Below are 46,729 nucleotides of genomic sequence, written 5' to 3' on the forward strand. Positions count from 1 at the left end.
GGGCGGTGAGTGATGCGGCGGGGGGGGATGGCGTCACGGTGGTACACCTGGAGCCGTGAACGAACCCCTTGATGTGGCCAAGCTGCAGCGCCGGCTGGCCGAGTTCGCCGCCGCACGCAACTGGCAGCCGTATCACACGCCGAAGAACCTGGTCGCCGCGCTCAGCGTCGAGGCTTCCGAGCTGGTGGAGATCTTCCAGTGGCTGACGCCGGAGGAGTCGGGGCGGGTCATGGACGACGCGGATACCGCGGCGCGGGTGACCGATGAGGTCGCGGATGTGCTGGCGTATCTGCTGCAGCTGTGCGAGGTGCTCGGGATCGATCCGTTGGCGGCGTTGGACGCGAAGATCGACCGGAACGAGCGGAGGTTTCCGGCGCCGTAGGGAAGGACGGCGTCCGTTTTTACTCTCTGTGTTCATTCGGCGGTCCGTAGCCGAAAAGTTGTCCCCAGATTTCCGTCTTCCTCTGGCTTTTCGTCTCAGAGGCCTTCACTCTGGGTAGTGGACAAGGGAGTTCGGGCGGACGCGTGGGCAGCGCGTCGGGACAGACGGGGACTGCGGATGGACGCGGTGCGGCTGATCGTGACGAGCAGGCGGGCGCTGGCGGGGAGCAGGGGTGCGCCGGAGATCATGACCGAGGTGTGGCAGGCACAGGCCCTGGCTCAGGCGATAGGGAGTCGGCTCGCGGTGTTCGGCCCACCTGAACTACGGGGTGAGGCACTGGGGTTGACGGAGCTGGCAGGGAGAGGCTGTGGGGTCCTTCAGGCGCCGGATCTGGCGGACGGGGACTTACGCGCGGCCCAGCTCACGGAGCTGGGCGATGCGCGACAGGCGCTGATGCATCTGGGCAGCCTCCTGGGGGAGGTCGGGATCGCACTCGTCGGTATGGCCAGCTCCGCGGATGACGAAGCGACGTACTGGCAGTGCATGGAGGCGATCGACGCGGCGGACGAGTCTCGGGATCGGGTGCTGGAGATGCTGCGCAGACTGGCGGATCGGGATCAGGTGTTGCCGGAGAGGGAGGCGGGGTAGCGTCCGCTGGTTGGGCCGGGATGCCTGCGGCGGCCTGTTGCTGTCCGGTGGGGGTGCGTGTAGCGCCTGCGGTTCGGTGGGTGGGCCGTGGGCGACTGCCGGTCCGTTCAGTCGCGGGCAGTCGTGCCGCTGGGGCGGCTCCCGACCCAAAGAAGGGCGGCACCCCGTCAGCGCCGGGCTGCGCGACCCACCCCCGCCCAGCCGCGACGCCGGGCGACCCGGCAAGCAGGCGGTACCTGTGACTCGGCCCAGCCCCCCGCCGCGAGCAGACGGACCGTCAGCCGGTCTCCCCGTCCTGCAGCTGGCCGCGTCCGGGTCCCCCGGTCGACTGCAGATCCGCGTCCAGGGCCGACAGGTCCGCGTTCAGGGCCGCCATCAGCTCCTCCATCTGCTGGAGCAGTCCTTTCGGCTGGCCGGTGCCGCCGCCCTGCTGTGGCGGGAAGTTCTCGGACATGACGGCCTCCTCGGCCTACGGCCCCGATGGAAGTGGGCCGACACGGTGACGCTCCGGCGGTCGACGGCCGCAGCGGGGGCCGGGCGGTCCGGCTCCGATCGAGCCAACGATCACCGTCGAAGCCGGTCACTGGCCCGGGCACAGGGCGGCAACGGCGTAGACGGAATTCACCCGACCGTGGCTGCGCAGGGCAGGGGGACCGGTTCGGGCGACCGGCGTCATGGCGTGCAGGATGGAGGTATGGATCTTCGCATCTTCACCGAGCCCCAGCAGGGCGCGACCTACGACACCCTCCTCACCGTGGCGAAGGCCACCGAGGACCTCGGCTTCGACGCCTTCTTTCGGTCGGACCACTATCTGAAGATGGGTTCCGGGGACGGCCTCCCCGGCCCCACCGACGCCTGGATCACGCTCGCCGGCCTCGCGCGGGAGACCAAGCGGATCCGTCTCGGGACCCTGATGACCGCCGGCACCTTCCGGCTGCCCGGCGTGCTCGCCATCCAGGTTGCCCAGGTCGACCAGATGTCCGGCGGCCGTGTCGAACTCGGCCTGGGGACAGGGTGGTTCGAGGAGGAGCACCAGGCGTACGGCATCCCGTTCCCGAAGGAGAAGTTCGGGCGGCTGGAGGAGCAGCTCGCCATCGTCACGGGGCTGTGGGCGACCGAGGTCGGTGAGACCTTCGACTTCCACGGGAAGTACTACGACCTCAGCGAGTCGCCCGCTCTGCCCAAGCCCGCCCAGGACCGGATTCCCGTTCTGATCGGCGGGCATGGTGCCACCCGTACTCCGCGGCTGGCCGCCAGGTACGCCGATGAGTTCAACATGCCGTTCGGCTCGATCGAGGACAGCGAGCGGCAGTTCGGGCGTGTGCGGGCCGCCGCCGAGGAGGCCGGCCGCAAGGGGGACGACGTCGTCTACTCCAACGCCCTTGTCGTGTGCGTCGGAAAGGACGACCAGGAGGTCGCCCGCCGTGCCGCCGCGATCGGACGTGAGGTGGACGAGCTGAAGCTCAACGGGCTCGCCGGATCTCCGGACGAGGTCGTCGAGAAGATCGGCCGGTACCAGGAGATCGGGTCGCGGCGGATCTATCTCCAGGTTCTCGACCTGGCCGACCTGGACCACCTCGAGCTCATCTCCTCCCAGGTCCAGTCGCAGCTGTCGTAGGCCACGCTGCCGGCGGGGCCACGCAGTCCTCCTTTCCACGGGTGCGATGGTGTGCCGTGGAATTGGAATTGCCGAGGACTTACCGTTCTCGGACATTTGTCTCTCCATTCTCCGGTCTTCAGTGACCGGTGTTTTCACGGCCCCCGGCGGCCGGTGAATTCCTGCGCTCTTCAACACCGTTGATATCGGCGGTCGGGCCCTGCCCCCGGCCCGCCGGTATTTCCTCAGCCGCCGACCAGGGTGCCGGCGTCGCAGCCCGTGGAATTCTCCATTCCCGCTGCACAGCCCAGGCAGGGACCGCCGGCAGCGAAAAATGCCTGCCTACGGCCGGGCGGCGGGCTGTACGTTGTGGTGTCCGCAGTTCAGACCACATTCGAGGCAACCACCGTGTTCCTGACGATCAGTACCACCGGCACCCCGGAACGCCCGGCCACCGATCTCGGCTTCCTGCTGCACAAGCACCCTGAGAAATCGCAGGCGTTCTCCACCTCCTACGGAAAGGCGCACGTCCTCTACCCAGAGGCGGACGCCGAGCGCTGCACGGCGGCGCTGCTGCTGGAGGTCGATGCGGTGGCACTGGTCCGGCGCGGCAAGGGCAAGGGCCGGGGCGGCGCGCCCGACGCGGCGCTCGCGCAGTACGTCAACGACCGCCCGTACGCGGCCTCGTCGCTGCTCGCCGTGGCGCTGAGCGCCGTCTTCTCCAGCGCGATGCGGGGTGTCTGCAACGCCCGGCCCGAGCGCGCCACGCAGCCGCTGCCCCTGCGTATCGAGGTGCCCGCGCTGCCGGCCCGAGGCGGACCGGAGCTCGTACGACGGCTCTTCGAACCGCTCGGCTGGGCGGTGACCGCCGAGCCCGTGCCGCTGGACACCGAGTTCCCGCAGTGGGGCGATTCGCGCTACGTCCGTCTCGTCCTGGAGTCGGAGGCGCTGACCCTCGCCGAGGCCCTGCGCCACCTCTACGTCCTGCTTCCCGTCCTCGACGACGCCAAGCACTACTGGGTCGCCTCCGACGAGGTCGACAAGCTGCTGCGGGCCGGTGAGGGCTGGCTGCCGGACCACCCGGAGCAGAAGGTGATCACCAGCCGGTATCTGTCGCGCCGCTGGTCGCTGACCCGGGAGGCGATGGAGCGGCTGGAGCTCGTGCGGCTCGCGGAGGCCGACGACAGCGAGGTCGAGGACATCGACAACGCGGTCGAGGCGGAGAGCGAGGCCGAGGAGAAGCCGACCCCGCTCGCCGTGCAGCGCCGGGACGCGATCCTGGCCGCGCTCAAGGCGTCCGGCGCCGCGCGCGTGCTCGATCTCGGCTGCGGACAGGGCCAGTTGGTGCAGGCGCTGCTCAAGGACCCGGCGTACACCGAGATCGTGGGCGTAGATGTGTCGATGCGGGCGCTGACGATCGCCGGGCGGCGGCTGAAGCTGGACCGGATGGGGGAGCGGCAGGCCTCGCGCGTGCAGCTCTTCCAGAGCTCCCTCGCCTACACCGACAACCGGCTCAAGGGCTACGACGCCGCCGTGCTCAGCGAGGTCATCGAGCACCTCGACCTGCCGCGGCTGCCCGCCCTGGAGTACGCGGTGTTCGGCTCCGCCCGGCCACGGACCGTCCTCGTGACCACCCCGAACGTCGAGTACAACGTCCGCTGGGAGAGCCTCCCCGCCGGCCACGTCCGGCACGGCGACCACCGCTTCGAGTGGACGCGCGAGGAGTTCCGGGCCTGGGCGGAGGCGGTCGCCGAACGGCACGGGTACGGCGTGGAGTTCGTGCCCGTGGGGCCCGACGACCCGGAGGTGGGGCCGCCCACCCAGATGGCCATGTTTGAGATGAGCACAGCCGACATGAGCACGGCCGCCACGAAGAAGGACACGAACGACGCGAACGACAAGGAGGCGAAGGTCGCATGAGCGAGACCACCCAGACACCCCAGGGACGGGTCCTGCCCGTCACCGACCTCTCCCTCGTCGTGCTCATCGGCGCCTCCGGCTCCGGCAAGTCCACCTTCGCCCACCGGCACTTCAAGTCCACCGAGGTCATCTCCTCCGACTTCTGCCGCGGCCTGGTCTCCGACGACGAGAACGACCAGAGCGCGACGAAGGACGCCTTCGACGTCCTGCACTACATCGCGGGCAAGCGCCTGGCCGCCGGCCGCCGTACGGTCGTCGACGCCACCAGCGTGCAGCAGGACGCCCGCAAGCAGCTGATCCAGCTCGCGAAGCAGTACGACGTGCTGCCCATCGCCATCGTGCTGGACGTCCCGGAGGAGGTGTGCGCCGAGCGCAACGCCGCACGCACCGACCGGGCCGACATGCCGCGCCGCGTCATCCAGCGGCACATCCGCGAACTGCGCCGGTCGATACGGCACCTGGAGCGCGAGGGCTTCCGCAAGGTGCACGTCCTGCGCGGTGTGGAGGACGTCGAGAACGCCACCGTCGTCACCGAGAAGCGCTTCAACGACCTGACCCACCTCACCGGCCCCTTCGACATCATCGGCGACATCCACGGCTGCGCCTTTGAGCTGGAGACGCTGCTGGGCAAGCTGGGCTACGTCGACGGCGCGCACCCGGACGGCCGTACCGCCGTCTTCGTCGGCGACCTCGTCGACCGCGGCCCTGACAGCCCGGGCGTGCTGCGCCGCGTCATGTCGATGGTGAAGTCGGGCAACGCGCTGTGCGTGCCGGGCAACCACGAGAACAAGTACGGGCGTTACCTCAAGGGCCGCAAGGTCCAGCACACGCACGGACTCGCCGAGACCATCGACCAGATGGAGGGTGAGAGCGAGGCGTTCCGGGCCGAGGTACGGCAGTTCATCGACGGGCTGGTCAGCCACTACGTCCTCGACGACGGGCGGCTGGTGGTCTGCCACGCCGGTCTGCCCGAGAAGTACCACGGGCGTACGTCGGGCCGGGTCCGCTCGCACGCGCTGTACGGCGACACCACCGGGGAGACCGACGAGTTCGGCCTGCCGGTGCGCTACCCGTGGGCGGAGGACTACCGAGGCCGCGCGGCTGTGGTGTACGGCCACACACCGGTCCCGGAGGCCACATGGCTGAACAACACCATCTGCCTGGACACCGGTGCCGTCTTCGGCGGCAAGCTGACCGCGCTGCGCTGGCCGGAGCGGGAACTGGTCGACGTACCGGCCGAGCAGGTCTGGTACGAGCCGGCGAAGCCGCTGCGGACGGAGGCACCCGGCGGACACGACGGGCGGCCGCTCGACCTCGCGGACGTGCACGGGCGCAGGGTCGTGGAGACGCGGCACGCCGGCCGGGTGTCCGTCCGTGAGGAGAACGCGGCCGCGGCCCTGGAGGTCATGAGCCGCTTCGCGGTCGACCCGCGCCTGCTGCCGTACCTCCCGCCGACCATGGCACCGACGGCGACGTCGCACATCGAGGGCTACCTGGAGCACCCGGCCGAGGCCTTCGCGCAGTACGCGGCGGACGGCGTCGAGCGGGTCGTGTGCGAGGAGAAGCACATGGGGTCGCGCGCGGTGGCCCTGGTGTGCCGGGACGCGGAGGTCGCGCGCAGGAGGTTCGGGGTCGACGGCCCCACCGGGTCGCTGTACACCCGTACCGGTCGCCCCTTCTTCGACGACGAGTCGGTGACGGAGACGATCCTGGAGCGGGTCCGTGCCGCTGCCACCGAGGCCGGTCTGTGGGCGGAGCTGGAGACGGACTGGCTGCTGCTGGACGCCGAGCTGATGCCGTGGTCGCTGAAGGCGCAGGGCCTGTTGCGCTCGCAGTACGCGGCGGTCGGCGCCGCCTCCGGGGCTGCGTTCCCCGGTGCGCTGGCCGCGCTGGAGGGCGCCGCGGCGCGCGGCATCGACGTGTCGGACCTGCTGGCACGCCAGCGCGAACGGGCCTCGGACGCCGCCGCGTTCACCGAGGCGTACCGCCGCTACTGCTGGACGACGGACGGCCTGGACGGCGTACGCCTGGCCCCCTTCCAGGTCCTGGTGGTCCAGGGCCGCAGCCTCGCCGCCCTCCCGCACGACGAGCAGCTCGCGCTCCTCGACCGGCTGGTGGAGCACGACGGCACCGGCCTGCTCCAGACCACCCGGCGCCTCTACGTCGACACCGGCGACCCGGAGTCGGTCCAGGCCGGCGTCGACTGGTGGCTGGAGATGACGGGCCGCGGCGGCGAGGGCATGGTCGTCAAGCCGCTCGGTGCTGCCGTCCGGAGCTCACAGGGGCGGCTGGTACAGCCCGGCATCAAGTGCCGGGGCCGCGAGTACCTGCGGATCATCTACGGTCCGGAGTACACGCGCCCGGACAACCTGGCCCGGCTGCGGCAGCGGTTCCTCAACCACAAGCGGTCCCTCGCCATCCGCGAGTACGCGCTGGGGCTGGAGGCCCTGGACCGGCTGGCCGAGGGTGAGCCGCTGTGGCGGGTGCACGAGGCCGTGTTCGGGGTGCTGGCGCTGGAGTCGGAGCCGGTGGACCCGCGGCTGTGACGCGAGGGGCGGTGCGGCCGGGAGCGGTCGCCGCTGATCAGCAGACCAGCCGCAGCCGCTCCCGGCACACGCCCACCCGGAGGGTCTGACCCCAGGTCAGCTCCACCGCGTCCGTCTCCATCCCGTCCCCGAAGGCGACCAGCCGCTCGGACTCGACGGTGAGGTGGAGACGGGTCGCGGCGGTGAGTTCCCCGGCCACCCGTGAGGTACCGGTGGCCGGGGACGGCCAGGCCTCCCGTACGAACCACAGCAGGCGCTCCTCCGTCGGGGAGGGCAGCCGCAGCTGCCTGCCCCCACTCTCGGCTTCGCTCGAGCGGGGGCACCCCCATCGCTCCTGCCACACCGACCGGATCCATCCGGTCGCCCCCGTCCCGGTGCCGATCAGCACCCCGGACGAGGCCTGGGCCTCGACGACACCCCCGTCGTCCTCCAGGCCCAGGCGGTATCGGGCCGTCCGGTGTCCGGCGGCGCCCAGGTAGATCTCGTTGAGCGCCACCAGGCGCTGCGTGTCGTCGGCGACGGCCTCGACCATGGTGAGTTCGTCGAAGTCACCCCTTCCGGATTGCGTGGACACGAACAACTTGGCTGCGTCCCCGGGCCGGTGGCGCACCAGGACGCCCGGGTTGCGGCCGGGGTCGGTGTCGATGCCCAGCACCGGCTGTCCGTCGAGGTACTTGGCGACGTTCGCCACCAGGCCGTCCTGCCCGACCACGACCACGACGTCCTCGGGGGCGAACAGAAAGCGGTCCAGGTCGGCCCGTTCGACCCGGGTCTGACGCCAGGTCAGGGGGATCGCCGAGGTGACCTCCGTCAGCGCCTGGCGCGTCCGGCGGTGGCGTTCGGCGACCTCCTTGATGTCGCGGCCACGGGAGGCGAGGAAGAAGGCGGCCTGGCCGTGCGTGCCGTGCCGGGCCACCAACTCCTCGTACTCCGTGGTGCGATGGACGAGGACGACCCGGGGTGCGAGACTCACGCCTGTTCCTGCGTACCGAGCCGGGCGAGCAGGCCCGTCAGCACGTCCGGCGACACCGTGATGCTGTCGATCCGCGGCAGGTTCTCCGCCAGCCGTGTCCCGGTGAGCGCGTGCAGCGTCGCCACGTCCACCTCCGCGTGCACCCGCAGCCAGGCGGCCTGCGCCTGCGCCCGCGCCGCACCGACCTCGCGGGCGCCCTCGGCCTCCGCCCGGGCCAGCCGTACGGAGCGGGTGGCCTCCGCCTCGGCGAGCCGTACCGTGCGGGCCGCCTCCGCCTCGGCCCTGACCGCGTCGGCGGCGGCCTGCTCCTCGGCCTCCCGCCGCGCGTTCGTCCCCCGCTGGTCCACCAACTGCTCCTCGCGGCGGGCGAGTTCGATCTGGCTGGCCAGTTCGTTCTCGGCGATCGCGCGCTCCCGCTCGACGGCCACGGCCCGTCGCTCGTAGGTCGCCCGGTCCGCCTCCTGCTGGATCTGTTCGCGGGCCGGCGTGCGCAGGGCGCGCTCTACCTCGGGTTCCGGGCGCAGCGCCATGACGCGTACGGCGACGACCTCGATGCCGGTCGCCGGGAGGCGGGGCTCGGCGGCCAGGCCCGCCGCGATCCTCTCCCGCACCGCCGTCACGCCGTCGACCAGTGCCGCCGACAGTGGCGTACGGGCCAGGACGTCCAGCGCGTGCTGCTGGGCCGTCTCCGTCAGAAGCGTCCCGAGCTGCTCCAGCGGGGCGCCCCGCCAGGCACCCGTGTCCGGGTCGACGGAGAAGTCCAGGCGTGTCGCGGCCACGGCGGGATCGCTGATCCGGTAGGTGACCGTCGCCTGTACGGCCACGTCCTGGAAGTCGGACGTACGGGCATGGAAGGTCATCGCCAACTCCCGGTCGTCGACCGGCACTTCGGACAGTGCGGCGGTCAGGGAGCGGAACCAGAAGCTCAGCCCCGGTCCGTCGTGCACCAGCCGGCCGGAGCGGTGGTGGCGGATGTGTGCCGTCGGAGCGCCCCGCAGATGGCGCCACCCCAGGCGCCGGGTGATGTCGGCCATGAGACCCCCTCGTTCACTGGCTCCCCATTTTCGTCATGCAGACGATAATTGTGAAGCCTGCTTGTCGTCAAGAGGACGAAAACGGAAACGGTCGAGTAGGGGGTGAACCCGGTCGTCGATGGTCAGGATGGAGACATGGCATTCCATGTCGACTCCGAGGCCGGGCGGCTGCGCCGCGTCATCCTGCACCGGCCGGATCTGGAGCTCAAAAGGCTCACCCCCAGCAACAAGGACGCGCTGCTCTTCGACGACGTGCTGTGGGTGCGCCGGGCGCGCGCCGAGCATGACGGGTTCGCCGACGTCCTGCGCGACCGCGGGGTCGCCGTCCACCTCTTCGGCGACCTGCTCACCGAGGCCCTGGAGATCCCGGCGGCCAGGAAGCTCGTCCTGGACCGGGTCTTCGACGAGAAGGAGTACGGGGTGCTCGCCACCGACCATCTCCGTGCGGCCTTCGAGGGCCTGCCCTCAGGGGAGCTGGCCGAGGCCCTCGTCGGCGGCATGACCAAGCGGGAGTACCTGGAGGTGCACCCCGAGCCGACCTCCGTGCGCTTCCATGTCATGGAGCTCGACGATTTCCTCCTCGCGCCCCTCCCCAATCACCTCTTCACCCGTGACACCTCCGCCTGGATCTACGACGGCGTCTCCGTGAACGCCATGCGCTGGCCGGCGCGGCAGCGTGAGACGGTCCACTTCGAGGCGATCTACCGGCACCACCCGCTGTTCCGTGACGAAACGTTCCACGTCTGGTCCGAGGGGCAGGCCGACTACCCCTCCACCATCGAGGGCGGGGACGTCCTCGTCATCGGCAGCGGCGCGGTCCTCATCGGGATGAGCGAACGGACCACACCCCAGGCCGTCGAGATGCTCGCGCACAAGCTGTTCGCCGCCGGATCGGCCCAGACGATCGTGGCCCTCGACATGCCCAAGCGGCGCGCCCTCATGCACCTCGACACCGTGATGACGATGGTCGACGGCGACGTCTTCACCCAGTACGCCGGGCTCGGCATGCTCCGCTCGTACACCATCGAACCGGGCGCCGGCGACAAGGAGCTGAAGGTCACCGACCATCCGCCGGAGCACATGCACCGCGCGATCGCCGCCGCCCTCGGCCTCAGCGAGATCCGCGTCCTGACCGCTACCCAGGACGTCCATGCGGCCGAGCGCGAGCAGTGGGACGACGGCTGCAATGTGCTGGCCGTCGAGCCGGGTGTCGTCGTCGCCTATGAGCGGAACTCCACCACCAACACCCATCTGCGCAAGCAGGGCATCGAGGTGATCGAGATTCCGGGGAGCGAGCTGGGCCGGGGGAGGGGCGGGCCGCGCTGTATGAGCTGTCCGGTCGAGCGGGAGGCTGTGTAGGCCGGCTGTGCAGGCCGGCTGTGCACGGCGACCGTATAGAAATGCTGATGGTCGTATAGACTTCCAAAGTCCCTGTTCTCGTACCTCTGGAGCGCCCCCATGGCGACTGTCCCGACCGCCCTCGCCGGCCGCCCCTTCCTCAAGGAGCTCGACTTCACCGAGCAGGAGTTCCGCGGGCTGATCGAGCTGGCCGCCGAGCTCAAGGCCGCCAAGAAGGCCGGGGCCGAGACGCAGTACCTGCGGGGCAGGAACATCGCGCTGATCTTCGAGAAGACCTCGACGCGCACGCGCTGCGCGTTCGAGGTCGCGGCCGCCGACCAGGGCGCCTCGACGACGTATCTCGACCCGTCCGGCTCGCAGATCGGCCACAAGGAGTCTGCGAAGGACACCGCGCGCGTGCTGGGGCGGATGTACGACGGGATCGAGTACCGCGGGGACAGCCAGGCGAAGGTGGAGGAGATGGCCGCGCACGCCGGCGTGCCCGTCTACAACGGCCTGACCGACGACTGGCACCCCACCCAGATGCTCGCCGACGTGCTGACGATGACGGAGCACAGCAACAAGCCGCTCAAGGAGATCGCCTTCGCCTACCTCGGCGACGCCCGCTTCAACATGGGCAACTCCTACCTGATCACCGGCGCCCTGCTCGGCATGGACGTACGGATCGTCGCGCCCAAGGAGTACTGGCCCTCCCAGGAGGTCGTCGATCGGGCCCGCACGCTCTCCGAGACCAGCGGCGCCCGCATCAGCCTCACCGAGAAGGTCGACGAAGGTGTCCTCGGCGCCGACTTCGTCGCCACCGACGTCTGGGTCTCCATGGGTGAACCCAAGGAGGTCTGGGACGAGCGGATCACTGCGCTCGCCCCGTACGCCGTGACCATGGACGTGCTGCGCGCCACCGGGAACCCGGACGTCAAGTTCCTGCACTGCCTGCCGGCCTTCCACGACCTCGGCACGAAGGTCGGGCGCGAGATCTTCGAGAGCCACGGGCTGGAGTCGCTGGAGGTCACGGACGAGGTCTTCGAGTCTGAGCACTCGGTGGTCTTCGACGAGGCGGAGAACCGGATGCACACGATCAAGGCGGTTCTGGTCGCGACGCTGGCTTGAGTGGCGGGGATGTGCCGTAGGGGCGCGCCTGTGTTGCGGACTGCCGGCTGTATGTGGTTGATCGCGCCCGCGCGGCGGTAGCCGCATATTCAATACAGCCCCGCGCCCCGCAGGGGGTTTACGTCGGACGGCGTTGAGCGGGTACGACCGGCAGCCTGAACCACACCGCCTTGCCCGAGTCCGTCGGGCGGTGGCCGCAGGACGAGCTCAGGGCGCGGATCAGCAGCAGGCCGCGGCCGTGCTCCTGCCAGGGGTCGGGGTCGCCGTCGGCGGGCCGGGTCAGATTGCCGGGCGGTGCCGGGTCCGGGTCATGCACCTCGACCTGGCAGCCGGACGGCAGCAGCTCCACCACCAGCTCTATCGGGCCGTCCCCTGCGGTGTGCTCCACGGCGTTCGCGACCAGTTCCGCCGTGAGCAGCTCCGCGGTGTCCCTGTCGGCGGCATGCTCCAGCTCGGCCAGCGCCGTCCGGACCAGTGCGCGGGCGACGGGCACGGCCGCGACGGTGTGCGGCAGTGCGATGTGCCAGGAGGCGGAGGCTGCGGGGCGATCTTGCAAGGTGGGTCCGTTCATGAGCAGGCTGTCCTGCTTTCAACCTTCTGAATGGTACGGCGCCACCCGGCAGAGGCGTCCGACGGGCACCGTTCGGGACCTTCGGCCCCGACTGCTGGGCGGCTTACCCGGGTGAACGGCCGGCCTCGCACGGCTGATCCCGCCGTTACGGGGATGTCGACGAGCCGTGACGGATGTGACGAGGTCAGGTCACACGCCGGGTTGTCGCGCGGTCGGGCTATCGGGCTATTGCGCACTCGTGACGACAGTCAAAGTTAGGTGATAGCTTCGAAGGTAGAGCTCGAAGGGTAGAGCTCAGTGAGCCAGTGCCCGCCGTCCGCCCGAGGAGGCCGCACGTCATGAGTCCCTTCACCGGCTCCGCCACCCGCACCCCGGACTGGGAGCACCTGCGGGTCGAGCGCGCCGACGGGGTCGCCACCGTCACCCTCGCCCGCCCCGAGAAACTCAACGCGCTCACCTTCGGCGCCTACGCCGACCTGCGCGATCTGCTCGCCGAGCTGTCCCGGGAGCGGGCGGTACGGGCCCTGGTGCTGGCCGGCGAGGGCCGCGGCTTCTGCTCCGGCGGCGACGTCGACGAGATCATCGGCGCGACCCTGTCCATGGACACCGCCCAGCTTCTCGACTTCAACCGGATGACCGGGCAGGTCGTGCGGGCCGTACGGGAGTGCCCGTTCCCGGTGATCGCGGCGGTGCACGGGGTGGCCGCCGGGGCCGGTGCCGTACTGGCACTCGCGGCCGACTTCCGGGTCGCCGACCCCACCGCCCGCTTCGCGTTCCTCTTCACCCGGGTGGGCCTGTCCGGCGGCGACATGGGCGCGGCCTATCTGCTGCCGAGGGTCGTCGGCCTGGGCCACGCCACCCGCCTGCTCATGCTGGGCGAGCCGGTACGGGCACCGGAAGCCGAGCGGATCGGCCTGATCAGCGAGCTGGTGGAGGAGGGGAGGGCGGACGAGGCCGCGGGGGCCCTCGCCCGCCGCCTGGCCGACGGCCCTGCCCTGGCATACGCCCAGACGAAGACGCTCCTGACGGCCGAGCTGGACATGCCGCTGGCGGCAGCGGTGGAGATGGACGCCTCGACACAGGCCCTGCTGATGAACGGCCAGGACTACGCGGAGTTCCACGCGGCGTTCACGGAGAAGCGCCCACCGAAATGGCAGGGGAGGTAGGGATGCTCTCGACCCAGGGGACTGTCCCAAGCCCAGGGGCGCGGGGAACTGCGCGACCAGCCACATCGAACCGGCAGTCGCCAATGATGACCAGCCACCCCCTACGAGTCGCAATCATCGGCGGCGGCCCCGGTGGCCTCTACGCCGCCGCCCTGCTGAAACGCCTCGACCCGTCCCGCGAGGTAACCGTCTGGGAACGCAACGCCCCCGACGACACCTTCGGCTTCGGAGTCGTCCTCTCCGACGAAACCCTCGGCGGCATCGAACACGCCGACCCCGTGGTCTACGCGGCCCTGCAGAAGCACTTCACCCGCTGGGACGACATCGACATCGTCCACCGCAACACCCGCCAAACCTCCGGAGGACACGGCTTCGCGGCACTGGGCAGAAAACGCCTCCTCGAAATCCTGCACGACCGCTGCCACGCCCTCGGCGTAGAGCTCCGCTTCCGCTCCGAGGCCCCCTACCCCGCCTGGCTCGCGGAAACATACGACCTGGTAATCGCCGCCGACGGTGTGCACAGCACCACCCGCGAGGCCTACACCCATGTGTTCCGCCCCCATGTGACCGAACACCACTGCCGCTACATCTGGCTCGCCGCAGACTTCGCCTTCGACGCCTTCCGCTTCGAGATCGCCGAGACCGAACACGGCGTGATGCAACTGCACGGCTACCCGTACGCGGCGGACGCCTCCACCGTGATCGTCGAGATGCGGGAAGAGGTCTGGCAGGCAGCCGGATTCGCGGAACTCGACGAGCAGGAGTCCGTCGAGCACTGCGCCAAGATCTTCGCGGAAGCGCTCCGCGGACGGCCCCTGAAGTCCAACAAGTCGGCGTGGACCACCTTCCGCACCGTCGTCAACGAGCGCTGGTCGCACGACAATGTCGTCCTGCTCGGCGACGCCGCCCACACCGCCCACTTCTCCATCGGCTCCGGCACCAAGCTCGCCGTCGAGGACGCCCTCGCGCTCGCCGCCTGCCTGGAGGAACAGCCGGACATCGCAAGCGCGCTCAGCGCGTACGAGGAGGAGCGCAAGCCCGTCGTCGCCTCCACGCAGCGCGCCGCCCGCGCCAGCCTGGAGTGGTTCGAGAACCTCGGCCTCTACCTCGACCAGCAGCCCCGACAGTTCGCCTTCAACCTCCTCACCCGCAGCCGCCGCGTCACCCACGACAACCTGCGCCTGCGCGACGCCCGCTTCACCGAGGCCGTGGAGCGCGACTTCGGCTGCCCGCCCGGCACGCCCCCGATGTTCACGCCGTTCCGGCTGCGCGGCCTGACCCTGCGCAACCGGGTCGTCGTGTCCCCGATGGACATGTACTCGGCCACGGACGGCGTCCCCGGCGACTTCCACCTGGTCCACCTCGGCGCCCGCGCCCTCGGTGGCGCCGGCCTGGTGATGACCGAGATGGTGTGCGTCAGCCCGGAGGGACGCATCACCCCCGGCTGCGCGGGCCTCTACACCGGCAAACAGGGGGAGGCCTGGCGGCGGATCGTCCAGTTCGTGCACGCACAGGCACCCGGCACCGCCATCGGCGTGCAGCTCGGCCACAGCGGGCGCAAGGGCTCGACCAAGCTGATGTGGGAGGGCATCGACGCGCCCCTGGAGGACGGCAACTGGCCACTCGTGGCCCCGTCCCCGATCCCCTACAAGCAGTACAGTCAGACCCCGCGCGAGCTGACCCGCGCCCAACTCACCGATGTCCGCGAGCAGTTCACGGCAGCCGCCTGGCGTGCCGCCCGGGCCGACTTCGACCTCCTCGAACTGCACTGCGCGCACGGCTACCTGCTCTCCGGCTTCCTTTCCCCGCTCACCAACCTCCGCACGGACGCCTACGGCGGCTCCCTCGACAAACGGCTCCGCTTCCCACTGGAGGTCTTCGACGCCGTACGGGGCGTATGGCCCGAGGAACGGCCCATGACCGTCCGTATCTCCGCCACCGACTGGGCCGAAGGTGGCACGACCGCCGAGGACGCCGTCGAGATCGCCCGCGCCTTCGCCGCGCACGGCGCCGACGCGATCGACGTCTCGACCGGGCAGGTCGTGGCCGACGAGCAGCCGGAGTACGGGCGGTCGTACCAGACGCCGTACGCGGACCGGATCCGTCACATCACCGGCCTTCCGGTGATCGCCGTCGGCGCGATCTCCTCCTGGGACGACGTCAACTCCCTGATCCTGGCGGGCCGTACGGACCTGTGCGCCCTCGCCCGCCCCCACCTGTACGACCCGCACTGGACGCTGCACGCCGCGGCCGAGCAGGGCTACGACGGACCGGGCGTCGTCTGGCCGGCCCCGTACCGGGCGGGCAGCCGCCGCCCGCAGACGGGACGCACGGACGCCCCCAAGCCCCGCCTGACGCTCGGGACTTGAGGGTATACGCGCCACCCGTGAGGGAGGCTTTCTACAGGTTGACCATCTGTTCCGTTAGTGGCGCATGGTGTGCCCGTGGTGGCCCGTGATGGGCCGCCCGGTCACAGGCCCGCGAACACGGCCCCCGCGTCCCGCAGGCGTTCGTGCAGTCCCCGGAAGACGGCCGCCGAGCGGGCGCCCGGCCAGTCCTCGGGCAGCAGCCGGGCGGGCAGGCCGGGGTCGGTGTAGGGGAGGTGGCGCCAGGAGTCCAGGGCGAGGAGGTAGTCGCGGTAGGCCTCCTCGGGCGGGGTGTCGTGCCGGCACTCCCAGTCGTGCAGCACGCGAGCGTGGCGGTCGAGGAACGCCTCGTGCTCCTTGGCGATCGCGGCCAGGTCCCACCAGCGGGCGACGGCGTCGACGGTCGGCGCGAAGCCGAGGTGCTCGCCGCGGAAGAAGTCGACGTATCCCTCCAGACGCAGCCGCTGGAGCGTGTGCCGGGCCTCCTCGTAGAGCTGTGCCGGCGCGATCCACACGCCCGGAGCCGCCGTCCCGAAGCCGAGCCCGGCCAGCCGGGAGCGCAGCACATGCCGCTTCTGCCGCTCCGACTCCGGCACCGAGAACACCGCGAGCACCCAGCCCTCGTCGGCGGGCGGCGCGGTGGAGTAGATGCGCCGGTCGCCGTCGTCGAGCAACTGGCGGGCGTCCGGCGACAGTTCGTACCCCGCCGCGCCCTGCGCCGTACGGGCCGGCAGCAGCAGCCCGCGCCGCTTCAGCCGCGAGACCGAGGAACGCACGGAAGGAGCGTCCACGCCGACCGCGGCCAGCAGTCTGATGAGCTCGGCGACCGGCACCGGGCCGGGCATATAGCGGCCGTAGGCGCCGTAGAGCGTGACGATGAGAGACCGTGGTGCATGCTGGTCGGACACGTTGATCATCTTAGGTCGTACGGATCACTGCTGGTCACCCTGCGGGTCACCACTCGCGCGCAGCCGGAAACGCTGGAGCTTGCCGGTCGCGGTGCGCGGCAGCGCGTCCAGGAAGACGATCTCGCGTGGACACTTGTAGGGCGCCAGCTCGCCCTTGACGAACGTGCGCAGTGCCTCCGTGTCCCGTCGCGCACCTTCCCTGAGCACCGCGTATGCCACCACGACCTGGCCGCGCGCCTCGTCGGGCCGCCCCACCACCGCCGTCTCCAGCACGTCCGGATGGCGCAGCAGGGCCTCCTCGACCTCCGGGCCCGCGATGTTGTAGCCGGCCGAGATGATCATGTCGTCCGCGCGGGCTACATAGCGGAAGTAGCCGTCACTCTCCCGGACGTAGGTGTCGCCCGTGATGTTCCAGCCGTGGCGCACGTACTCCCGCTGCCGGGGGTCGGCGAGATAGCGGCAGCCGACCGGCCCGCGCACGGCGAGCAGCCCCGGCTCACCGTCGGGTTGTTCCCGGCCCCCGTGGTCGACCACGCGCGCGTGCCACCCCGGTACCGGCACCCCTGTGGTGCCGGGCCTGATGTGTTCGTCGGCCGCGGAGATGAAGATGTGCAGCAGCTCGGTGGCGCCGATGCCGTTGATGATGCGCAGGCCGGTCCGGTCGTGCCAGGCCTGCCAGGTGGCGGCGGGCAGGTTCTCGCCCGCGGAGACACAGCGGCGCAGTGAGGTGATGTCGTGCGAGTCGAGCTCGTCGAGCATCGTGCGGTAGGCCGTCGGCGCGGTGAACAGCACGGACACCCGGTGCTCGGCGATCGCGGGCAACAGCTGCTTGGGGCCGGCCTGTTCGAGGAGCAGGGCGCTGGCGCCGGCCCGCATCGGGAAGATGACGAGCCCGCCGAGGCCGAAGGTGAAGCCGAGCGGGGGACTGCCGGCGAAGACATCGCCCACATGGGGGCGCAGCACATGCTCCGCGAAGGTGTCGGCTATCGCGAGCACATCCCGGTGGAAGTGCATACAGCCCTTGGGCCGTCCGGTGGTGCCGGAGGTGAAGGCGATGAGCGCGACGTCGTCGGCCGCGGTGTCGACGGCGGGGTACGGCGCGTCGGGCGCCGGGCGGTGCAGCAGGTCGTCGGGGGCGTCACCGCCGTACGTCGCGATCCGCAGCCCCGGGATCTCGGCCTTGGCGAGGTCGTCGACGGCCCGGACGTCGCACAGCGCGTGCCGCACCTGGGCGATCTCGCACATGGTCCGCAGCTCGTGCGGCCGCTGCTGGGCCAGCACGGTGACGGCGACCGCGCCGGCCTTCAGCACCGCCAGCCAGCAGGCGGCCAGCCACGGTGTGGTCGGGCCGCGCAGCAGCACCCGGTTGCCCGGGACGACGCCGAGATCGCCGGTGAGCAGATGTGCGAGCCGGTCGACGCGGGCGCGCAGTGTGCCGTACGTCCATGTGGCCCCGGCCGGGGTGTGGAACACGGGCCGCTCGTCGTCAGGGCCGTCGAGCAGTTCGGCGGCTGCGTTGAGCCGATCGGAGTAGCGCAGCTCCGGAAGCTCGAAGTGGAGCTCGGGCCACTGGTCGGGCGGTGGCAGATGCTCGCGGGCGAAGGTGTCGACGTGGGCGGAGCGGTGCAGACCGGCCATGGCGGTTCGCCCCCTTGCCGTGTGGGCTGCCTTGTGGGCGTGGTGCTTCTGGGCTCGTGGTGGGCTCGCACAGGGAGCGTATCGTGTTGGTGACGACAGTCAATGGTGCGCGATATCGTCGAGGAGGTCCGTCGGGAGCGTCCGTCGCGGACGGCTCCGCAGGGAGGTCGGCAATGCCCGCATTCTCACTCGATCCGCCGCAAACCGCATGGTGTGCCGAACTGCGCACCCTGGCCGCAGAACGACTGCGCCCGCTCGCGGAGAAGGGCGAACCCGGGCACGTCAACCGTCCGCTGGTCGCCGAACTCGGTCAACTGGGGTTGCTGGAACGGCTGTTCACCTCGGGCGCCGTCGACCTGTGCCTGATGCGGGAGTCCCTGGCCTACGCCTGCACGGAGGCGGAAACGGCCCTCGCCCTGCAGGGGCTGGGCGCCCATCCGGTCCATGCCCACGGCACCCCGGCCCAACGTGAGCGCTGGCTGCCCCGGGTGGCCGAGGGGAGCGCGGTGGCGGCCTTCGCGCTGAGCGAGCCGGGGGCCGGGTCGGACGCGGCGGCGCTGGAGCTGCGGGCGGAACGGGAGGCCTCGCGGCCGGGAGAGTCGGGAGGGCCGGGGGTGCCAGGGGAGCCGGGAGGCCCGGGAGAACCGGGGGAACCCGGGGGATCCCCGGCCGCCTCACTCGCCGCCGAGCCCGACGGCCCCGCCCGCTGGCGGCTCACCGGCGAGAAGTGCTGGATCTCCAACGCCCCCGAGGCCGACTTCTACACCGTGTTCGCCCGCACCACCCCCGGCGCCGGCGCCCGTGGTGTCACCGCCTTCCTGGTCCCGGCCGACCGTCCCGGCCTCACCGGAGTGGGCCTCGACATGTTGTCCCCGCACCCCATCGGCAGCCTCACCTTCGACGCCGTCCCCGTCACCGCCGCCGACATGCTCGGTGAGGCCGACCGCGGCTTCCGCGTCGCGATGGGCACCCTCAACCTCTTCCGGCCCAGTGTCGGAGCCTTCGCCGTCGGCATGGCGCGGGCGGCCCTGGACGCGACTCTCACCCACACCGCCCAACGGGACGCGTTCGGCGGCAAGTTGAAGGACCTTCAGACGGTCGCCCACCAGGTCGCCGAGATGGCCCTGCGTACGGAGGCCGCCCGTCTCATGGTGTACGCGGCGGCGACGGCGTACGACGAAGGCGCCCCGGACGTCCCGAAGCGCGCCGCGATGGCGAAGCTGCTCGCCACCGAGACCGCGCAGTACGTCGTCGACAAGGCCGTCCAACTCCACGGCGCCCACGCCCTGCGCTGCGGTCACCTGCTCGAACACCTCTACCGCGAGGTGCGGGCCCCACGCATCTACGAGGGCGCCAGCGAGGTCCAACGCGGCATCATCGCCAAGGAGTTGTACGCGGACATGGAGGCCGGCCAGTGAGCACCGAGCGCGTCAACCCGCCCGACCTCTCCCCGCCCACCGGCTTCTCCCACGCGGTCGTCGCCACCGGCTCACGGGTCGTCTTCCTGGCCGGTCAGACCGCCCTCGACGCCGACGGCAAGGTGACCGGCGGCACCCTGCCCGAGCAGTTCGAGCGGGCCCTGGCCAATCTGCTGGCCGCGCTCGACGCCGCCGGCGGCAGGGCCGCCGACCTCGCCCGGGTCACGGTCTACGCCACGGACGTCGCCGCGTACCGCGCCCAGGTCGCCGAACTCGGCCGTATCTGGCGCCGGTTGGCGGGCCGCGACTATCCGGCGATGGCGGTCGTCGAGGTCGTACGCCTGTGGGACGAAGCGGCGATGGTGGAGCTCGACGGCTTCGCCGTACTGCCGTAGGTCGTGCTCACGCCGCCATGGCGAGCCGCGCGGTCGGCACCCGGTGCGGTGCGACGACGCTGCCGTCGGGCAGCAGTTCACCGCTGTCGTCGAACACGATCGCGCCGTTGCAGAGCAGGCTCCAGCCTTGCTCGGGGTGTGCGGCCACCACATGGGGGGCTCGACCATGGGAGGAAGGGCACGAAGGCTGGTGGGAACACATGGCGCACCTCCACAGTGGGCGGACGAGCCGTGTGGGTCGTCCATATGGGTAGACCATGCTCCCGTGGCGAACTCATCGGAACGGCCCCACGTGAACCGTGACAACACGCGGACAACTCTCTGACCGATCCACGAAGGTCGGGGCGGACTCGCCACCGAAGGGGTGACGGTCACGCCCATGGGCGCACCCGCCAGGTACCAGTGGATGGCCCCACTCCGATTATCCGGGAGGTCATCCCATGCCCCTGCGCCCCGCTCTCGCCACCGCCGCCGGCGCCGTCCTGCTCCTGCTGGTCGCCGCCCCGTCGGCCCCCGCCGCCTCCGCGGCCCCCACCCCCAAGGAGACCGTGACAGTAGACGACACGGGCCGTATCGCCGCGGACGGCACCGTCACCCTGTCCGGCACCTACCGCTGCGCCGACACCACGGGGCCGGCGTTCGTGAGCTCCACCATCGGCCAGAGGTCCTCCGGCCTCCGGCACGGCATCGGCGGCACCCTCGCCGTGTGCGACGGCAAGGAGCACAGCTGGAAGAACACGGGCAAGCCCTACACGGACAGTTCCTCGGGCCCCCTCGAGGCCGGCAAGGCGTACGTCGAGGCCACCATCGTCGAACTCCACCCCGTGGGCGGCCTGCCCCTGCCCCGCTTCCACGCTCTGCAGGACAAGCAGGACATCACTCTGACCAAAATCTGAACCCGACGTCCCTGCGGGGCTCGCACCTTCAGGGACACGACATCACCGCGTCGGGCGGGGCCCCCGGGCCCTGCCCCACGCCGCCAGGGTCCGTGAGTCTCTGGCCTGGGAATACATCGAGGCCCCGCTACTCTCCGTGAAGAGTGGCGGGGCCTCGGTCGAGCGAGACTTCAGCTGGCGAGTCGTCAGATGTCCCGGAAGAGACCAGGGAGGCCCGTGACCTGCCGCGATAGGTGGCCGATGGTTGCTGAGCTGCGCGAATGACCTTTCGACTGTTTCACGCTCGTGCCGGTTGGTGGGGGCCACCACTGGTCCAGGGCCCTTCACACCGGAGGGCCCTGCACCATGCCCGCAGCGGACAACGGGCAGAACGAAACCCCATCCATAACCCTGTCTCCGACCGTCACCGCGGCGTCCGGTCACCCTGCAGGGCACGCCGCTGAAGGGCCAGGCTTTCGAAGCTCCGTCAGCTCGGAGTGTGCCCTTGTTGAGGTGCGTCGGCTGTGCGGTCGCCGACCTGTGCGGGGAGGAGGGGCTCCCGGGCCGTCTCACGTCGAAGTGCGTGGGTGATGGCGCGCGCCTCGATGCCCGCCTGGCGAAGGACACCTGTGAGGGGATTGGTGTATCCGGCGAAGTACAGGCGCGGGGCTGCGGGATGGGTCTGTGCCCCTACGGCGAGGGGTTGCCCGGCTTCGTCGAGTACGCCCAGGGACCCGACGAGGTCGTGCAGGTCGGGCCGGTAGCCGGTGGCTGCGATGACCGTGTCGGGTCGCAGTCGGGTGCCGTCGGCCAGTAACACCTCGGGGCCGTCGAACGCCTGGACGGCAGCGACCGGCTCGACCCGCCCGGACCGGACGGCGTCGACGAAGCCGTGGTCGAGTACGGGGTTGACGCCTTCGCGGGCGTTGCGGGTGTACAGGCCCGTGCGGGGCCGCGGCAGTCCCCGTGAGGTCAGGTCGGGCACCGCGAGACGCTGCGTGAGCAGGGAGGTGCGGTCGCGCCACGCCAGTGGGAGGGCCTCCGTCAGCCGGCCGACCGCATGCCAACGGGCGCTGGAGCGGGGCAGGATGTTGGGTGGCGTACGGACCGCGATCCGTACCCGCCCGGCTCCGGCCCCGGCCAGGACACTTGCGATCTCGGTACCGCTGTTGCCGGCGCCGACCACCAGGACATGCTGCCCGCGGTAGGGGGCCGGAGAGCGGTAGTGGGCCGAGTGCAGCAGGGTGCCGGTGAAGGTCGAACGCCCGGGCCACTGGGGGAGGTTCGGGATGCGGCAACGGCCGGTGGCCACCACGACCGCCCCCGTGGACACCGGACCGTCGGGGGTGCGGACCAGCCACCGGGCGCCCGAAGCGGGCTCGGCCCGTTCGAGGCGTTGCACCGGGGTGCTCACCCGGACCTGGAGTCGGTGATGGGCGACGTAGTCCTCCAGGTATCGCACATAGTCGTCCCGGCTCACCCATGGGCCCGCCTGGCGCGGCACTGGCAGGCCGGGGAGTTTCGAGGTGCCAGGGGTGGTGTGCAGTCTCAGATGGTCGTAGCGCTGCGCCCAGCTCCATCCGACTCGGTCCGACCGTTCCAAAATCACGGCCGGTACTCCGGAGCGGCGCAGTAGCGCGGCGACCGCCAGGCCGTGGGGACCGGCTCCGATCACGATCGTGGGCGTGTGGAAGTCTGGCTGTGGTGTCGGAGGCATCGGCTTCTACAACGGCAGACCGCGGCTCACGTCACGCTCGACGGGAAGGCACGAGCCTCTGGAGCGGCGATGCCGACTGTTCGCCGGAACAGCGGGTGGCCGCCGTTACACCGGCGGCACGGACTCGTTGAACACCGGGCAGCAGCGCGCCTGCCTTGTGCAGGGAGCCGCCCAGGGCCCGGATCCTCCGGCCGAGCGTGGCTGAGCAGCCATGAGCCGGAGAGGCCAGGGGACACGAGCGTGCGCGGCCCGGCCTCTCCGGCGGGCTCTGGGCCGGCTCGCTACACCTGTCCGGTCTTTCGAGGGGCTCATGTGCAGGCAGTAACGACGCGCCGCCACCTTCCGCGGCTGCGGATCAGCGGAGTCTGCAAGGCGTACGGCGGCAAACAGGTCCTGCGCGACGTCGACCTTGATGTGCCCGCCGGGACGCTGGTGGGAGTCGTCGGCGAGAACGGGGCAGGCAAGAGCACGCTGCTGCGGATCGCCGTGGGACACCTCGAACCCGACCGCGGAACGGTGACACGGACCGGGGCGGTGGGGTACTGCCCGCAACGAGCGGTACTGAACGATGCGTTCACCGTCGGACAGCATCTGCGGTTGTTCCAGATGGCCTACCGGCTGCCGACGCAGGAACGCGCCGCCGAGCTGATGGAGCTGATGGCGCTGACCGGCTGCCGACGACAGCGAGTCGGCGAACTCAGTGGCGGAACGCGGCAGAAGCTGAACCTGCTGATCGCTCTCATGCACGATCCGCAGCTGCTGGTCCTGGACGAGCCCTACCAGGGCTTCGACTGGGACACCCATCAGCGGTTCTGGACCCTGGCCGCCTGCCTGCGTGATCAGGGCTGTTCGATCATCGTGGTGTCGCACCTGCTGCACGACCAGCACCACTTCGACGCGATCGCTCACCTGCGCCAGGGCCGTCTGCACTTTGAGGAGACCGACCGTTGAGGCTCACTTGGACGGCATTCACCGAACTGCTGCGCTGCACTCTGCTGGGCCACCTGCGCAACCGGCTGGCCTTGGCTCTGGCGGTCGCGTTCATCCCGCTCTGGATCGCCGTGGCACGCCTGTGCACCTCCGACGCAGTCGTGCGCATCCGGCTCGACGCCATCAGTGCCTCCGTCTCCGTCCCGGCGAGCCGGGTGGCCCAGGTGGCCAGCGCGCTGGGCGCCGTCACCATGGTCGCCGGCTTCGTCACCTTCACGGAGACCTTCCAGTCCCGGCAGATGGACCGCCGTCTGCTGCTGGCCGGCTACCCCCGGCTTCCGATGCTGCTGGCCAAACTCGCCGCCGTCGCCCTTACCGCCGCCCTGCTGGCCCTCTACACCACGATTCTGCTGTGGATCTCCCTGCCCGTGCACCACGCGGTTCCCCTGGGACTGGCCCTTGCAGGCGCGGGCCTCGCCTACGGCGGCATCGGCCTTCTGCTCGGCTCGCTGGTCCGCGGCGAGTTGGAGGGCTTCTTCCTCATCATCATGCTCAGCCTGGTCGACACCGGCCTGCAGAACCCCGTCTTCAACACACTCATGGATGTGGCAGGCGTGTCCGCCTTTCCTCTGTACGGCGTGAACCAACTGGCGCTGAGCTCAGCCCTGACCCCACACATCCCCTGGTCCCACGGCCTGCTCTCCCTCACCTGGTCCGCGGCGTCCGGCGCCCTGGCCCTGCTCGTCCTCCACACGCACCGCCCTTCCCGCTCCCCGGTGTCCCGCAGGACAGGGGTCCGGGCAGGGTGATCGCTGTCGTGCTGCGATGACCGCATGCCAGCGCGGGCTGCTCGTCGGGAAGACGCGGCTGTGGCACGGACTGTGCAGGGTTCCATCCGACCGGATGAGGTCCAGGAGATGAGCACGCAGCCGTGCGCTGGCGGGGCATGCGCGCGGCATCCGGGGGTCAGTTCCTCCACCACTTCCGCGCCCGGGCCACCCGGCCCGGGCGGCCCGGGCGGCCTGGGCGCGGACGACTTGAGGCAGCCTGGCTGTCTCCTTCGCAGAGAGGGATGCCGGTCGGTCATGACGCTCCGAGTGCCCGCAGGCGCTGCAGCGAGCCGCAAATCGTCTCTGACCTGCACCTTTCCGGACACCGCTCGGGCCGACATCTGCTCGATGACGCATCACGTGGGATGCGCGGCGACCGGAAGCCTTCGGGCCCGGCCAAAAGTCCCAGAGAAGTCCCAGAGGCGCCGCCACGCCCCCTCTCGCCTCGCATTCATGCAGGTCAGGTAGGGTGTGACGGCAATTTTTCTCAGGACGCTCAGATGTCCCGGAAGATCTCGATCTGCGCCCCGATGGAGTTCAGCCGCTCGGCGAGGTCCTCGTAACCGCGGTTGATGACATACACGTTCCGCAGTACGGACGTGCCCTCCGCCGCCATCATCGCCAGCAGGACGACCACGGCGGGCCGCAGGGCGGGCGGGCACATCATCTCGGCGGCGCGCCAGCGGGTCGGGCCCTCGACCAGGACGCGGTGCGGGTCCAGCAACTGCAGCCTGCCGCCGAGGCGGTTGAGGTCGGTCAGATAGATCGCGCGGTTGTCGTAGACCCAGTCGTGGATCAGCGTCTTGCCCTGCGCGGCGGCCGCGATGGCGGCGAAGAACGGGACGTTGTCGATGTTCAGACCCGGGAACGGCATCGGGTGGATCTTGTCGATCGGCGCCTCCAGCTTGGAGGGCCGCACGGTGAGGTCCACCAGCCGGGTACGGCCGTTGTCCGCGAAGTACTCGGGCGTGCGGTCGTGGTCGAGCCCCATCTCCTCCAGGACCGCCAGCTCGATCTCCAGGAACTCGATCGGCACCCGGCACACCGTCAGCTCCGACTCGGTGACCACGGCGGCGGCCAGCAGGCTCATCGCCTCGACCGGGTCCTCGGACGGCGAGTAGTCCACGTCCACGTCGATGGCCGGCACGCCGTGCACGGTGAGTGTGGTGGTGCCGATGCCCTCCACCCGGACGCCTAGCGCCTCGAGGAAGAAGCAGAGGTCCTGGACCATGTAGTTGGAGGACGCGTTGCGGATGACCGTCACGCCGTCGTGCCGCGCGGCGGCCAGCAGCGCGTTCTCGGTCACGGTGTCGCCGCGCTCGGTCAGCACGATCGGCCGGTCGGGGCGTACGGCACGGTCGACCACGGCGTGGTACTGACCCTCGGTCGCCGCCACGTCCAGGCCGAACCGGCGCAGCGCGATCATGTGCGGCTCGATGGTCCGCGTGCCGAGGTCGCAGCCGCCGGCGTAGGGCAGCTTGAAGTGGGTCATCCGGTGCAGCAGCGGGCCGAGGAACATGATGATGGACCGCGTGCGTACGGCGGCCTCGGCGTCGATCGCCGCCATGTTCAGCTCGGCCGGCGGCACGATCTCCAGATCGATGCCGTCGTTGATCCAACGGGTGCGCACACCGATGGAGTTGAGCACCTCGAGAAGGCGGTAGACCTCCTCGATGCGGGCGACGCGGCGCAGCACCGTGCGCCCCTTGTTGAGCAGCGAGGCGCACAGCAGGGCCACGCATGCGTTCTTGCTGGTCTTGACGTCGATGGAACCGGACAGTCGACGTCCGCCGACGACCCTCAGATGCATCGGCCCGGCGTATCCCAGGGACACGATCTCGCTGTCCAGGGCTTCACCGATCCGGGCGATCATCTCAAGGCTGATGTTCTGGTTGCCGCGCTCGATGCGATTCACGGCGCTCTGTGAGGTGCCGAGCGCTTCGGCCAGCTGCGCCTGTGTCCAGCCTCGGTGTTGCCGGGCGTCACGGATGAGCTTGCCGATGCGTACGAGGTAATCGTCTGCCATGAGGTTGAGGTTATCTCAGATATGAGATGGCACATCCCAAGGGGGCCATTCGGGTGACGGCCCGTCAATGTCGCCTGGCGGCACGGGTGCGACGCCACCCGAAAGGTCCGGGCAAATCAACCGATGTCGTACGACGTCCGGTTCTGCTGTATGTGCGCCGCGGACCGTGCCCAGCGCCGGTGGTGATGGACCAGGAGTGCCGGTTGATGTTCAGCCGCACTCCCAGCAGGATCCGGAAGCTCCTGCGGAATGTGAGGGGCATGGACGTCTCCCTCCGGGGTCGCCGTACGTGCCCCTCGGTTACCCCGACTTGGCGAACCGATGGCACCTCGTCAGGCAGAGGCCCCGGAGACGGTGTCCGCGACCGACCTGAAAAGACCGGCTCGGCGCACGCAGCGCCGAGCCGGTCTTTTCCGTGATCCGTCCCTCGTGGCCGGTCAGTCCGTGCCGGACTCCATCGCGGCGCGGTCCAGCAGGGCGTCCTGCTCGGAGACCTCGCCGCGGGAGGCGATGGCCTCGGCGCCGCCCGCGGGCATCTCCGGCATGCTGCCGATCAGGCCGGTCGCGGCCGCCTGGGAGGCGCCGACGGCGGGGCTGCCGGTGCCGATCAGGCCGAGGCCGACGTACTGCTCCAGCTTGGCGCGCGAGTCGGCAATGTCGAGGTTGCGCATGGTGAGCTGGCCGATCCGGTCCACCGGGCCGAACGCCGAGTCCTCGGTGCGCTCCATCGACAGCTTGTCCGGGTGGTAGCTGAACGCCGGGCCGGTGGTGTCGAGGATCGAGTAGTCCTCGCCGCGCCGCAGGCGGAGGGTGACCTCGCCGGTGACGGCCGCGCCGACCCACCGCTGCAGCGACTCACGGATCATCAGCGCCTGCGGGTCCAGCCAGCGGCCCTCGTACATGAGGCGACCGAGGCGCCGGCCCTCGTTGTGGTACTGGGCGAGGGTGTCCTCGTTGTGGATCGCGTTGACCAGGCGCTCGTACGCGGCGTGCAGCAGGGCCATGCCCGGCGCCTCGTAGATACCGCGGCTCTTGGCCTCGATGATCCGGTTCTCGATCTGGTCCGACATGCCCAGGCCGTGGCGGCCGCCGATGGCGTTGGCCTCCATCACCAGGTCGACGGGGGAGGCGAACTCCTTGCCGTTGATGGTGACCGGACGGCCCTGCTCGAAACCGACCGTCACGTCCTCGGCGGCGATCTCGACCGACGGGTCCCAGAACCGCACGCCCATGATCGGCTCGACGGTCTCGACGCCCGTGTCCAGGTGCTCCAGGGTCTTGGCCTCGTGGGTGGCGCCCCAGATGTTGGCGTCGGTGGAGTACGCCTTCTCCGTGCTGTCCCGGTAGGGCAGGTCGTGGGCGACGAGCCACTCCGACATTTCCTTGCGGCCGCCGAGCTCGGTGACGAAGTCCGCGTCCAGCCAGGGCTTGTAGATCCGCAGGTTCGGGTTGGCCAGCAGGCCGTACCGGTAGAACCGCTCGATGTCGTTGCCCTTGAAGGTCGAGCCGTCGCCCCAGATCTGGACGTCGTCCTCGAGCATCGCCCGCACCAGGAGGGTGCCGGTGACGGCACGGCCGAGCGGCGTGGTGTTGAAGTACGCCCGTCCGCCCGAGCGGATGTGGAACGCCCCGCAGGTGAGCGCGGCCAGGCCCTCCTCGACCAGCGCCGCCCGGCAGTCGACCAGGCGCGCGACCTCGGCGCCGTAGGTCTTGGCGCGGCCGGGCACCGAGGCGATGTCGGGTTCGTCGTACTGGCCGATGTCAGCGGTGTAGGTGCACGGGACGGCGCCCTTGTCGCGCATCCAGGCGACCGCGACCGAGGTGTCGAGACCGCCGGAGAAGGCGATGCCGACGCGCTCGCCGGTGGGCAGGGAGGTGAGGACCTTGGACATAGGAAGAGTATGCATGATTCCGCATGATCATGCAAAGGGTGTGTGGGAGGCCTCACTTCATGGGGGTCTCTAGGTCTCTCTTTGCGGGGTCTTTCGGTGTTGTCGCTGACATGATCGGCCGCATGAAGGTACTTGTGATCGGGGCGACGGGAACGATCGGCGGCGCTGTGGCCAGTGCGTTGGAGGGGTCTCACGAGGTGGTCCGAGCCGCGCGCGGCGGGCCGACGAGAGTCGATCTGGAGGATCCGGCCTCGCTGGACGCGCTCTTCGGTGAGGTGTCCGATCTCGATGCGGTGGTGTGCTGCGCTGCCAGTGGCCCCTTGGTGGATCTGGAAACCGCCTCCGACGACGAGATCGCGGCCGGGGTCAAGGGCAAGCTGTTGGGTCAAGTCGCGCTGGTCCAGCGGGCTGTGCGTCACCTGCGGGACGGGGGCTCCGTCACGTTGACCGGCGGCACGTTCTCCGCCCCGCTGGCGGGCGGGTCGCTGGGCGCCCTCATCAATGCCGGCCTGGAGGGCTTCGTTCGGAATGCGGCCGCCGAGTTGCCGCGAGGGCTGCGCATCAATGTCGTCAGCCCTGGCTGGGTCAAGGAGACCCTGGAGGGCATGGGGGCGGACGGGGTGGACGGCACGCCCGTCGCCGAGGTCGCCGAAGCCTATGTGGCAGCCGTGGAAGGCGCTGCACAGGGCCGGACGATGCGCCCGTGACGCGCGCGGGAGGGAGGCCGGGCATGACCATCCCGGCCCCATGTACTAGAGTTATCTCGACATCGAGATATCTGCCGAGGTGCACCGCAGCCGCGCGGCGCCCACCGGTCCAGCGGTAAGGCTTACCTAACTTAGCCTGACCTTAGCGGATCGGCCAAGTAGCCGTGGCGGCAGGATCGTGGTGGTACGCGCACATCAATGAAGGAGACTGTCGTGTCGGCGAACAGCTTCGACGCCCGCAGCACGCTGCAGGTGGGCGACGAGTCGTACGAGATCTTCCGGCTGGACAAGGTCGAGGGCGCCGCGCGCCTCCCTTACAGCCTGAAGGTGCTGCTGGAGAACCTCCTCCGCACCGAGGACGGCGCGAACATCACCGCCGACCACATCCGCGCCCTCGGCGGCTGGGACTCCCAGGCCAAGCCGTCGCAGGAGATCCAGTTCACGCCGGCCCGCGTGATCATGCAGGACTTCACCGGCGTGCCCTGTGTCGTCGACCTCGCCACCATGCGTGAGGCCGTCAAGGAGCTCGGCGGCGACCCGGCGAAGGTCAACCCGCTCTCCCCGGCCGAGCTGGTCATCGACCACTCCGTCATCGCCGACAAGTTCGGCACCAACGAGGCCTTCGCGCAGAACGTCGAGCTTGAGTACGGCCGCAACCGCGAGCGCTACCAGTTCCTGCGCTGGGGCCAGACCGCGTTCGACGACTTCAAGGTCGTCCCGCCGGGCACCGGCATCGTCCACCAGGTGAACATCGAGCACCTGGCCCGCACGGTCATGGTCCGTAACGGCCAGGCGTACCCCGACACCCTCGTCGGCACCGACTCGCACACCACCATGGTCAACGGCCTCGGTGTCCTCGGCTGGGGCGTCGGCGGTATCGAGGCCGAGGCCGCGATGCTCGGCCAGCCGGTCTCGATGCTCATCCCGCGCGTCGTCGGCTTCAAGCTGACCGGCGAGCTCAAGCCCGGCACCACCGCCACCGACCTCGTGCTGACCATCACCGAGATGCTCCGCAAGCACGGTGTCGTCGGCAAGTTCGTCGAGTTCTACGGTGAGGGCGTGGCCGCCACCTCCCTCGCGAACCGCGCCACCATCGGCAACATGTCGCCGGAGTTCGGTTCCACCGCCGCGATCTTCCCGATCGACGACGAGACCATCAAGTACCTGAAGCTGACCGGCCGCTCCGAGCAGCAGCTCGCGCTCGTCGAGGCGTACGCCAAGGAGCAGGGCCTCTGGCTGGACCCGAAGGCCGAGCCGGACTTCTCCGAGAAGCTCGAGCTGGACCTCTCCACGGTCGTCCCGTCCATCGCCGGCCCGAAGCGCCCGCAGGACCGCATCGTCCTCGCGAACGCCGCCGAGCAGTTCACGCAGGACGTCCGCAACTACGTCGACACCGTGGACGAGGCGGGCCAGGAGTCCTTCCCGGCCTCCGACGCCCCGGCCATCCACCCGAACGGCGCGCCGTCCAACCCGGTCACCGTGACCGCCCCCGACGGCTCGACGTACGAGATCGACCACGGTGCGGTGACGGTCGCGGCCATCACCTCCTGCACCAACACCTCGAACCCGTACGTCATGGTCGCCGCCGCGCTCGTCGCGAAGAAGGCCGTGGAGAAGGGCCTGACCCGCAAGCCGTGGGTCAAGACCACCCTCGCCCCGGGTTCGAAGGTCGTCACCGACTACTTCGACAAGGCGGGCCTCACCCCGTACCTGGACAAGGTCGGCTTCAACCTCGTCGGCTACGGCTGCACCACCTGCATCGGCAACTCCGGCCCGCTGCCGGAGGAGGTCTCCAAGGCCGTCAACGACCACGACCTCGCGGTGACTTCGGTCCTCTCCGGCAACCGGAACTTCGAGGGCCGTATCAACCCCGACGTCAAGATGAACTACCTGGCCTCCCCGCCGCTGGTCGTCGCGTACGCCCTCGCGGGCTCCATGAAGGTGGACATCACCAAGGACGCCCTGGGCATCGACCAGGACGGCAACCCGGTCTTCCTGAAGGACATCTGGCCCTCCGAGGCCGAGGTCAACGACGTCGTGGCCAACGCCATCGGCGAGGACATGTTCAACAAGTCCTACCAGGACGTCTTCGCGGGCGACGCCCAGTGGCAGGCGCTGCCGATCCCGACCGGCAACACCTTCGAGTGGGACGCCGAGTCGACCTACGTCCGCAAGCCCCCGTACTTCGAGGGCATGACGATGGAGACCACCCCGGTCTCCGACATCACCGGCGCCCGTGTGCTCGCCAAGCTGGGCGACTCGGTGACGACAGACCACATCTCGCCCGCCGGCGCCATCAAGGCCGACACCCCGGCCGGCAAGTACCTCACCGAGCACGGTGTGGAGCGTCGTGACTTCAACAGCTACGGCTCCCGCCGTGGCAACCACGAGGTCATGATCCGCGGTACGTTCGCCAACATCCGCCTGCGCAACCAGATCGCGCCGGGCACCGAGGGCGGCTACACCCGCGACTTCACCCAGGCCGACGGGCCGGTGTCGTTCATCTACGACGCCTCCCGCAACTACATCGAGCAGGGCACCCCGCTGGTCGTCCTGGCCGGCAAGGAGTACGGCTCCGGCTCGTCCCGCGACTGGGCCGCCAAGGGCACCGCGCTCCTGGGCGTCAAGGCCGTCATCGCCGAGTCGTACGAGCGCATCCACCGCTCGAACCTCATCGGCATGGGCGTGCTCCCGCTGCAGTTCCCGGAGGGTGCCTCGGCCGAGGCCCTCGGTCTGACCGGCGAGGAGACCTTCTCCTTCACCGGCGTCGAGGAGCTCAACAACGGCACCACGCCGCGCACGGTCAAGGTCACCACCGACACGGGCGTCGAGTTCGACGCGGTCGTCCGCATCGACACCCCCGGTGAGGCCGACTACTACCGCAACGGCGGCATCATGCAGTACGTGCTGCGCAGCCTGATCCGGAAGTAAGCCTTCCAGTACGCCGCTTGAGGGCCGCATCCCCGGTGACGGGGGTGCGGCCCTTCGCCGTTCCCGCGCGGAGAAACGGCCGCGTCCGTGTGCTCATCGTCGACGACGAGCCCGTGCTTACCGACGTGCTCTCCGTGGCCGTAGAGGAGGCGGGCCGGCGCGCCTGTCCGGCGCTGGACGGGCAGAGCGCGCTGAAGATCGCGCGAGGCTGCCCGCCGCACGCCGTCGTGCTGGACTGGATGCTGCCCGACCTGAACGGCCTCCAGGTGCTGCGCCGCCTTGAGGTACGAGCACCCGGAGCTGCCGGTGCTGACGCTCGCCGCCCGTGACGCCCTGGAGCACCGCCTCGACGGGCTCGGAGCCGGTGGCGTCCGCCGGACACTCGCCCGCAACCCTCGCCCGCAACCCTCGCCCGCAACCCCTGAGGGGTCCCGCAGGGCCGCACCGACCCGGTGCGGTCCTTGTGCGCCAGGCGTTTACATCCGCGCCACACGGCGCTACCTTCCGCAGCAGACGGGGTGGGAGCGCTCCCATGGCGGTGGACCGGAACCCGCCGCCCGGACCCGCTCCCGCCCCGCGTTCCGCACGCACCTCCACACACGCATCCGCACGGACTGTGCCTGAAGGAACGGACCTGAGTGTCATGATCCTGACAAACTCGGGGGCGACCGCGCCGCCGCCCCGCCGATTAACTCTCCCCACCCGCGCCAGAGCCCTCTTCCTCGTCCTGGTCTCCCTGCTCGCGACCATCCCGGCCGTGGCCCTCGTCATGAGCACCGGCGGTGCGGCGGAGGCCCACGGCACCCCCATGAAACCGGGCAGCCGCACCTTCCTGTGCTGGCAGGACGGCCTCACCGACACCGGTGAGATCAAGCCGGTCAACCCGGCCTGCAGGGCGGCCCAACAGATCAGTGGCACAACGCCGTTCTACAACTGGTTCTCGGTGCTCCGCTCCGATGGCGCCGGCCGCACCCGTGGCTTCGTGCCCGACGGCGAGCTGTGCAGCGGCGGCAACACCAACTTCACCGGCTTCAACGTGCCGCGCGACGACTGGCCGCTCACCCACCTCACCTCGGGCGCGACGGTCGACTTCTCCTACAACGCCTGGGCCGCGCACCCCGGTTGGTTCTACGTCTACATCACCAAGGACGGCTTCGACCCGAAGCAGACCCTCACCTGGGACGACATGGAGGAGCAACCCTTCCTGTCGGTCGACCACCCGCCGCTCAACGGCTCCCCGGGCACGGTCGAGGCCAACTACTCCTGGACAGGAAAGCTTCCTGACAACAAGTCAGGCCGCCACATCATCTACATGGTCTGGCAGCGCTCCGACAGTCAGGAAACCTTCTACTCCTGCTCCGACATCGTCTTCGACGGCGGCAACGGCGAAGTGACCGGCATCAAGGAGCCCGGCAACCCGACCGACCCGGTGCCCGGCGAGTGCTCCGCCACCCGTCGTACGACGGGCAGTTGGTCCGGCGGCTACCAGTCCGAGGTGACCGTCACCAACTCCGGCGACGTCCCGATGCTCGGCTGGATGGTGGACTGGACGCTCCCCGGCGGCCAGAAGGTCGAAAGCCTCTGGAGCGGCAACGCGACCTACAGCGGCCAGAACGTGATGGTCCACAACGCCGACTGGAACGGCTCCCTGAGTCCCGGTCAGAGCGCGACATTCGGCTACGTCGTCTCCGGCTCCGGCGGCGACAGTACGACGACCCTGCCCTGCAGGGTGGGCTGAACCGCCGTTCAGTGCGGACCCGGTGGGCGTGGAGCCGTCGCCCGCCGGGTCCGTCGGCGATCCGCGCGCGGCGGTGACGGCGCGATGGCGGCTCGGCGGCCCGGCAGTCCGAGGCGTGGCGGCGAAGTGTTTGACGGGAGAACGAACTGGTAACAGCAGGCAACCGAAAGAGGGTTGGCTTGGTCTAGTCCGCCATGAAGATCTCTTTCCTGCTGCACAACGCCTACGGGATCGGAGGCACGATCACCACCACGTTCAATCTGGCCCAGGCGCTGGCCGAGCGGCACGAGGTGGAGATCGTCTCCGTGCTGCGACACCGGGAACGCCCGAACTTCACCCTGGACCCGAGGGTGGCCTTGAGGCCCCTGGTGGATCTGCGGCACGAGAAGGAACATCCCCTGCATCTGAGACCGGCAAGAGTCTTTCCTGTCGCCGAGTACCGCTACCAGCAGTACAGCGAGCTGACCGACCAGCGGATCGGGGAGTGCCTGGCGGCGATCGACGCCGACGTCGTCATCGGCACCCGGCCGGGCCTCAACGTGCACCTCGCGCTCCAGGCGCCAGAGCACGTCGTCCGCATCGGGCAGGAGCACCTCACCCTCGACAACCATCCGCCCCGGCTGCGCACCGCACTGCGCAAGGCCTACCGGCGGCTCGACGTGCTCACCACGGTCACCGAGGCGGACGCCGCCGCCTACCGGCGCAAGATGCGGCTGCCCGGGGTCCGGGTGGCGGCTCTCCCGAACAGCGTCCCCGATCCGGTGCTGCCCGCGGCGGACGGCACCGCGAAGGTGGTGGTCGCGGCCGGCCGACTGGTCCCGGTGAAGCGCTACGACCTGCTCGTCGAGGCCTTCGCCCTGGTCGCCGCCGAGCACCCGGACTGGCAACTGCGCATCTACGGCAAGGGGGAGGAACACGCCCGGCTGCGCCGGCTCGTCCACAGCCTCGGCCTGAGCGAGAACGTCTTCCTGATGGGCGCGGCGGCCCCCATGGAGGCCGAGTGGGTCAAGGGCTCGATCGGCGCGGCGGCGTCCAACTTCGAGCCGTTCGGCATGACCATCGTCGAGGCGATGCGCTGCGGACTGCCGGTGGTGAGCACCGACTGCCCGTACGGACCCGGCGAGATCATCGAAGACGGCGTCGACGGCCGTCTGGTCCCGGTCGGGAACCGGGATGCGTTGGGCGCCGCGCTGCTGGACCTCGTCCGTGACGACGAGCGACGCCGGCGGATGGGCCGTACGGCGATGGAGAACGCCCGACGCTTCGCCCCGGCCCCGGTCGTGGAACAGGCAGAGCGCCTGATCGACGAGGCCATCTCGGCCCGCCGGGCCGGCCAACCGGTCGCACCGGAAAGCGGCCGAATACACCGAGCCCTGGTCAGCCAGGGCTTCGCCGCGCGCGACGCCGCATACGCGGCGGCCTCCGGCGCTCTGCGCACGGTACGGAGGGGACGTCGATGAACACCGAACCCGAAACGACACGTGACGAGACACGCGACATGACCGGTGACCCGCACCTTCGGGTCCACTGCACGACCGACGCGGACGGCCGGATCACCTTCATCGTCCAGCGATCGGAGCCCGCCACCCTCCAGTCGCCCCAGTTGCTGCTGCGGCTGCGCCCCAAGAAGGGCCAACCCGAGAAGCTCCTGCACGCGCTCGATCTGGAGCCCGTGGACGACAGCCGCCTGCGCGCCGTCCTGGAGACGCAGCCCGCTCTCGCCGACGGCCGGTGGGACGTGTACCTGCTCGCCGAACCCGGAGCGCAACGGCAGCGCATGCGCCCCGGGCTGCGTGACCTGCGCGCCCTCGTCGACGGACACACCCGGGACCGGCCGTCACCGGTGGCCGTGCGCGTCCCGTACGCCACCAAGGACGGCTATCTCGCGGTGCGGGCCTGGCTGCGTACCGCCCACGCGGAGGTCGAGCGCGTCGACGTCAGGGACCGGTCGATGACGGTCAGGGCACGGCTGCACGGCGCCACGCTCGCCGAGGGAGCCGTCGTACGGCTGCGTCTGCGGGGCGGTGACGGCGTCGTACGGACGCTGGGGCCGCAGGTCGAGGGCGACGGCCCGGCGTTCTCCTTCACCGTGGACTACGAGGAGTTGGCCGCCGACCAGGGCGCACGTCCCGGTACCGGAACCCGCGTCTGGGACATCTCCGTCCAGTCCGGACCCGCTGCGGGGGCCCCTGTGATCCGGATCGGCCGTCTGCTGGACGACGTGGCGGACCGCAAGGAGATCTTCGTCTACCCGACCGCCGAGGTCGGCGATGCCACCGTGCGTCCCTACTACACGGTCGACAACGACCTCTCCGTGGAGGTGACGGCCGCGACGGAGTGATGTCCGTTCTCGGGCGGACCCGGTGGGCGTTGAGCCGTCGTCCATCAACGGACGACGAAGTCGAGCCAGTTGTCGCCGCCACCCCGAACGGCCGGCTACATCGCGCCCAACACGGCGGCCAGCCAGTCCAGTTGGCGGCGCACGTGCACCGCGTCGCCGCCTTCGTGGCCGTTGAACGGATAGGCGTGGATCTCCTTGCGCGGATCGGCGCCCGACAGCTCCGCATAGCGGTTGTAGGCGCCGTAGGCCCCGCTCGGCGGGCACACCGTGTCGCGCAGGCCGACGCCGAAGTGGGCCGGGGCGTGGGCGCGCCGGGCGAAGGCGATCCCCTCCATGTAGGACAGCGTGTCGTACGCGGCCCGCTCGGCGCCCCGGTGCACGGAGAGATACGCGGCGATCTCGCCGTACGGTGACGCGTCGGTGAGGTCGAGTGCGCGTCGGATGCCGCACAGGAACGGGGCGGTGACCAGGAGCGCGGCGAGGTCGGGGACCAGCCCCGCGACGGCCAGGGCGAGCCCGCCGCCCTGGCTGTTGCCGACGGCGGCGATCCGTGAGGCGTCCACGCCCGGCAGCGCGCGCAGCGCCGCGACCGCACGTACCGCGTCCGTGATCAGGCGGCGGTAGTGGTGGTCCCGAGGGGAGAGCAGGCCGCGTACCGCAGGGCCCGGGCCGCCCGGTGCCGTGGCGTGCGGGTCGGGGGTGGCGCCGCCGTTGCCGTACTGGTCGCCCTGGCCCCTGTTGTCCATCAGCAGATGCGCGTACCCGGCGTTCACCCAGGTCAGCCGCTCGTGCGGGAGGCCCCGGCCCCGGCCGTAGCCGGCGTACTCGACGACGGCGGGCAGCGCATCGCGCACCCCGGCCGGTCTGCTGAACCAGGCCCGCACCGGATCGCCGCCGAACCCCCGGAACGTCACATCCCAGGTCTCGGTCAGCCGCAGGCCGGTCTGCACCGGGTGCGCGGACACCAACACCTCCGGCTGCGCAGCCTCCTTGAGAGTGTCGTGCCAGAACTCGTCGAAGTCGGCGGGTTCCTGGGGATCCGGGCGGTAGCGCTTCAGGTCCTCGAGCGGCAGGTCGAACGCGGGCACCAGAAACCTCCGATTGTTGCGGTTCTACATCAGAATGTTTCGTGCTCTCTGGCTCACCCGGGTCACCGTCTCCCCGACTGGCCTTCCCTGTCAGTCCCATTGACAGCCATTACACCCGCCCATAACCTCGCCGCAAAGTTGCCGGTACGACTCCGAAACTTTCGGTGCCACCGGGAGGCCACCTGCATGAGCACCTCCACCACGTCGGTTCCACCGCCCGGCACACAGGGGCCGCCGCCGACGAAGGCTCCACCCCGCCGCGGGCGGCGGGCTACCCGCACCGGCCGGCGGCGGGCGCTGCGCCGGGACTGGCAGTTGTACTCGCTGGCCGTGCTGCCACTGCTGTTCTTCCTGGTCTTCCGCTATCTGCCGATGATCGGCAACGTGATCGCCTTCCGGCGCTTCGAGCCGGGCGGTTCGATCTTCGGCGAGGAGTGGGTGGGGCTGCGCTATGTCGAGATGTTCCTCAGCGACCCCACCTTCTGGCAGGTGTTCCGCAACACCCTGTGGCTCGGCGGACTCACGCTCGTCTTCTGCTTCCCGATCCCGATCGTGCTCGCGCTGCTGCTCAACGAGGTGCGCCGACGTGCGCTGAAACGGTTCGTGCAGTCGGTGTCGTACCTTCCGCACTTCCTGTCGATCGTGATCGTCGCGGGCATCACCCTGCAGATGCTCGCCACGGACGGGCCCGTCAACCACGCCCTGGGGTGGTTCGGGCACGACCCGATCCGGTTCATCCAGGAACCCGAGTGGTTCCGCACCGTGTACGTCGGCTCGGAGATCTGGCAGACCGCCGGCTGGGGCACGATCCTCTACCTCGCCGCGCTCACCACCATCGACGAAGACCTGTACGAGGCCGCCCGCATCGACGGCGCCAACCGCTGGCAGCAGATCTGGCACGTCACCCTGCCCGGCATCCGGCCCACCATGATCACGCTGCTGATCCTCAACATCGGCACCTTCATGGCCGTCGGCTTCGAGAAGGTCCTGCTGCTGTACAACCCGCTGACCTATCCGACGGCCGACGTGATCTCGACGTACGTCTACCGGGCCGGTGTCGAGTCCAACAGCTTCAGCTACGCGGCCGCCATCGGGCTGTTCGAGGCGATCATCGGCCTGGTCCTGATCACGTCCGCCAACACGCTCTCGCGCCGCACAGTGGGGACCAGCCTGTGGTGAAGCCGAGCCGTTCCTACCGGGTCTTCCAGGGCGTCAACGGGGTGGTCCTCACCCTCGTCGTGCTGGTGACCCTGTACCCCTTCGCCAACATCGTCTCGAGGTCCTTCAGCGGGGAACGCCAGATCCGGGCCGGTGAAGTGACCCTGTGGCCCAAGGGGTTCAACCTCACCACGTACAAGATCGTGTTCCAGGACTCGATGTTCTGGCGGAACTACGGCAACACCGTGTTCTACACGGTCGTATCCACCGCCGTCGCCATGATTCTGACGACCTGTTACGCCTACGTCCTGTCGAAGAAGAACCTCAAGGGGCGCGGGGTGCTCGTCGGCGTCGCCGTGTTCACGATGTTCTTCACCGGCGGCCTGATCCCCAACTACATCCTGGTCACCGAGCTCGGACTGAAGAACAGCGTCTGGGCGATCGCGCTGCCCAACGCGATCAGCGTCTTCAACCTCCTGGTGATGAAGGCCTTCTTCGAGAGCCTGCCGACCGAGCTGGAGGAGGCCGCCCAGATCGACGGCCTGAGCACCTACGGCATCCTCCTCAGGATCGTGCTGCCGCTGTCCAAGGCGGTCGTCGCGACCATGGTGCTCTTCTACACGGTGTCCTTCTGGAACTCCTGGTTCAGCGCGTTCCTCTACATGGACCACTCCGATCTGATGCCGGTCACCGTCTATCTGCGCAACCTCATCGCGGGCGCCACCGGTGCCGGCAACGCCGGTGCCGGCACCGCGGAGATGAGCCAGGTCGGCGCGAGCATCCAGGCGGTCACGATCGTGCTCACCGCGCTGCCGATCATCTGCGTGTACCCGTTCGTCCAGCGCTACTTCGTCTCGGGTGTGATGCTCGGCGCGGTCAAGGGCTGATCCCAGCAACTCACCTACGGAACAAGGGAGTTCCCATGAAGAACACAGGAGAGCTGTCGCGGCGTCAGATCCTGGCCGCTGCGGGTTTCATCGGCCTCGCCGCCCTCACCGGCTGCGGCAGCGGTGACGACGGAGGCGACTCCAAGGACCTGTCCAAGAAGCAGAACGGCGCGATGAAGGAGTACCAGGCCGGCCAGCAGTTCAAGGCCTCCAAAGCGCTGTCCTTCTCGATGCTGCACAACGACAACCCGGTCTACCCCCTCAAGACCAGCTGGCTGTTCTGGAAGGAGGTCACCAAGCGCACCGGGGTCACCATCAAGCCCGTCGACGTCCCGCTGGCCGACTACGAGAAGAAGCGCAGCGTCCTCATCGGCGCGGGCGACGCCCCCTTCCTGATCCCCAAGACGTACCACCCCTCCGAGGTCGCCTTCGTGTCGTCGGGCGCGATCCTCCCGGTCAGCGAGTACGTGCATCTGATGCCCAACTTCCAGGACAAGGTGAAGAAGTGGAGGCTCGAGCCGGAGCTCGACTCCATCCGCCAGTCCGACGGCAAGTACTACCTGCTGCCCGGCCTGCACGAGAGGCCCAAGGCCGGCTACTCGCTGTCCTTCCGCACGGACATCCTCGACAAGCACGGCCTGACCCTGCCGAACACCTGGGACGAGGTGTACGACGTCCTCAAGGCGCTCAAGGCGGAGTACCCCGACAAATACCCCTGGACCGACCGCTGGAGCACCAACACGCCCTTCCCGTGCGGCGCGCTGTTCATGTACCTCGGCCAGGCGTACGGGGTCAAGGCCGGCTGGACGTACGACAACATCAGCTTCGACACCAAGGCGCAGAAGTTCGTCTTCACCGCGACCCAGGACGCCTACCGGCAGATGGTCGAGTACCTGAGAAAGATCGTCGCCGAGAAGCTGCTCGACCCGGAGAGCTTCACCCAGCAGGACGACCAGGCCGTGCAGAAGCTGCTGGCCGAGAAGTCCTATGTGATCAGCGCCAATCCGCAGGAGCTGGTGCAGAACTACCGCTACAACCTGGGCAAGCAGGTCAAGGGCTCGAAGATAGAGATGGTCCCGGTGCCGCTTGGACCCGCCGGCCCGGTCCTGCTGAGCGGCATCCGGCTGGAGAACGGCGTCATGATCTCCAGCAAGGCCCTCAAGAGCGCCGACTTCGTCGCGATGATGCAGTTCGTGGACTGGCTCTGGTACTCCGACGAGGGCCAGAAGTTCTGCAAGTGGGGTGTGGAGGGCGTCACTTACACCGAGGCCGACGGCAAGTACCGGCTGGAGCCCGGCATTTCACTGATGGGCTCCGACCCGGACGCCCCGAAGGACCTCCAGAAGGACTACGGCTTCTTCAACGGCGTCTTCACCTACGGCGGCAGCTGGGAGCTGGTGTCCTCCAACTTCAGTCCGGACGAGAAGAAGTTCCAGGACGTCATGTCCCAGCGCAAGGAACTGCCCGTCGACCCGGCCCACCCGCTGCAGTCCTTCGAGCAGGAACAGGCGACGCTCTGGGACACCCCGCTCAAGGACACCGTCATCCAGAACACCCTGCAGTTCGTCCTCGGCAAGCGTCCGATGTCCGAATGGGACGCTTTCGTCGCCGAGTTGAAGGCGAAGAACCTGCAGCAGTTCGTCGACCTGCACAACAAGGCGTACGAGCGGTACAGGAAGGAGAACGGGTGACCCGCGCCCCCGGCCGGAAGCGCAGCCGCCGGGAGGTGCCGTGAGCACAGTGCGTACGGCCGACTTCGGCACCGGAGTCCTCTCCCGCGCCGTCGGCCTGATCCACACCCTCGTCACGGTGGAGGCGCTGCTCCTCCTCGCCGCAGCGCCCGGCCTCGCCGGCCTGCTCCTCCTCGCCCCCGACCCCGCCAACCTGCCGCTGGCCGCCGTATGCCTCCTCCCGCTCGCCCCGGCGCTGTCCGCCGCGCTGTACGCCCTGCACCACCGCAGCCGCGACCTCACGGACCTGCACCCGGCCCGCACCTACGCGCGCGGCTGGCGGCTCAACGCCCTCCCGGCCCTGAAGCTGTGGACGCCCCTGCTCGCCTGGTTGACCGTCATCGCCTTCACCCTGACCCACTTCTCCGCCACCGGCCTGCCCGGCTGGTGGGCGGTGCTGCTCGGGGTGATCGGCGCCGGCTCCCTGCTGTGGGGCGCGCACGCGCTGGTCCTCACCTCGCTGTTCGCCTTCCGCAGCCGCGACACCGCCCGCCTCGCCGCGTACTTCCTCTTCCGCCGCGCCCGCGCCACCCTCGCCGCCGCCTCCCTGCTCGTGCTGGTGGCCGCGTCGACCGCCCTGCTGACCGAGGCCCTGCCCGCCCTGCTGGCCGCCCCACTGCTGCTCTCCCTGCTGCACAGCAGCCGCCCGGTGATCGCCGAGACCGAGGAGGACTTCACCGCATGACCGCGCAGCGCACCCCGAAGATCCCGTACGGCGGCGACTACAACCCCGAGCAGTGGCCGGAGCCGGTCTGGGACGAGGACCACCGCCTGTTCACCCGGGCCCGCATCGACACCCTCACCGTCGGCGTCTTCTCCTGGTCCCTCACCCAACCCGCCCCGGACACCTACGACTTCACGACCCTCGACCGCATCCTCGACCGCGCGGCCGCCGAGAACCGCCAGGTCTGCCTGGCCACCGGCACCGCGGCCCTCCCACCCTGGCTCGCGAAGCGGCACCCCGAGGTCAACCGCACCGACTTCGAGGGCCGCCGCCACCGCTACGGCCAGCGCCACAACTTCTGCCCCAGCTCACCGGCGTACCGCGACTACGCCACGGCGATGGCGGCCCGCCTCGCCGAACGCTACGCGGACCACCCGGCGCTGCTCGCCTGGCACATCAACAACGAGTACGGCGGTGTCTGTTACTGCGACCTGTGCGCGACCGCCTTCCGCACCTGGCTCCAGGACAAGTACGGCACCCTCGGCGCCCTCAACGACGCCTGGTGGACGACCTTCTGGTCCCACCGCTACACCGACTGGGCCGAGATCGAGCCCCCGAACGCCCTCACCGAGCACTGGCGCGGCCCCGACCACACCGCCTTCCAGGGCATCACCCTCGACTACGCCCGCTTCACCACCGACGCCCTCGTCGGCTGCTTCCTCGCCGAGAAGGAGGTGATCCGCGCCCACGACCAGGACACCCCCGTCACCACCAACTTCATGGGCATGTTTCGCCCCCTCGACTACCACCGCTGGGCGCCCCACCTCGACTTCGCCTCCTGGGACAGCTACCCGCCCCTCGACGCTCCGCCCACCTGGCCCGCCCTCGCCCACGACTTGATGCGCGGCCTCAAGGACGGCGCCCCGTTCTGGCTGATGGAGCAGACCCCGTCCACGACGGCCTGCCGTGACGTCAACCCCCTGCGCCGCCCCGGCGAACTCCGCCTCGCCACCTACCAGGCCATCGCCCACGGCGCCGACGCCGCCCTCTACTTCCAGATGCGCGCCTCCCGCGGCGCCTGCGAGAAGTACCACGGCGCGGTCATCGGCCACGCGGGCCGCGACGACACCCGAGTGTTCCGGGAAGTGGCGGATCTGGGACGGGAGTTGGAGACCCTCGGCGACGCGACCCTCGGCGCCCGCACCCCGGCCCGCACGGCCCTCCTCTTCGACTGGGACAGCTGGTGGGCCCTGGAGATCTCCGACGGCCCGTCCCGACTGGTGAAGTACCAGGAGGTGGTCCACGCCTACTACCGGGCCGCCCGCGAGGCCGGCGCGGACGTGGACGTCGTCCCGGTCACGGCCGACCTCACGGCGTACGACGTGGTCCTCGCTCCTGTGCTTCACCTGGTGAAAGGCGACCTCGCGGAGCGCCTGGAAGCAGTCGCCGCACGTGGCGGCACCGTCCTGACGACCTTCCTCTCGGGCCGCGTCGACGAACACGACCGGGCCTTCCTGACCGACGTACCCGGCCCGCTCGCACCCCTCATGGGCGTCCGCGTCGACGAATGGGACGCGAGGCCGCCGGACGTCGTGCAGCCCGTCCAGCTGGGGGAGCTGACCTGCGAGGCACGCCTGGTCTTCGAGATCGTGCTGCCGCGCGGCGCCGAGCCGGTCGGCACGTACGGCGCCGACTTCTACGCGGGCACCCCGGCAGTGACCCGCAACCGATTCGGCGAGAGCGGCGGCGAGGGCTGGTACGTCGCCACCGCCCTGGACCAACCCGGCGTTGCCAAGGTCGTCCGCATGCTCCTCGCCCGCCACGACCTGCTCGGCCCATACGCCGACCAGCCCACCGTCGAGACGACGAGCCGCATCGCCCCCGACGGCACCCGCCTCCTCTTCCTCCTCAATCACGCCTCCCAACCGGCCCGCCTGACCGCCCACACCACGGCCACCGACCTGCTGACCGGTAAGCGGGTCGAGGAGGGCGAACCCCTCACCCTCGACCCGCTGGGCACAACCATCCTGCGCCTTCAGTAGATGCGCCGCCCATGTGCGTCGGCCACACCTGACTTGCGGAAGAAGTAGCTGTTGACCTGATCGCGCCACTCGCGGGCAGTGCGGAGCTGCTCCTCGAACCGCTCCGTCACCCGCGCGTGGCGCGCCGGATCCACCAGTCCCTCGAGCTCCGCCCATACCCGACGGGCCTCCTCCACCTCTTCCACGCCCTCGAAGTGCGTGTCATAGATGTGCTGGATCACCGTCTTCCCACTGCGGAGCATGTGTCCGTACGACACGTGGTGGAAGAACAGCAGCAGCTCGTCGGGGCAGGTCTCCGGCGACTCGTACAGCTCGGCCCAGGGCTTGGGGTACTGCCCCGCGTACCCGGTACCGGTGGCGCAGCTGCGGTCGACCCCCACTCCGTCCCGATCGGCGAAGTGGTACGTCCCCCACGGGCTGTACTCGTAGCCGTCCAGGCTCGGCCCGTAGTGATGACCGGGCTGCACCATCCAGCCCACCCCGAGCGGCGCGGTGTACTTCTCGTACGTCCGCCACGAACCGTCCATGATCGCGTGCAAGCGCGTGTCGCCGGGCCCGAAGGAGAGCCGGATCCACTCGTCGAGGATCCCGCCCGGATCCGCGTCCGGCTGCCAGGCCAGCCGCCCGAAGGTGTACAGGTTGGCCTGGGCGAGGGGATGCCCGGTCCAGAACGGGTCGTCGCCGATGTTGGACACGGCGACGAGGCCACCGCGCGCCAACTCCCCGACGGACGACCCCTCTTCGGGCCGGAACCGCAGCACCTCGCTCCACATCGGCCCCAGCCAGCACACATGCCGCTGCTGCCCCGTGTACTCCTGCGTCGCCTGCAGCTCCACCGCCAGCCGGGTGCGCGGCATCGCGCCGATCAGCGGCGAGACCGGCTCGCGCACCTGGAAGTCCATCGGCCCGTGCTTCACCTGGAGCACGGCGTTCGCGGCGAACTGCCCGTCCAGCGGCACGAAATGGTCGTACGCGGCACGCGCCCGGTCCGTCGTCCGGTCCCGCCAGTCCTGGCGGTGGTTGTAGACGAACGCCCGCCAGTGCACCGTCCCGCCGTACCCCGCGGCGGAGCCGCTGTCAGATGCAGTCAGCGCCGCGGCCAGCATGTTGGCGCCGTCCGCGTGGCTGCGACCGTAGGCGAACGGCCCCGGCCGGCCTTCGGAGTCGGCCTTCACCACATACCCGCCGAAGTCGGGGATCGCCTCGTACACCCGCGCGGTCGCCTCGGCCCACCACCCTCGCACCGCCTCGTCCAGCGGATCGGCGGTCGGCAGCCCGCCGAGCACCATCGGGGCGGCGAAGGTGACCGACAGATGGGTACGGATGCCGTACGGCCGCAACGCGCCCGCGATGGCGGCCACTTCACCGATTCGGTCGGTCAGCAGATGCGCCTCGGTCGCGTGCACGTTGACGTTGTTCACGGCCACGGCATTGATCCCGCAGGCCGCCAGCAGCCTGCCGTATGCCCGCACCCGCCCCAGCAGCTCACCGCGCGCCCGCCCGTCCGCCCAGAACAGCGACCCGCCGGCGTATCCGCGCTCCACCTGGCCCATGACCGGATGCACGGCCACGTTGTCCCAGTGATCGAGCATGCGCAGCGCCGACTCGGGCCGGTGCTCCTCTGGTCCGTACGAGTCCTGGAACGCCGTCTCTCCGAGCCGTACGACGTGGAAGAGGCCGTACAGCAGCCCGGATCCCCCGGACGCGGTGACGGTCGTACGGCCGTCACCGCGCTCGACGGTGAACGCCTCGCCGCCGTCGCCGCTCTCGGCGCCGGTCAGCTCCAGCACCAGGTCGTACGGCCCGGGGGACCCGTCGCGCGAGACGCTTCCCCCGAACCGTGCGCAGGCCTGCGCCACTTCCCCGTGCACCGTGTCCACCAGCGGACCCGAGCCGCGGATCAGCGTCCGCCGGGTGCCGATCGGCCGGAACGCCTCGTCCGGCAGCCAGGCCGGATCGACACCCTGCATGAGACCCCCCATGCTTCTCCCCATGTCCCTGCTCAGGCGAGCAGTTCGACTTCCGACAGCACCGCCTCGCCGTCGAGCACCAGGCGGTACTTCCCGTACGTACCCGGAGACCCCACGGAGAACGCCCGTGTCTGCCGGTCCCAGGTGAAGGACTGCCCCGAGCGTTTGTCGAGGGTCTCCCACGTGGTCCCGTCGTCCGATCCCTGGAGCGTCCAGCCGGTCGGCGCCTGGGCCCGGTCCGACGGCGACGTCAGGGTGTACTGGACGGCCTTGGCGCGCCCGGACACCGGCAGCTCCAGCGAGGAGACGCTCGCCTGGGTCGCCGACGTGTTGTCGAACAGGGCACCCTCACCCTTCAGCACATCCGCCCGAGGCACCGGCACCTCGTCGTCCTGGGTGATCGACACCGGCGCCGCGTTCTTCCCGGTGCCCCACAAGGAGGGCCGCGGCCCCATGTCGAACTCCAGGACGCCGCCCTTCGCGATCAGCGAGTGGGGGAGTGAAGTCGACTTCCAGGGCACGCCGTTGACCCTCAGCCCCTGCACATACACATGGCGCGCGCTGTTCTTCGGCGCCTTGACGACCAGCTCCCGGCCGTTCTCCAGATGGACTGTCGCCTTGGTGAACAAGGGCGACCCGATGGCGTACTCCCCACTGCCCATCACCAGCGGATAGAAGCCCAGCGCGGAGAACAGGAACCAGGCCGACTGCTCGCCGTTGTCCTCGTCGCCGTGGTAGCCCTGCCCGATCTCGCTGCCGACGTACAGCCGCGACAGCACCTCACCTGATTCTTTCGAGGATGCCCCGGCGTTCACGCCGGGGAGGAATCGCATCCCGTGACGGCGACGCGGAGCGTCGCCGTGTCCGGTCTCCTGGGCCGCGGAGCGCCCGCAAAGCCGCCGACGGAGCCGAAAAGCGAACGGGTGTGCCCGTGTTCGCCGGTGAGGGTGACTTTGCCGTAGTGGGGTACGGGTGTGCGCATGTCGCACGTACGGTCTCATCGTGGAAGCTGGGCGATCGGGCGGGGCGTGGGAGGGGGGATGTCGTGTCGGGGGTGAAGGAGGCCGGGGACGCCGGGCATGCCCGGTGGACGTTCCGGCTGCGCGTGTCGTCGACCGCCGAGCGTGCGCTGCTGGCGGAGTGGGACCGGTGCCGGTGGATCTGGAACGAGTCCG

Annotated in this window: 38 protein-coding genes and 2 pseudogenes; 26 read left to right on the plus strand and 14 right to left on the minus strand. The window is 69.9% G+C overall.

The window, feature by feature from the left end; translation table 11 throughout:
* Nucleotides 1–55: 55 nt before the first annotated feature.
* On the plus strand, nt 56–382 hold the full coding sequence (locus ADL12_RS38590) for a nucleotide pyrophosphohydrolase (protein ID WP_062711822.1): 327 nt from the start codon (nt 56–58) through the stop codon (nt 380–382).
* Nucleotides 383–559: 177 nt separating this feature from the next.
* Nucleotides 560–1,030 (plus strand): DUF6099 family protein, encoded by a 471-nt coding sequence (locus ADL12_RS38595; protein ID WP_062711826.1) that lies wholly within the window; start codon nt 560–562, stop codon nt 1,028–1,030.
* A gap of 277 nt (nt 1,031–1,307) precedes the next feature.
* Here the strand turns inward: ADL12_RS38595 and ADL12_RS55215 are convergent, their stop codons facing one another.
* Nucleotides 1,308–1,484: a hypothetical protein gene (locus tag ADL12_RS55215; RefSeq protein ID WP_167364459.1), complete on the minus strand. Its 177-nt coding sequence runs from the start codon at nt 1,482–1,484 to the stop codon at nt 1,308–1,310.
* Nucleotides 1,485–1,724: 240 nt separating this feature from the next.
* Here ADL12_RS55215 and ADL12_RS38600 point away from each other — a divergent pair, with 240 nt between their 5' ends.
* From ADL12_RS38600 to ADL12_RS38610, 3 genes are all read left to right on the plus strand, one after another.
* A complete protein-coding gene (locus ADL12_RS38600; RefSeq protein ID WP_062711829.1) occupies nt 1,725–2,648 on the plus strand; it encodes an LLM class F420-dependent oxidoreductase in 924 nt (307 codons plus the stop codon).
* 387 nt (nt 2,649–3,035) lie between these two features.
* Nucleotides 3,036–4,547, plus strand: a complete 1,512-nt coding sequence (locus ADL12_RS38605) for a 3' terminal RNA ribose 2'-O-methyltransferase Hen1 (RefSeq protein WP_062711832.1) — start codon at nt 3,036–3,038, stop codon at nt 4,545–4,547.
* The gene (locus ADL12_RS38610) at nt 4,544–7,093 is read left to right on the plus strand and encodes a polynucleotide kinase-phosphatase (RefSeq protein ID WP_062711835.1); all 2,550 of its coding nucleotides are present in this window, start codon (nt 4,544–4,546) and stop codon (nt 7,091–7,093) included. Before ADL12_RS38605 ends, ADL12_RS38610 begins: the two co-directional genes overlap by 4 nt.
* Nucleotides 7,094–7,130: 37 nt before the next feature.
* On the opposite strand, the gene ADL12_RS38615 is transcribed toward ADL12_RS38610, so the two are convergent.
* Nucleotides 7,131–8,066 carry a diacylglycerol kinase catalytic domain-containing protein gene (locus ADL12_RS38615; RefSeq protein WP_062711838.1) on the minus strand — a complete coding sequence of 312 codons (936 nt, stop codon included), beginning with the start codon at nt 8,064–8,066 and terminating at the stop codon, nt 7,131–7,133.
* Nucleotides 8,063–9,100: an SPFH domain-containing protein gene (locus tag ADL12_RS38620; RefSeq protein ID WP_062711841.1), complete on the minus strand. Its 1,038-nt coding sequence runs from the start codon at nt 9,098–9,100 to the stop codon at nt 8,063–8,065. Before ADL12_RS38620 ends, ADL12_RS38615 begins: the two co-directional genes overlap by 4 nt.
* Before the next feature lie 135 nt (nt 9,101–9,235).
* Here ADL12_RS38620 and ADL12_RS38625 point away from each other — a divergent pair, with 135 nt between their 5' ends.
* Together ADL12_RS38625 and argF are read left to right on the plus strand one after the other, a co-directional pair.
* Complete coding sequence (locus ADL12_RS38625; RefSeq protein WP_062711843.1) at nt 9,236–10,459, plus strand: arginine deiminase; 1,224 nt, start codon at nt 9,236–9,238, stop codon at nt 10,457–10,459.
* A gap of 99 nt (nt 10,460–10,558) precedes the next feature.
* A complete protein-coding gene (gene argF / locus ADL12_RS38630; protein ID WP_062711847.1) occupies nt 10,559–11,566 on the plus strand; it encodes an ornithine carbamoyltransferase in 1,008 nt (335 codons plus the stop codon).
* 118 nt (nt 11,567–11,684) lie between these two features.
* Here argF and ADL12_RS38635 read toward each other — a convergent pair whose 3' ends face one another.
* Nucleotides 11,685–12,137 carry an ATP-binding protein gene (locus tag ADL12_RS38635; RefSeq protein ID WP_062711850.1) on the minus strand — a complete coding sequence of 151 codons (453 nt, stop codon included), beginning with the start codon at nt 12,135–12,137 and terminating at the stop codon, nt 11,685–11,687.
* A gap of 338 nt (nt 12,138–12,475) precedes the next feature.
* Here ADL12_RS38635 and ADL12_RS38640 point away from each other — a divergent pair, with 338 nt between their 5' ends.
* Together ADL12_RS38640 and ADL12_RS38645 are read left to right on the plus strand one after the other, a co-directional pair.
* A complete protein-coding gene (locus tag ADL12_RS38640; RefSeq protein WP_062711853.1) occupies nt 12,476–13,303 on the plus strand; it encodes an enoyl-CoA hydratase family protein in 828 nt (275 codons plus the stop codon).
* 2 nt (nt 13,304–13,305) lie between these two features.
* On the plus strand, nt 13,306–15,672 hold the full coding sequence (locus ADL12_RS38645; RefSeq protein WP_079052505.1) for a bifunctional salicylyl-CoA 5-hydroxylase/oxidoreductase: 2,367 nt from the start codon (nt 13,306–13,308) through the stop codon (nt 15,670–15,672).
* A gap of 101 nt (nt 15,673–15,773) precedes the next feature.
* Here ADL12_RS38645 and ADL12_RS38650 read toward each other — a convergent pair whose 3' ends face one another.
* On the minus strand, nt 15,774–16,586 hold the full coding sequence (locus ADL12_RS38650) for a PaaX family transcriptional regulator (protein WP_062711859.1): 813 nt from the start codon (nt 16,584–16,586) through the stop codon (nt 15,774–15,776).
* Between the two features lie 15 nt (nt 16,587–16,601).
* The gene (locus ADL12_RS38655; protein WP_208614703.1) at nt 16,602–18,314 is read right to left on the minus strand and encodes an AMP-binding protein; all 1,713 of its coding nucleotides are present in this window, start codon (nt 18,312–18,314) and stop codon (nt 16,602–16,604) included.
* Between the two features lie 74 nt (nt 18,315–18,388).
* On the opposite strand from ADL12_RS38655, the gene ADL12_RS38660 reads away from it, so the two are divergent.
* The gene (locus ADL12_RS38660) at nt 18,389–19,633 is read left to right on the plus strand and encodes an acyl-CoA dehydrogenase family protein (protein ID WP_062711862.1); all 1,245 of its coding nucleotides are present in this window, start codon (nt 18,389–18,391) and stop codon (nt 19,631–19,633) included.
* The gene (locus ADL12_RS38665; protein ID WP_062711866.1) at nt 19,630–20,028 is read left to right on the plus strand and encodes a RidA family protein; all 399 of its coding nucleotides are present in this window, start codon (nt 19,630–19,632) and stop codon (nt 20,026–20,028) included. Before ADL12_RS38660 ends, ADL12_RS38665 begins: the two co-directional genes overlap by 4 nt.
* A gap of 7 nt (nt 20,029–20,035) precedes the next feature.
* Here the strand turns inward: ADL12_RS38665 and ADL12_RS38670 are convergent, their stop codons facing one another.
* Nucleotides 20,036–20,230, minus strand: coding sequence for a DUF5999 family protein (locus ADL12_RS38670; RefSeq protein WP_062711868.1), 195 nt, complete (start codon nt 20,228–20,230; stop codon nt 20,036–20,038).
* Nucleotides 20,231–20,468: 238 nt separating this feature from the next.
* On the opposite strand from ADL12_RS38670, the gene ADL12_RS38675 reads away from it, so the two are divergent.
* On the plus strand, nt 20,469–20,924 hold the full coding sequence (locus ADL12_RS38675; RefSeq protein ID WP_062711871.1) for a DUF6299 family protein: 456 nt from the start codon (nt 20,469–20,471) through the stop codon (nt 20,922–20,924).
* Nucleotides 20,925–21,390: 466 nt separating this feature from the next.
* Here the strand turns inward: ADL12_RS38675 and ADL12_RS38680 are convergent, their stop codons facing one another.
* Nucleotides 21,391–22,578 carry a flavin-containing monooxygenase gene (locus tag ADL12_RS38680; protein ID WP_063806787.1) on the minus strand — a complete coding sequence of 396 codons (1,188 nt, stop codon included), beginning with the start codon at nt 22,576–22,578 and terminating at the stop codon, nt 21,391–21,393.
* Nucleotides 22,579–22,932: 354 nt separating this feature from the next.
* Here ADL12_RS38680 and ADL12_RS38685 point away from each other — a divergent pair, with 354 nt between their 5' ends.
* Both ADL12_RS38685 and ADL12_RS38690 read left to right on the plus strand, forming a co-directional pair.
* The gene (locus ADL12_RS38685) at nt 22,933–23,571 is read left to right on the plus strand and encodes an ABC transporter ATP-binding protein (RefSeq protein ID WP_079052506.1); all 639 of its coding nucleotides are present in this window, start codon (nt 22,933–22,935) and stop codon (nt 23,569–23,571) included.
* Entirely contained in the window at nt 23,568–24,359 is a 792-nt protein-coding gene (locus tag ADL12_RS38690) for a hypothetical protein (protein ID WP_062711879.1), read from the plus strand. Before ADL12_RS38685 ends, ADL12_RS38690 begins: the two co-directional genes overlap by 4 nt.
* A gap of 517 nt (nt 24,360–24,876) precedes the next feature.
* Here ADL12_RS38690 and ADL12_RS38695 read toward each other — a convergent pair.
* From ADL12_RS38695 to argG, 3 genes are all read right to left on the minus strand, one after another.
* Entirely contained in the window at nt 24,877–26,406 is a 1,530-nt protein-coding gene (locus ADL12_RS38695; RefSeq protein WP_062711882.1) for a helix-turn-helix domain-containing protein, read from the minus strand.
* Nucleotides 26,407–26,470: 64 nt separating this feature from the next.
* Complete coding sequence (locus tag ADL12_RS51625) at nt 26,471–26,668, minus strand: DUF4236 domain-containing protein (protein WP_079052507.1); 198 nt, start codon at nt 26,666–26,668, stop codon at nt 26,471–26,473.
* 175 nt (nt 26,669–26,843) lie between these two features.
* A complete protein-coding gene (argG, locus tag ADL12_RS38700; RefSeq protein WP_062711885.1) occupies nt 26,844–28,298 on the minus strand; it encodes an argininosuccinate synthase in 1,455 nt (484 codons plus the stop codon).
* Between the two features lie 122 nt (nt 28,299–28,420).
* Between argG and ADL12_RS38705 the strand changes: the two genes are divergently transcribed.
* The 6 genes from ADL12_RS38705 to ADL12_RS38730 all read left to right on the plus strand — a co-directional run bounded on the left by ADL12_RS38705 (nt 28,421) and on the right by ADL12_RS38730 (nt 36,015).
* A complete protein-coding gene (locus tag ADL12_RS38705; RefSeq protein WP_062711926.1) occupies nt 28,421–29,005 on the plus strand; it encodes a short chain dehydrogenase in 585 nt (194 codons plus the stop codon).
* Between the two features lie 213 nt (nt 29,006–29,218).
* Nucleotides 29,219–31,936, plus strand: a complete 2,718-nt coding sequence (gene acnA / locus ADL12_RS38710) for an aconitate hydratase AcnA (protein WP_062711889.1) — start codon at nt 29,219–29,221, stop codon at nt 31,934–31,936.
* A 17-nt stretch (nt 31,937–31,953) separates the two neighbouring features.
* Nucleotides 31,954–32,265, plus strand: a complete 312-nt coding sequence (locus ADL12_RS57240) for a response regulator (protein ID WP_341846397.1) — start codon at nt 31,954–31,956, stop codon at nt 32,263–32,265.
* Between the two features lie 314 nt (nt 32,266–32,579).
* Nucleotides 32,580–33,674, plus strand: a complete 1,095-nt coding sequence (locus tag ADL12_RS38720) for a lytic polysaccharide monooxygenase auxiliary activity family 9 protein (RefSeq protein WP_062711892.1) — start codon at nt 32,580–32,582, stop codon at nt 33,672–33,674.
* Between the two features lie 194 nt (nt 33,675–33,868).
* The gene (locus tag ADL12_RS38725) at nt 33,869–35,134 is read left to right on the plus strand and encodes a glycosyltransferase family 4 protein (RefSeq protein WP_062711895.1); all 1,266 of its coding nucleotides are present in this window, start codon (nt 33,869–33,871) and stop codon (nt 35,132–35,134) included.
* Nucleotides 35,131–36,015, plus strand: coding sequence for a transferase (locus ADL12_RS38730; RefSeq protein WP_425265192.1), 885 nt, complete (start codon nt 35,131–35,133; stop codon nt 36,013–36,015). Before ADL12_RS38725 ends, ADL12_RS38730 begins: the two co-directional genes overlap by 4 nt.
* A gap of 95 nt (nt 36,016–36,110) precedes the next feature.
* Here the strand turns inward: ADL12_RS38730 and ADL12_RS38735 are convergent, their stop codons facing one another.
* Nucleotides 36,111–37,103: an acetylxylan esterase gene (locus ADL12_RS38735; protein ID WP_062711898.1), complete on the minus strand. Its 993-nt coding sequence runs from the start codon at nt 37,101–37,103 to the stop codon at nt 36,111–36,113.
* A 186-nt stretch (nt 37,104–37,289) separates the two neighbouring features.
* Here ADL12_RS38735 and ADL12_RS38740 point away from each other — a divergent pair, with 186 nt between their 5' ends.
* From ADL12_RS38740 to ADL12_RS38760, 5 genes are read left to right on the plus strand one after another with little or no spacing between them, the layout of a single operon-like run.
* Nucleotides 37,290–38,282 carry an ABC transporter permease gene (locus ADL12_RS38740; RefSeq protein ID WP_062711900.1) on the plus strand — a complete coding sequence of 331 codons (993 nt, stop codon included), beginning with the start codon at nt 37,290–37,292 and terminating at the stop codon, nt 38,280–38,282.
* Entirely contained in the window at nt 38,276–39,148 is an 873-nt protein-coding gene (locus ADL12_RS38745) for a carbohydrate ABC transporter permease (RefSeq protein WP_062711903.1), read from the plus strand. The genes ADL12_RS38740 and ADL12_RS38745 overlap by 7 nt, the downstream gene beginning before the upstream one ends.
* Before the next feature lie 35 nt (nt 39,149–39,183).
* The gene (locus ADL12_RS38750; protein WP_062711906.1) at nt 39,184–40,839 is read left to right on the plus strand and encodes an ABC transporter substrate-binding protein; all 1,656 of its coding nucleotides are present in this window, start codon (nt 39,184–39,186) and stop codon (nt 40,837–40,839) included.
* A 40-nt stretch (nt 40,840–40,879) separates the two neighbouring features.
* Nucleotides 40,880–41,563, plus strand: a complete 684-nt coding sequence (locus tag ADL12_RS38755) for a YesL family protein (RefSeq protein ID WP_062711909.1) — start codon at nt 40,880–40,882, stop codon at nt 41,561–41,563.
* Nucleotides 41,560–43,584, plus strand: coding sequence for a beta-galactosidase (locus tag ADL12_RS38760; protein WP_062711912.1), 2,025 nt, complete (start codon nt 41,560–41,562; stop codon nt 43,582–43,584). Before ADL12_RS38755 ends, ADL12_RS38760 begins: the two co-directional genes overlap by 4 nt.
* On the opposite strand, the gene ADL12_RS38765 is transcribed toward ADL12_RS38760, so the two are convergent.
* Together ADL12_RS38765 and ADL12_RS38770 are read right to left on the minus strand one after the other, a co-directional pair.
* Nucleotides 43,578–45,566 (minus strand): alpha-glucuronidase, encoded by a 1,989-nt coding sequence (locus ADL12_RS38765; protein WP_244188204.1) that lies wholly within the window; start codon nt 45,564–45,566, stop codon nt 43,578–43,580. The two genes, ADL12_RS38760 and ADL12_RS38765, sit on opposite strands and share 7 nt — an antisense overlap.
* 20 nt (nt 45,567–45,586) lie before the next feature.
* Nucleotides 45,587–46,342 (minus strand): annotated as a pseudogene (locus tag ADL12_RS38770) (glycoside hydrolase domain-containing protein); the annotation flags it as partial.
* A 257-nt stretch (nt 46,343–46,599) separates the two neighbouring features.
* Between ADL12_RS38770 and ADL12_RS57245 the strand changes: the two are divergent.
* Nucleotides 46,600–46,729 (plus strand): annotated as a pseudogene (locus tag ADL12_RS57245) (RNA-guided endonuclease TnpB family protein); the annotation flags it as partial.

It is taken from the genome of Streptomyces regalis (assembly GCF_001509475.1).
GTDB lineage: Bacteria > Actinomycetota > Actinomycetes > Streptomycetales > Streptomycetaceae > Streptomyces > Streptomyces regalis.

What these genes read in the sequence shown, in the direction of transcription:
- ADL12_RS38695 (WP_062711882.1), bottom strand. Translation starts at nt 26,406, where the DNA reads ATGGCAGACGATTACCTCGTACGCATCGGCAAGCTCATCCGTGACGCC.
- ADL12_RS38620 (WP_062711841.1), bottom strand. Translation starts at nt 9,100, where the DNA reads ATGGCCGACATCACCCGGCGCCTGGGGTGGCGCCATCTGCGGGGCGCT.
- ADL12_RS38705 (WP_062711926.1), top strand. Translation starts at nt 28,421, where the DNA reads ATGAAGGTACTTGTGATCGGGGCGACGGGAACGATCGGCGGCGCTGTG.
- ADL12_RS38670 (WP_062711868.1), bottom strand. Translation starts at nt 20,230, where the DNA reads ATGTGTTCCCACCAGCCTTCGTGCCCTTCCTCCCATGGTCGAGCCCCC.
- ADL12_RS38645 (WP_079052505.1), top strand. Translation starts at nt 13,306, where the DNA reads ATGCTCTCGACCCAGGGGACTGTCCCAAGCCCAGGGGCGCGGGGAACT.
- ADL12_RS38650 (WP_062711859.1), bottom strand. Translation starts at nt 16,586, where the DNA reads ATGATCAACGTGTCCGACCAGCATGCACCACGGTCTCTCATCGTCACG.
- ADL12_RS38640 (WP_062711853.1), top strand. Translation starts at nt 12,476, where the DNA reads ATGAGTCCCTTCACCGGCTCCGCCACCCGCACCCCGGACTGGGAGCAC.
- ADL12_RS38595 (WP_062711826.1), top strand. Translation starts at nt 560, where the DNA reads ATGGACGCGGTGCGGCTGATCGTGACGAGCAGGCGGGCGCTGGCGGGG.
- argG (WP_062711885.1), bottom strand. Translation starts at nt 28,298, where the DNA reads ATGTCCAAGGTCCTCACCTCCCTGCCCACCGGCGAGCGCGTCGGCATC.
- ADL12_RS38610 (WP_062711835.1), top strand. Translation starts at nt 4,544, where the DNA reads ATGAGCGAGACCACCCAGACACCCCAGGGACGGGTCCTGCCCGTCACC.
- ADL12_RS38675 (WP_062711871.1), top strand. Translation starts at nt 20,469, where the DNA reads ATGCCCCTGCGCCCCGCTCTCGCCACCGCCGCCGGCGCCGTCCTGCTC.
- ADL12_RS38750 (WP_062711906.1), top strand. Translation starts at nt 39,184, where the DNA reads ATGAAGAACACAGGAGAGCTGTCGCGGCGTCAGATCCTGGCCGCTGCG.
- ADL12_RS38720 (WP_062711892.1), top strand. Translation starts at nt 32,580, where the DNA reads ATGATCCTGACAAACTCGGGGGCGACCGCGCCGCCGCCCCGCCGATTA.
- ADL12_RS38760 (WP_062711912.1), top strand. Translation starts at nt 41,560, where the DNA reads ATGACCGCGCAGCGCACCCCGAAGATCCCGTACGGCGGCGACTACAAC.
- ADL12_RS38600 (WP_062711829.1), top strand. Translation starts at nt 1,725, where the DNA reads ATGGATCTTCGCATCTTCACCGAGCCCCAGCAGGGCGCGACCTACGAC.
- ADL12_RS38740 (WP_062711900.1), top strand. Translation starts at nt 37,290, where the DNA reads ATGAGCACCTCCACCACGTCGGTTCCACCGCCCGGCACACAGGGGCCG.
- ADL12_RS38635 (WP_062711850.1), bottom strand. Translation starts at nt 12,137, where the DNA reads ATGAACGGACCCACCTTGCAAGATCGCCCCGCAGCCTCCGCCTCCTGG.
- ADL12_RS55215 (WP_167364459.1), bottom strand. Translation starts at nt 1,484, where the DNA reads ATGTCCGAGAACTTCCCGCCACAGCAGGGCGGCGGCACCGGCCAGCCG.
- ADL12_RS51625 (WP_079052507.1), bottom strand. Translation starts at nt 26,668, where the DNA reads ATGCCCCTCACATTCCGCAGGAGCTTCCGGATCCTGCTGGGAGTGCGG.
- ADL12_RS38660 (WP_062711862.1), top strand. Translation starts at nt 18,389, where the DNA reads ATGCCCGCATTCTCACTCGATCCGCCGCAAACCGCATGGTGTGCCGAA.
- ADL12_RS38730 (WP_425265192.1), top strand. Translation starts at nt 35,131, where the DNA reads ATGAACACCGAACCCGAAACGACACGTGACGAGACACGCGACATGACC.
- ADL12_RS38765 (WP_244188204.1), bottom strand. Translation starts at nt 45,566, where the DNA reads ATGGGGGGTCTCATGCAGGGTGTCGATCCGGCCTGGCTGCCGGACGAG.
- ADL12_RS38625 (WP_062711843.1), top strand. Translation starts at nt 9,236, where the DNA reads ATGGCATTCCATGTCGACTCCGAGGCCGGGCGGCTGCGCCGCGTCATC.
- ADL12_RS38725 (WP_062711895.1), top strand. Translation starts at nt 33,869, where the DNA reads ATGAAGATCTCTTTCCTGCTGCACAACGCCTACGGGATCGGAGGCACG.
- argF (WP_062711847.1), top strand. Translation starts at nt 10,559, where the DNA reads ATGGCGACTGTCCCGACCGCCCTCGCCGGCCGCCCCTTCCTCAAGGAG.